Origin of the sequence: Flavobacterium frigidum (assembly GCF_048286735.1) — a bacterium.
GTDB lineage: Bacteria > Bacteroidota > Bacteroidia > Flavobacteriales > Flavobacteriaceae > Flavobacterium.
The window spans coordinates 57,672-115,342 of the sequence record NZ_JBLVPU010000007.1 but is presented as its reverse complement, the minus strand read 5'-3'; the positions used below and the strand labels follow the sequence as shown (position 1 = coordinate 115,342).

The following is a 57,671-nucleotide window of genomic DNA, read 5'->3' as shown; positions in this document are numbered from 1 at the left end:
ATATGGATATTTGGTATAAAGAAAAATCAGTAGTGATTGAACCTGAAAATGTTGAATTAGAAAAAGAGTTGCAAGACAAAGATTGGTATATCTACAATGGATTTAGTGGTACTAGCGAAGAAAGAAATCTAATTTCATTCTTGAAGGAAACTATGGGTAATTTCGAAAAGAATTATGAAAAAGTATTCTTATTAAGAAATGAAGAAGTTTATAAAATTTATGACTTTGAGAAAGGAAGAGGTTTTCAACCTGATTTTCTATTATTTCTTAAATCACATAAATTAGAATTATATTATCAAGTTTTTATTGAACCAAAAGGAGGTGATAGAATTTCTAATGATGATAGTAAATGGAAAGCAACATTTCTTGAGCAAATAACTGAAAAGTATGGTGATAATAAAATACTTAAAGCCGAAAATAAAGATTATAAATTATTTGGTTTACCACTATACAATGCCGGTAATGCAACTAGTTTCAAATCTAAGTTATCAAATAAATTAAATGTAAATATCTAATTTTAAAATACAAAAAGAGACAAACATTGAGCAAAATAACAGATTATTCAAAATTTAAAAATTCGCAAGAGCATTTAGAATATATTCATATTTATGTATATTCAGAAATTATTCTTTATGAGAAAGGTATAGCAGAAGTTGCAATTGTAAACTATATAAAATTCGAGTTAACAGATATAATAATTAATAGTTTTAATGCTTGGATTGAAAATAATTGTCCAAACAAAGAATTAATTGATGAATGGTTTACAATAAAAGTTGAGGAATATAATGCTTTTAAAGAAAATTTTGGCACAACATATAATGCTAAAGTATCAATTTGGAGTGACAGGTCGAAAACTGACTACTATAAAGTTAAACTCCAAGAATCTTTTATTTTTGAAAATCAAATAGCAAATATTTTAGAAAAAGAATATGATTTAGAAATTGGTCAATATTTGACTCCAGAAGGCCAATATGACTTAGGTGAAAATGCATTAGGAATTGAAATTAAAAATGATACACTAATTGCTAAATACGGCAATGTTTATATTGAATATCAAGAAAAATCTAAATCATCCAACTCTGTATTTATCAATTCTGGTATTCTTAAAAATGATAATTCAATATATTTTTTAATAGGAACAATTGATGCTTTTTATATATTTAAAAAGAAAAGGTTGTTAGAAATATTTTTTGAAGAAATAGAAAATAATAAAAAAGGTATTTTTTCTAAAAGAGGTATTAAATTTAAAGAAATAGCCACATCAAAAGGTTTTGCTTATCCTGTTAAAAACGCAATTTCAGATACTATTTCGATTGATCTAATGGTTGAGGAAATTAAATCACAATCATAATAATTTAATTAACGGAATGAACAACGCAACAATTATGGTAAATCAAATCAAAAAGCTATATAATCGTGGAATAACTGTTTTTTTTAACCATATTAATTAAATGAAGAAATTAATATTGCTATTTTTTTTAATTCCGTTTTTTAGTTATGCGCAAACAATAACAGGGAAAATAATAGGTATTAAAGACGGCGATACAGTAGTAGTTTTAGACAGTTTAAACCATCAAACTACATTAAGGCTAGCAGAAATCGATTGTCCTGAAAAAAGTCAACCATTTGGTACAAAAGCAAAACAATTTACATCAGATCAAATATATCGTAAAGAAATAAAATATGTTGTCACTGATATTGATAGATACGGTAGGTCAATTGCAATGATTTACTATGATGATAATAAATACCTTTCCGCTGAACTTATTAAAAACGGTTTAGCTTGGCACTATAAAAGATATTCTATATCAGAAGAGTTAGCAAACTTTGAAAACTCTGCAAGGTTGCAAAAAGTCGGTTTGTGGTACGATAACAATCCTATTGAACCTTGGGATTGGAGGAGGAAATAAAAAGGCTAATAAATTGCTTATGAAATTCCTTTATTTCTTTCATATGACTTTACTTTATTTTCTACATTTCAATGAAAAGTTAAAAGAAACTTAGAAATATTAGCAAACTAATCATCATACAAAGAGCAAAAGTAGGTGATACTATTCTAAGTAAATTCCTTACTTTTATCGACACGTTTTTTAATGATTAATATTTAATTTGATTTTGTAAAATAGAAATATATGACAGTTATAAATATAGTATTCCACCATATAATAAAAGAACTAAAAGGGGAAGCTTCTCTAAAATGCTCTGATAAGTTGTTGCCTATTAATCAAACTGTCAATGAATTTGTAGCAAAGTTGATTAAAAATTATAGTTCCAAAAATCCAACACAAGGAACTTTTCAAGTAGATTCAGATAATTATCCATTTCAAAATAAGGTTGAGTCTTATTTAACTGATGGTGACTTCTTGGAATTTACCCAAGAATCAATGAAGATTTTAGAAAGAGCTATTAATATATCAACTACGACAGGAGGCTATGTAGTTTTTGTACATTATACGGATAAAAGTACAGACTATTTAATTACGGCAATGCTTGATAAATCAGTACAATTTACAGTAAACGATGAAAATTTGGATATTGAAAAATTGAAGACTCTTGATGTTGATAAATTAGCAAGAGCAAATAGATTGAACATTAAAAGATGGAAAGATAAAGACGTTTTATATTTATCATTTATTAAAGGGACTAGGGCAGTTTCTAATTATTTTATTGACTTTATCGGTTCTACTGATATCACGTCTTCAAAAGATAATTTCAATAAACTGAAGGACGCTACGAATAGATATTTTATTGATAAAAAAATAAATTCATTAGAAAAAAACAAAATAAAAGATAAGTTTAAAGCCTATTTCGATAGATGTTTTGAAGATAAAAAGGATGCTGAATTAGAATCCATTTCATCTCTTATAAACGACAGAGAGCCTAGAGCATTTTTAGAATTCGTGAAGGAGAAAGAACTAGAAGTTAGTGGTAAAATTGCTATTCATAGAAAAACTGATTTTGATTCTTTTGTTAGAAATAGAGTTTATGAACCAGGTTATACTTTAGTTTTTGATGAATCTTTAAAAAAAACAAATAAAATAATGCGTCAGGGAAATCAAATAATTATAAATGATGTGCCGGATAATTTTTTAAATTCGATATTTGATGACGAAAAGCCTACTTAATAGTACAGTTGAGATTATAAGGCTTATTGAATCAAAAAAAGCCGATTCGTTTTCAACCACTGGATTTATCGAGATTAATGCAGTTTGTATTGATCATATTAAATTGATGCTAGATAATGAAATCATTGAGATTGTTACTTTTGGTGAATCAGATGACATAAAAAATATTTTTAAAGAGGATGTTAATAATTTTATTGACAAACAAGTTCATTTAGAGATAAGAACAGGTGGTGTTAATTGTTATTTTGAAACGATTAATGATTTTCTAAATGGGAATAGGTTCAAATTAAAAAATGAACTATTCTACATTGCTGAAAATGATTTTTATTCAGAAGTATCGACAATAGATAATGAACTTATAAATAACTATAATAAAAACATCGAACTTATAGATTTTTTAAATTCGTTATCTCATTCTCAACATCAGATAGGTAATCAACTTAAATATTATTTTTATAGAATTTCAAATAGTATTGTTGAAATTGATATAAAATATTCGGTTAATGATTTAATGTTTTTTTCTGATTTAGAAGGTATAGAAGAGTTGAAAACAGAGTTTTCAGAGACAGTTAGCAATAAAGACAAAAAAGAATTATTTATTAATGAATTAGTTAATTTTATAGAAAGTAATTCTAGTGATTACTTGACAATAGTGAAAAATTGGAATACTATTTTGAGTTCTTACAATAAGAGTTACAAATTATATTTAGCTGGTTTTTCTTTTGAAAAAATAAAAGCGTCATCAAATGAACATTTTCAAAAATTATTAGCACAAATTCATGATTCAATAAGTAAAGTTTCAGGATATATTTTTGGAATACCAATCGGTTTTATATTATTATTGAATTACTTCGATTATACAGGTTCATTAATATTTAAAAACATAGTAATATTGCTATTGTCAATTCTGTTTTTTGTTTTGATATGGTTTATTTTATTGCGGAATATAAAAGAATCGATAGAAGCAATTGAAACGGATATTAATGATTTTATAAAACTCATTAATACAGTTCCTGTACTTAATCCAATTAAAGAAAAATTAGAAAATCTTAAAAAGGTTTCTTTGAAAAAGCAACGAAATAAATTACTGATAGTTAGAGGAGTTACCATATCAATATTTGCCTTAACTTTTATTGTTTTTTTTTATATATTTTTAAACATAAGTATTTATTTGTAAAACTAAAGTAAAATAAAAAAGTACTATGTTTATGAAATATATTAAGAATTAAAGTACCTAGTAATTACAGAGAGAAAAAATGGCGCAAAGTAAACGGTAATTTAATGGTAGTGGATTTTTAAATAAATAATTTATACAATTAAAAATATGGGAAATGTAGTTCACAGTATTAATAACCAAATAGCAAAATTCAAAGAGCGTGAATTAGATTTATCTTGTTATGAAGAAGTTAAGCTAAAAGAGATTTTACTTGATATTGGATATTATAGATTAGGTTTTTACTGTCACTACTATTTTGACAAAAAAACAAATAAGTTTTCAAGTACGGTAAAGATTTCAGATATAATAAACCTTTACTACCTTGATGTTGATTTAAAATACCTTCTTTTAAAATACATTAACCGCATTGAAATAAACTTTAGAACAAAGCTTATTTATTACGTGTCAATGAAATATAAAGATAATTCAAGATGGTATGTTGATGATTCAATAATGGATGCTGAAAGTGTCATAACATTCAAAAACAACATTTATACTGATAAATTTAAGCAAGATAACCTAACAGTAAAAAATCATCACATCAATAATTCAGCAGATGATTTTGCTCCTTGTTGGAAAGTTTTTGAATACCTAACTTTTGGGGCAATCATAACTATTTTTAGTAATATACAAGACCAATCAGTAAAACAGATAATATCAGAAAAATACGGTATAAAGGACTTAAACAAGTTTTTTAAACTTTTGAATACAGTAAGACTAATAAGGAATATTTGTGCTCATAGCGGGGTTCTGTTTGACTATTCTTTACCACAAAGTGTAAGTTCAATTCCTCAAATAAATTACAATATAGGAGATAGAAATTCATTAGATACCTCTATTAAAGTTATTGGATTTTTTATAGAAACAATTTCATCAAATAGATATATTGATTTTCAAAAGGATATAAAACTATTCTTTGATGACAGAAAAAAAGATCCAGTTTTATCACAAGTTATTATTGATAGAATAAGATATTTAAATTAATATGTATTTAATTAACAAAAAGTTTGTACCTTTGCCTTATAAAGTGCCTCTCTTAACAATTGGCTTATTTGGTGCACTATAAAAAAACATTCAGCTCAGTTTAACGACTGAGCTTTTTTATTCTCTAAATATTACCTCATTCGTCTGCACAAAGACAACTATAATTAAAATACTTATTTAACAAAACATCCGTTCCCAAATCACGGGCAATCAAGCGGTCTCTCTTCGGTCGTTCCCTTTGTTCCGTTCGGCTGTTCCAGTCGGTCAACCTTACATTTTCATAAGAACATTTTTGGTAAATAGGCAATTTATTATTTCAATTCAATAGTTAGCTTTCCCTCCATTCCACAGTCATTTCACAGACTAAAAAAATAAGGCAGCCAAAAATAGGCAACCTTATTTTTTCTGCTGTTCGTTCCTCATCTTCACACGCTCTCTTCCTTCGTTCGGTCGGGCTGTTGCATCCACAATACCGCTTCATTACGCTACACTCCGCAGGCTACGTTTCACTACATTCCAGCAGTATCATGTCTGCAGCCCTCTATTTTTTCAGCGGTTGCTCCTTCGCACAGCCATCGGGGTTAGCTCCGTTCAGTAAAAACTTCACTTTGCCCTAAATCAAGGAACGCCATAGGCTGTCTTATATTTTTTCCCCGCCGTTTCACGCTCATATCTGCTACGTTTCGCTCCGTTCCTACGCTCAACTCTCGCATCTATGGTAGCTGTTCGATTGCCGCAACACCGCCAACTGCGCTCCTCATACATTACGCTACAATTCCGCTACCGCTCCATTTTAGCTCCATTCCTTGCGGTGCTTGGGGGTGTTTGATTGCCGATTGCACAAGAAACATTCCAGAAAAAAAACCACACAAGAAACATCCTGCTATAAAAAAAATAAATAAAAAGAAAGTAAAGGTAAGTTCCGGTTTCAAAAAGTAAAGTTCAAGCCCTCCGGGTTTTTGAAAAAATCTCCACCCTTACATTTCCAATTCAACATTTACTTATACGATGACGACTTCATTCTATAAGAACAGTTGGGTAGTATTTTTTCAAAAAAACTTGACTCCTTTTGAAACCTCCACTGATATGACGACTTTCTTTTTTTTTCTTTTTTTCTTTTAAAAATGATATGGTGCGGAGCGTAGCGACAGCATCATTTTAAATCCGAAATTATGCCAAATTTTATCGTTAAAACCCACAGAAAGGATGTTGTTTACTCCGGAAATCAAATTTACATTCTCAATAAAGGACTAAATAGTGGAAAGCCACAGAAAGAACCATTTACAAATAGTTTTGTAATTATTTTTCAAAACGAAGAAGATGCCGAAACGGTTTATTGGTTAGCTTACAGCCTTTGGAAAGCTAAATTCTGGCATCAGTCGCTTTGCGGTTCAGTAATTCCATTTTTACGTCTTCCAGAATTCAAGAAAAACTTTAATCCAAAAGTTTCTGAAATGATTTTGGATTTTGAGCTGCACCAAAAACAAGTAAACACATTGAGGCTATTAGAACTAAAAGAGCAACATTTTCAAAAGAACTTGACTTTAATAAATGAATTGAGAAAAGTAATTTTACATAGTTATTATAAAAAATAATACAAGAGTTTGTTTAACCTTTATTCCGTGCTTATTTGCACTATTTCTCACATATAAGCCCCCATTATAGATAAATTGATGCAAATAAAAAAAGCCCTCTCAAGTGAAAGGGCTTAATTTGCAACATTGCAAACTTTGCAGTCTTGCAAAATGATGGTTTTTTTAGAAAGTCTCTTGGATCTTTAAAGCATTACCAGCATTAAATAGGTAATAATTGGAACCTACCATTTGATAAAACTCAATTCCGATACTTCCCAAAACAGCAACATTTATTGTCATTGTTGGCGCACCTGTTAAGGCTGCAGTAACATCGATCGATGGGGTTACGACATCGATCGGAGTATAATCCGAATAGGCAATGTTTGACATTTCATTTAAAACAGGCTCAGCAGGTTCGTATGCTCCAGTCGTAAGATTATAAACGGTATCTGAAACAACAGACAAAGCATTGATAATTCTAAAGTGTGTTGCACCTGATGGAATGTTTAAGAAATTAAGAGGATTAAACTCTGGAATACTTAATGTACTCTCGTTTCTATCTGCTGCAGCAGTTAATGTAAATGGAGCTCTAAAAATACCATTAAACGAAATGTTACGATTAAAATCTAGTCCTTTTAAATATTGTGGTTGTTGTGAAACCAAAACAGCTCTTTGCCCTCTAGCTTCGGAACCATCTTCAATATTAATTTTCTTCATAATGGCAGTAAGTCGTCCCGTTAGTTGACTATCGGACATTTGTTTCATCAATGCAGACAAACCAACTCTTAATGATTTACCCGCATTTGCACAAGCTGCAAATTCGCTCATATTTTCACGAGTACGAATAAAGCCTGGTGCTGTTTTTACTTGTTCCGCAGTTGGTCCACCTTTTAGACCTGCAAAATATCCTTCGTTACCTTTAATTTTGAAGTGTCTAACTTCTCCTAGTGTGCCGACATATTTAATATGCCCTTTCTGTCTTGCCATGTTATATATTGTTTATTTATAAATTAATTATTTAAATTTACAACGTAAATCATTTATAATCAAGTTGTTAATTGATGCTAATTAAGGCATTGTAATGCTAAAGAAACTATGACACAAAAAATTATTCTGAAAGTAAAAAGATTTGTTGATGGGGATGGACTTATTGCAGAAGATTACTATTCAAAAAGAGAGTTTGAAATAAGATTATACGGTATAGATGCGCCAGAAATAAGTTATTGTAATAAAATTAAAAAAGATGAAAAAGAATTACATCTTCCAGCTGCACTTTTAATTAAACTCGGATATTTGTCGTTTGAATTTTTGAGAAGTAATGTTTCAATAGGTGATCAATGTACATTAGTACAAGAAAAAAATAATCTTCAAGACAAATACAAAAGAAGTCTTGGCTATCTTATTCTAAATGATGGCAGAGTTTTAAACGAAATTATGATAAAAGAGGGGTATGCGAAGCCGTTTAACGATGTTTTTTGTGAAATGCTTCCAATGTATCAAGAATGGAATTTACAAGCTAAAAATGACTTAAAAGGACTATATTCTATTATAAACAAGTTTTGATAGTATATATAACGAATGTGGGCTAAATGTGGGCTAGAAGTAAAAACAAAAAACCCTAACGCCTTTGTTTACAAGGGTTAGGGTAATTTTCCTGCGGAGAAAGAGGGATTCGAACCCCCGGACCTGTTACAGTCAACAGTTTTCAAGACTGCCGCATTCGACCGCTCTGCCATTTCTCCAGTATGTCGCTTTCATTAGCTGATTACGAGTGCAAATATAAGAACCTTTTTTGGTTATACAAATCTATTTTTAGAAAAAAAACATCTATTTTTAGAGCTAATTTTTAAAGGTTTCATTTTCTTTACTTTAGAGAAGACTTATTTTTTAAAAAAGGTAATAACGATAGGCTAATACTTTACGTATTCCGTTATTTCTAACCCATATCCAATCATCCCTACCCGTTTGGTACCTTCAGTATTGGATACTAATCTAATTTTTGAAATATCAATATCATGCAATATTTGCGCTCCAATACCGAAATCTTTACTATCAATAATGATTTTTGGTGCCTTCATAACTCCTTCGCTTTGTAATAATTTGAGTTCAGCTATTCGATTCAATAAATTTATTGATTGCATGTCTTGATTGATAAAAATAACGGCACCTTTTCCTTCATCATTAATTACTCGGAACATATCATCCAATTGTTGATCTACATTGTTGGTCAATGTCCCTAATAAATCATTGTTTACTTGCGAAGAATTGATTCTGGTTAAAATAGATTCACCCAAATTCCAAGTGCCTTTTGTCAAAGCAATATGAATTTGTTTATTGGTCGTCTGTTGGTATGCTCTTAGTCGAAATGTGCCAAAACGAGTCTCAATATCAAAATCTTCTTTTTTAACAATCAAACTATCGTGTTGCATTCTATAGGCCACTAATGCTTCGATGGAAACTAATTTTAAATCGAATTTTTTAGCCACTTCCACTAATTGCGGTAAACGTGCCATAGAACCATCTTCGTTCATAATTTCAACAATCACACCGGCTGATTTAAAACCAGCTAACCTTGCAAAATCTATAGCAGCTTCGGTATGTCCTGTTCTTCTCAATACGCCACCTTGTTTGGCTATAAGCGGGAATATGTGTCCAGGACGTGCTAAATCATGTGGTTTAGTTTTAGAATCAACCAAAGATAAAATCGTTTTTGCTCTGTCTCCGGCTGATATTCCTGTAGTCACTCCGTTACCTCTTAAATCTACCGAAACCGTAAATGCAGTTTCCATCGGATCGGTGTTGTTACTCACCATAACATGCAATCCTAATTCTTTGCATCGGCTTTCTGTCAGTGGAGCACAAATTAATCCTCGACCATGTGTAGCCATGAAATTGATCATTTCTGGTGTCACTTTTTCAGCAGCAGCCAAAAAATCTCCTTCATTTTCACGATCCTCATCGTCAACAACTATTATTATTTTTCCTTGACGAATATCTTCGATAGCCTCTTCAATGGTGTTGAGTTGTATGTTGTTTATAATCATTTGTATTATTAATTTTGTGACGGGAATATTTTTTTTATTACTTTTTGGAATGGAGCCAAAATGACATCCATGTTGATTAATCCGATATCATTTGTAGCCCTATAGGTCAATAAAACAGCTAATGGTGTTAGTATAAATGAGGACAACCAAGAACCCATAAAAGGTGTCATTCCATTTTCCTGTGCTAATCTTTTTCCAAAAGTATTGATAAAGTGAAAGGTGATAAAAATTAAAATAGCAAAAACTATAGGAAGTCCTAAGCCTCCTTTTCTAATAATTGCTCCTAGCGGCGCTCCAATGAAAAACATTAGAAAACAAGCATATACAATAACGAATTTATCGTAAAATGCCAATAAATGTTTATTGATATTCTTTTGTTTATTGTCTAATTCTAATTTGGTAGATTCGATAGCGTACGCTATGCTTGTTTGATTACTCACTGCTATTTTCAAAATATCCGATTGTTGTTTTAATGTATACAAAGACAGGATATCTTTAGGAAGTGGTTTTCTTTTTTTTTCGTTTGCTATTTTTTTATTTATTGGAATTGCTATTCGGGAGTTACTATTTTCCGAAAACGAAATAATATCCGTTTTCAAATTCTTATTTAATGAATCTAAGGTATAATTCAATTCATTTACAGTAAGCATAGTGTTCGTATTCGCAACACTTTCATCTGTGATATCGGTCTTATTTAATTCAGATAGATCAATATTAATGATTTGTTTTTTAAAGGAACTTTTAGCGAAAGGTAATTTGCTACGATCTTCGTATTTTTTTGGAACAATATCTTCATAATAGTACCCATCATTTAGCACTAATTGCAAAATACTCGATTCTTCGCTACTAATTAGTTCTCCATCTTTCGCCTTTATTACGGTTTTACTTCCGTCTCCAATCTTCGATTTTTTATGAATTGTCACACTAGTTAGGATATTTCCTTGTTCACCAGATTTTTTATTTACCTTAATATTATAAAAGCCCACATCGTTAAACTGACCTTCGGCTATAGCCAATGCGGGTTTGACTTGTGCAATGTTTTTTCTGAAATTGATAAATTTATACTCCGCATAGGGAATAACATTATTCGAAAAAAAGAAGGCTACAATACTTAATAAAACGATGAATACTGTCAAACTTCTCATGGCTCTTTGTAAAGAAATTCCGGAAGATTTCATCGCTGCAAATTCATAATTTTCGGCTAAATTTCCAAAAGTCATTATGGAGGCCAATAGTATAGAAAGCGGCAATACTAGTGGTACAATTCTAGGCATAGAAAAGGCCAAGAATTTAATAATCATCACTAAGTCTAAATCTTTGCCAGCCAATTCTGATATAAATAACCAGACCGTTTGAAGTATGAAAATGAAAAACAGGATTACAAATACCGTAGCAAATGTAGTCAGGAATGTTTTTAATAAGTATTTGTCAAGAATTTTCACCTAATAAATTAATCTAATTTGTTGATGTAGTAATTTGGATATTTACTTTCCGCAAATGTAAATTGATTTTTTGACAAAGGTTGGTTGGTTTTGAAAGAATTAACCGTTAATGTTGTTTTTGTACCTTTTTTACCAACTTCAATTAGGTTATAGATGTGTTTTGTTTGAATATCAATTCCCAATAGTACCTCTTTGCGTTGATCTCTAGAACTCGTAGGTACCAATTTAATATACTGAATTTTGCGGCCTTTTACGTTTTGTAAAATATCCATATTGTATTTGTAACCCGTATTAAAAAAAGTTAACATTTTTGACGGAGTAATGGCACTATCATCTTTTTCATTGACCTTAGATATCGTAATTTCCTCATCTTCTGGAACAATAGTGAATGTTTTTTTACCGTCAAAAATTTTAGTTACTCCCATGAAATTCAATACATATTGATTGCCTTTCATCGTAACATTTCCTTTACTATCCTGATTGATATTTTCTTTTGCATTATTCAGCGAATACTTGAAATCAATTACAATTGTACTATAACTTTTAACTTTAGCAGTAACTTGATCTAAAAGTTCTTTTGCTTTTTTATCTTGTGCTTGAATTGAGAAACTAAAAAATAATAATGCTGCAATTAAAAGAAATTTTTTGCCCATACTTTCGGTATTATTTTTTTTTAATTCTTGAATTTTTGATTTCATGGTATTAATTATTTTGTTCATTGTTGAAAAATTGATCAAGAGAACTCATGTCCAGAATATTTACACTTCGTGCTTTACTTCCTTCAAAAGGGCCCACAATTCCTGCAGCTTCGAGTTGATCAATCAATCGGCCTGCTCTGTTGTAGCCTAATTTTAGTTTACGTTGTAACAACGAAGCAGAACCTTGCTGTGCATTTACAATGATTTCAGCTGCTTCTCTAAACAATGTGTCTCTGTCAGAAATATCCATATCAAGATTAATGCCACTTTCCTCACCAACAAACTCAGGAAGTAAATAAGCCGTTGCATATGCTTTTTGAGAACCTATAAAATCAGTTATTTTTTCTACTTCGGGTGTGTCAATAAAGGCACATTGTACTCGAACGACATCATTACCATTGGTGTAAAGCATATCCCCTCTTCCTATCAATTGATCGGCACCTTGAGTATCTAGAATCGTTCTGGAATCAATTTTTGAAGTAACTCTAAAAGCTATTCTAGCTGGGAAATTGGCTTTTATTAAACCCGTAATTACATTAACAGATGGTCTTTGTGTAGCAATGATTAAGTGAATTCCAATGGCTCGCGCCAATTGTGCCAATCGTGCAATAGGAACTTCTACTTCTTTTCCAGCAGTCATAATCAAATCGGCAAACTCATCAACTACAAGAACGATATAAGGTAAAAATCGGTGTCCGTTTTCAGGATTTAATTTTCGAGCTTTAAATTTATCATTGTATTCTTTGATGTTACGCACCATAGCGTCTTTCAATAATGAATACCTATTGTCCATTTCTACACAAAGGGAATTCAATGTATTGACCACTTTGGCATTATCAGTGATGATTGCATCATCCATATCTGGAAGTTTGGCTAGATAATGTCTTTCTATTTTATTAAAAAGTGTTAGCTCTACTTTTTTTGGATCGACCAAAACAAACTTCACTTCGGCTGGATGTTTTTTATACAAAAGTGATGTTAAAACCGCATTCAAACCTACAGACTTTCCTTGACCTGTAGCCCCTGCCATCAATAAGTGCGGCATCTTGGCTAAATCAACTACAAACGTTTCGTTCGAAATTGTTTTACCAAGAGCGATTGGTAATTCCATCTCGGCCTCTTGAAATTTGGCTGAGCCAATAACACTTTTCATAGAAACCATCGTTGGATTTTTATTAGGAACTTCGATTCCAATAGTTCCTTTTCCTGGAATAGGCGCAATAATTCGAATTCCTAATGCCGAGAGCGATAAAGCAATATCATCCTCTAAACTCTTAATTTTCGAAATACGAATTCCTGCTTCTGGTACAATTTCATATAATGTAACCGATGGACCAACGGTCGCTTTAATTTGTGCAATTTCTATTTTGTAATTGCGCAGTGTATCTACAATTCGGTTTTTATTTTCTTCTAACTCTTCTTGGTTGATTGTAATTCCACCAGTAGAATATTCTTTTAATAAATCTAAAGTCGGAAATTTAAAATTAGATAAATCCAAAGTCGGGTCAAACAATCCAAAATCAGCTACCAATCGTGAAGCTAAATTTTCCTCAATAATATCTTCTTCTGGAGCAGTTTCTATAACAAACGACTCATTACTAGCTACACTAATTTCTGGATTTACAACTGGTGTAACTTGCATGGCAAGCGGCTTTACAACAGGATCTCTATTAATATCAGATGAATTACTAATCGTAGGTTTTAACGCTTCTTTGTTAATTTCAAATTGTGAGCCATTCGTTTTTAAATGAATCTCGTCTACATCATCAACAGCAACGGCAAATTCTTCTAAATTATAACCGCTATTGCTATTATTAATTGGATTAGAAATTGGGGTACCTTGTGTTTCTTTTTTGGTAGTATCAAAAAATGACTGAATACGCTCTGGTGAGAGTTTGATTTTGAAAATGATATAAATGATTAATCCAAATATCAAAATCAATAATGTACCTGTCTTCCCAATATAATCTTGTAGTAATAAATTCAATTCATAACCAATAGTTCCGCCTAGTTCAGGTAAGGAGGTGGCAAAAAATCCAAATAAAACGGATAAAATAATAATCACGAATAAATCCCAAAACCAGATATTTTTTAATTTTCTAGTGGGAATTCCGAGTATTAAATAAAGGCCTGTTAAAAAAAACAAGCGCACTATTATGAAAGCTGCTACACCAAATCCTTTATAAATAAGAATGTGAGCTAAGAAAGCGCCAAATTTACCTAGCCAATTCTGAACGATTTCATCTCTATTTTGCAGTTCATTAACAGCACTTTGATCTTGTTGTCCGTAAATGAAAAAAGAAATAAACGCAACTAATAGCGCTATCGAAAACAATACTAATAATGCTCCAAAAACAATCTTATGTTGCTTAGTGATTTTTAATGGATGAACTGACTCCGTTTTTGTGCCGCTCGCTTTATCTGAAGCTGTTGCTTTTTTTATTTTTGCCATTCTTGAATTGGATAATTTCTAAAGAAATAATGGGAGATAAATGATTAAACCGATAGCAAATGCTGTTAAAGCGGCAAAAAATACCGCTCCGGCAGCAATGTCCTTTATAAAGCCAATTCTTTCGTGAAAATCGGGATGTATGAAATCAGCCATTTTTTCAACGGCAGTGTTTAGGCCTTCCACACTTAAAACGAACCCTATAGCTAGTGTTTGAAAAAGCCAATCCGTTTTGGAAATATCAAAATAAAAACCTGCGATAGTAACAACTATTCCAAGAGAACATTGTACCATTATACTGTGTTCAGTAGTAATCAGTTTTAAAGCTCCTGCAATTGCATATTTAAAACTTTTTATTCTTCCGTAGAAAAAAGTATTGTCTTTTTGAAATTCCATTAAATACGATTAAAGTACCGCTAAAGCAGCTTCGTAATTGGGTTCATCTGCAATTTCAGTAACTTGCTCAGTATGTGTAATAGTTCCATTTTCGTCAACAACAATAACTACTCTGGAATGCAATCCAGCCAATGGCCCGTCTGTAATTTCTAAACCATTTGTTTTACCAAAACTTCCTTTAGGAAAATCTGATAAGTTTACCACGTTTTCAAGACCTTCGGCTCCACAAAAACGACTTTGAGCAAAAGGCAAGTCTCTAGAAATACAAAGAACGATCGTGTTTTCTAAAGCACTAGCACTTTCGTTAAATTTACGAACAGATGCTGCACATGTTCCTGTATCGACACTAGGGAAAATATTTAAAACCAGTTTTTTGCCTAAAAAATCATTTGCCGAAGCAATGGAAAGGTCATTTTTAACTAACTTAAAATCAGCTAATTTAGTACCTACTTTTGGTAATTCACCTGAGGTGTGTATTGGATTTCCTCCTAATGTTATTGAAGCCATGTTTTTTATTTAATTGTGAGGTTCAAAAGTATGAAAATTAATTCAGATTTAATCTTCAATTATTGGTTTATAGTTTGATTTTTTTGAAAGATAATGCTAGTCTCAATAGGTCTTTTGTTGCAACTGAAATCAATTTTTCAATGAAATTACTACCATTAGATTTAACATACAGTGTATCACATGAATTCATAAAATTCAAAAGGGCGTCCGTTTTATTTAAAACGAACGCCCTTTCTTTGAAACAAACAATTAACTAACTTTTACTTTGATTCCTGAAATAACAAAGATGCAGAGTTCATACAATATCTAAGTCCAGTAGGATTGGGACCATCATCAAAAAGATGTCCCAAATGACCATCGCAGCGTGCACATACAATTTCACCCCGAACCATTCCCAAACTTTTGTCAGCAACCTCTTTTACTCTATTACTATTTATTGGTGCATAAAAACTTGGCCATCCCGTTCCTGAATTAAATTTTGTTTTGGATGAAAATAATGGCAATTTACATCCAGCACAAAAATAATGTCCTTTTTTGTGGTTGTCATTGTACTTGTTTTGAAAAGGACGCTCGGTACCTTTCTCACGTAAGATGAAATACTGTTCTGTTGTTAAAATTTTTCTCCAAGATGCATTTGTTTTAACAACCTTTTTCAGGGAAATATCAGTCAATGACAGTAAAGGATTTTTTTGGTTAGTTTCGATAACAACACTTGATGTTCTCACTTTTTCATTTGCCTGTATGCACGCCATGAAACTAAAAATCACTAGTGGAAGTGCAAAAAAATATTGGAATCGTTTCATAATTTAATGATTAGGTTTTAATTTTCCTTTGTATGATGCTATAAAAGAATTGTATCGTGGCATTGAAACCCCTTGTACGTATGGCTCGTTGGGATTGTTAACTACATAATCCTGATGGTAGGCTTCCGCTTCATAAAAATCTGCAGTTGGTTTTATTTCTGTTACTATTGGAGCATCAAAAACACTATTAGCAGTAAGCTCCTCGATTTTATCCTCAATTATATTTTTCTCTAATGCATTAGAATAGAAAGCAATTGATCGGTACGAAGATCCTCGGTCAGGTCCTTGCTGATCCGGTGTTGTGGGATCGTGAGAAGCAAAAAAAATAGCTACTAATATTTTGTATGAAACTACTTTTGGATCATAAAAAACAGCTACTGATTCTGCATGCCCGGTTCTATTTGAACTTACATATTCATAGTACGGATTTTTAACAGTACCACCTGAATAACCTGAAATTACTTCCTCCACTCCTACTATTGCTTCAAAAACGTGTTCGCTACACCAAAAGCAACCAGAGGCAAAAACTGCAATTGCTTTTCCTTTTTGTGGCGAAAGAGACAACTTTTCAGTTTTAGAGCTACAACCCATCATCACCATTAAAACTAAGATACAAACTGTGAATTTCATACTATTCTTTTTACTGATTTCTCATTCGATTATTTAAATGAGATGCTGAACAATTCGTTTTTGATTGTTTTGCAACACGCTTTTCAATCGTTTAATATACTGTAATATACGGCCTATTTGTGTTTTTAGTTTGCTTCTAAGTCCTAAATTTTTGTTAGTTTTTTTAAAGTACATTTTACAGTATTTTTTTTTCAACTAAACTATCAGGTAACATACATAGCCAAACACTATTTTTAAAATTAAGGTTGCTGTATCAATGCAGCTAAATTTTAAACTATAATATTGATACTTATAAAATGGTAGAGTTAATAGAATTTATTTTATATTTATTGATTACAAAATCCATTTAAGAAACAAACCAATTCATTAAAATGTTTTGTTTTTAATTTTACTCCGTAACAATAAAATAAAAAATCAAACTATGAAAAAATTGTCAATTACGTTATTGTTTTTAGTACAATTGCATGCTACTATTGCTCAAAATAAAACTGAGGATGTGACTCTTACCGATATGTTAAAAATTAAAACTGTTGGAAACATTACCGTATCTAAAGATGGAAAACGAGCTGCTTTTACGGTAAATACAATTGAAAATGATGAAAATAACAAGCTGGATTACAAATATCGTTCACAAATTTTCACCATAACAATTTTAGAAAATAATACACCCGTACAATTAACCACTCATAAAGATGGAGCTACAAAACCAGCTTGGAGTCCTAATGGCAAGCAAATAGCTTTTACTCGATCTGTTGAAGAAAAAAATCAAATATTCATCTTGTCGATGGAAGGTGGTGAACCTATGCAATTGACGAAAGATAAATATGGCGCAAGCAATCCTAAATGGTCCCCAGATGGTAAAAAAATACTGTTTTCATCCAGCATACCATTACGCGATTTACTGCAAGACTCTATATTGAATCCTTCAAAATCTATTCCCACTTGGAAGATGGAAAAGCCTGGTTTTGACAAAAACGAGCATTTAGTAATCAATAAAGAAAAACCAAATCCAAACGGAAATTTAGCCGAAATTAGAGCCTATTTGGATAAAAATGCAACCGATAAAAAAGCAATTGTACTTAATAAATTGAATTTTCAAAGTGAATCAAACATTTCATCAGAAATGAATTTCAATCACTTTTTTGAAATAAATGTATCTAAAGACGCTGTTCCGAGACTACTTACAAATGGCTTTTATAATTTTAGCACTGCTGATTACACACCAAACGGGAAACAAATAATTTTATCGGGTGATGTAGACACTTCAGAAAATCAAGATCGATCCTTGGAAAGTGAAATTTTCATTATGGATGCAGATGGAGGAAATTTCAAAATTCTATTAGGAGAAAACGGAAAAAGATACAATAGCGCCTCACTTTCACCATCGGGAAAATGGTTGGCTTTTCTATCCAGCACTACCTCATTCATATCCGTACCGTCACTATCGATAATGCCACTTAATAGTACTGAAAAAGATATTATAACTATTCCTTTTGATCGAAACAAATCAAATTTTATTTGGAGTAAGGATGACAAATACTTGTATTTTACCGCTCAAATGAATGGTGGCAACGTGCTACACAGACTCAACACATTAACTCAAAAAATAGAGACTCTTTCAAGCACTGATACTGGAATATCCAGTTTCGATATTGCAAATAATACAATTGTTTATTCAAAAACTCAAGTATCAAATCCATCTGAATTATATTTTGCTGAAGCCAATTTCAAAAATGAGAAAAAAGTTAGCTCCTTTAATGATTGGGTTGCTGCTAAAAAATTATCTTATCCAGAAAAGAAAACATTCCAAAACGAATTAGGAATGACAGTAGAATATTGGATTATGAAACCATCTAATTATAAACCAGGAGAAAAATATCCTTTATTACTAGAAATTCACGGAGGACCATCAGCAATGTGGGGACCTGGTGAAGAAAGTATGTGGCACGAATACCAATATTTTTGTAGTAAAGGATACGGAATAGTGTATAGTAATCCGAGAGGATCTGGCGGTTATGGATTGGATTTTTTGAGAGGAAATATCAACGATTGGGGTACAGGTCCGGCAAGTGATGTACTGACAGCAATGGATAAAACCGTCCAAGAAGGCTGGGCAGATCCATCTAAGTTACTCATTACTGGTGGTTCTTATGCAGGTTACTTGACCGCATGGATTATCAGTCATGACAACCGCTTTAAAGCAGCATGTGCACAACGAGGTGTTTATGATTTGAATACCTTTTTTGGCGAAGGTAACGCTTGGCGACTGGTACCCAATTATTTTGGCGGCTATCCTTGGGAACCAAAAGTAAAAGAGATTTTAACACGTGAATCTCCTATGAATTATGTTCAAAATATTACCACACCATTTATCATTTTTCATGGAGGTAATGATAGAAGAACTGGATTTATTCAAGCTGAAATGCTGTTTCGAAGCCTAAAAGTATTAAACCGTCCAGTAGAATTTGTAGTACATCCCGGTGCCACTCATGAAATTACTCGGGCTGGTGATAATCGTCAGCGTATGGATCAAATGCTAAGAACGTATGAGTTTTTTGAAAGAACAATCGACAAAAAATAAATTATATACTTACAACCGGAACTAAAAATTAATACCTTTTTCCTAAACAAAAATCCCTGTCAAAATAAATTTGACAGGGATTTTTTGTTTAAAAAGCATCTTTTATAATGTTGCCATATCAATAACAAATCGATACCGCACATCGCCCTTTTCCATTCGCTTGTAGGCATCATGAATGTTTTTGATATCAATCATTTCAATATCTGAAACTATATTATGTTCTGCGCAATAATCTAACATTTCTTGTGTTTCTGGTAATCCTCCAATGAGGGAACCCGCAAGACTTCTTCGCCCGCCTATGAGGCTAAAAGCATGCACCTGATACGGAGTTGGAGGAACTCCCACACAAATATGAACACCATTAACTCGCAATAATGACAAATACAAATTCAAGTCATGTGGCGCAGAAACGGTATCTAAAATAAAATCGAATGAACCAGCAACACTAGCTAGTTGCTTTTCGTCTTTGGTCACAATAAAATTATGAGCACCCAGTTTTTTCGCATCTGCTTCTTTGTTTGCAGATGTACTCAATACTGTAACCTCAGCACCAAAAGCAACACCAAATTTAACGGCCATGTGTCCTAAACCTCCTAAACCCAGAACAGCTAATTTATGGCCTTTCCCTACTTTCCAATGTTTTAATGGCGAATACGTCGTAATTCCGGCACATAATAATGGTGCAACAGCAGCTAGATCTAGTGTATCAGAGATATGCAAAACAAAATCTTCGTGAACTACAATTGTATCTGAATAACCACCGTATGTAGGAGTTACCCCATCTTGACCTAATGCGTTGTAAGTATCGGTTCGGCCTTTTATACAAAATTGCTCCAAGCCCTCTTTACAATTCTCACAACTTCTACAGGAATCTACCAAACAACCCGTTCCTGCTAAGTCTCCTACTTTAAACTTCTTAACGTGACTACCTACTTGAACTACTTTCCCCACGATTTCGTGTCCCGGAACCATTGGATAAATAGAGCCACCCCAATCGTTTTTTATTTGATGCAAATCACTGTGGCAAACTCCACAAAAATGAATATCAAATTGCACATCGTGTGGTCCTAATTCTCGTCGTTCAAAATTCCAGGGAGCTAAATCTGTGGTAGCATCCTGTACGGCATATCCTTTTGATGGTATCATAATTTTTAAATTTTAATTTATGCTAAATTACGGAATTACGGATTGTATTTTTATCTACTATTTGATAATATTTCCATAAATTAATACTGGCTTTATGAATAGAAAGCAATTAACTCAATACCTAATTTGGATCGATTAAATGAAGTTTAAACCTTATAGAACTGGTCTATTTTAAAAACAAAATTAAGCTCTTTCTGCCATACCGATATTATTTTCGTAGCGTTAAAGAAAGAGACAAAGAAGGATTATATTGTTTTTTATACCAAAAAACTAACGATTATTGGTTTTGAATATGTCCACATCCAATAAATGACTTTTTATTGATAGAAATATCCAAGAATTTTAAAAAAGAAATCGCTGTGAAAATCATGTTTCACAGCGACTTAAGAATATATGGTAAAAGCATAGAACTAATAAAAATTACCAAACCTTTTTAACTTTTTTAGATCGCTCAGCAATGTAAGTTACTAGCCAAGCTATTTGCCCTTCTTTAGCAAAAAAAAGCTTTTTATTTTTTATATCTGGGATTGCCTCAAGAGTAACAAGTAGCATAGTACTTCCAGATATTAAATACTTTTGCGAGTATGTTTTAAGTACAGTTTCTGCTTCTTTATCAGTCTTAGCTAATTCTTCAAACTTTTTGAAATTATTTTTTAAAACCGCATCAAAGTCCAGTACGTCTTCTATTGTGAATTTATTAAAACTTGCTTTTGCCGCTCCGTTAAAAAGTGTATAAAATGCCCAAACTGCTCCACCAGACATATACACTTTCTTTTTATCTAATGCTTCTGGATTTGTGGCATACATCGCATCTATTTGCTTTCTTAAAATAGGTAAAAACCCAAATGACTTTTCTTTAAATTCTGACAAATCATCTTTACTTGTAATTTTGATAACAGCTTCAGTTAGAGTAACAGTACCGTAGCTTACAACTAGTGGAAAAAACACAAAAACATCATTATTTCGCACATCAACATAACCACCTTTAGTATTGCCACCTCCTATGTCTAAAATGACCGAGTTTGGGTATTCTTGCGGAGGTACGCAACCTTTTAACAGCATTTTCCCCTCTGTTTTTGCATCAACAAAATCTAGCGTTCTCGTAGTTGCTAAATATATTTTATCCGCCAGCACTTGTGTGTTTTTTGCCATAGCAACTCCGGAAGATCCAACAATAAAAATGTTTTCATTTTCAATTTCAAATTCATTCAGCATTTTTAAATAGTTAGTAATAACTGTTGCAACAGCTTTATCAATATCCTCTTTAGCTAGATTACCGTCTTTTGCAATCCCTTTTGCGATTCCAATGTTTTCTGTCCAAAACGATTTTACAGTATAGTCGCCTTTTTTAATATTGCCTACTTCTAGAACACTCATTTTAATTCCTTTGCTGCCAATTTCAATACCCCCATAAATATTAGATCCTTTTGCATCACTGTAAATACTAGTGCATAAAAATGCTATTATTCCAATTAGAAAATTTAGTTTTGAATTCATTTGTTTAGTTTAGTTTAGTTTTTTTTTTGCTTTTCGTTTTAATATGTCATTTCATAAATAAGACAAGTCTTTAGAAAATGGGAAATGCAAATCGTCTATTTTATGTTGTTGTAAACCAAAGCTTTGATCAAAACACATACTAAAAAGAACAGATATTGTTGTGGAATATGATGCATTTTACATTTCAATAATTTTACTATTTATAGAAATATTGGTCAAATGAAAGGAAAAAATATTAGTAATACTTTTCTTTTCTTTGTACTACATATATAGTCGTTGAAATACATTTTTTGTAGTGATTTTGCCAAAAAACCGTGAATTTTGAAACAAAAAAGTTAAAAATAAATCTTATAATTCCGTAAAAAATCATTTAGATCTATAAAATTTTTAAATAAAGTAAGGTTTTAGACAAACATTGCCTTCCTAAAATAATACTTAAGTATTTTGATTTATTTTTTAAAACCTCCCGCGTAATTCAAATTAGTAGTTTTACAGTACCTTTAAAAAAAACTACACATGAAAACGCAATCGTATAAGAACCATATCCGCTTTTACCCGCCACATCATTTTATTTATTACCCAATAATATTGGCTTTTTTATCATTTAGTATCTATTTTGCGTTTACCACAGAGGACGTGATTGTATGGTCATTTTTAAGCGCAATTTTTGTAGTTCTCTTTTGTTTGGCTTTTATGCTACGCCAACATTACGCCTTAACATTACAAAACCGAATTGTGCGCCTGGAACTAAGATATCGTTATCTTGCTACAACCGCAGAACGATTTGAGAAATTTGAAAATCAATTAAATGACGACCAAATATTTGCCTTGCGCTTTGCCCCAGATGAAGAACTCCAAAATCTGGTAGTAAGAACTTTGAATGAAAACCTTACTGGAAAAGATATTAAAAAAGCAATTATAAATTGGAAAGCAGATCACGAAAGAGTATAAAATATTCAAGTTATTTACAAATACTCTACTCCTTACAGCGCATTAATTTTGTTCCTTTACAGAATTAAATAGTGAACTTCACCTTGACTATAAATTTTTTAAATGGCAGAATATTTTCTAGATATCGAATACAAAAGCATCACTTACGGTGAAGAGGAAGTTAATTTTAAAGAATTTGAATGCTGTACGTTTACTAAATGTAATTTCTCGCAGTGCGTATTTCTTTCTGTAACATTTATAGATTGTACCTTTAACGAATGTATTTTTAGCAACGCCAAAATAAATTATGTAGCCTTTAGAACTGTAACTTTCAATAAATGCGAAATTAAAGATGTTAATTTTGCTATGTGCGATAAATTAATTTTTGAAATTGCTTTTAAGGATTGTATATTGGATTTTTCCAAGTTTTATACTCTAAAATTAAAAGGAACTTCTTTTACCAATTGTAGCCTCGTCGCAGTAGATTTCATGAGCACAGATTTAACCGAAGTGCTCTTTGAAAACTGTGATTTATACCGCTCTGAATTTGCAAAAGCTATTGCCAACAAAGCAAATTTTAAAACTAGTTTCAATTACACCATAGATCCTAAAACAACTAAAATAAAAAAAGCAGTATTTGCTTTAGATGGACTAAAAGGATTACTATACAAGCACGACATTGAAGTCCATTAGCGAAGTTTTTAAGCAAAGTAGTGTTGCCTATTTTGAAATTACTTTGCTAAAGTAATTCCCCTTTTGGAATAAAAATATAGAATTTTGCCCCAACATTTGGTTTTGCTTTTACTTTAATAAAACCTTTATGATTTTCTACAATTCTACTACAAATTGCTAATCCAAGTCCTGTTCCTGAATATTTTGGATTGGTTTCTAATCGTTTGAACAATAGAAATATTTTTTCTGAAAATTCTTGCTTAAAGCCAATTCCATTGTCTAAAACAATAATCTTATAGTAATCATTTTTATTTGCGATTTTGTAATCTAGCATTTCTTTTTCTGTAATTCTATTTGTAGTAATGCTAACCTGCGGGATACCCTCTTCCTTACTGTACTCTAAAGCATTAGAAATTAAATTAATAAAAAGCTGTTTAATTTGGAAAGGAATTGCTTTAATAATAGGTAAATTTCCAATAGTGATATTGGCTTTTTTATCATCAATAGTAGAGGACAAATCTTGAAGTACTTCCTCTAGAACTTTATTTAGATTTGTTTCAACAAAAACTTTATCCCCTTTTATTGTTCTGGAATAATCTACTAAATCAATTAATAAAGTCTGCATTCTATTTGCCGTAAACCGAATTTTAGAAAAATAGTCTTTGCCTTGTTGGGAAAGTAAATTCAATTCGTTTTCTTCAAATCTTGAAATAAACATTTGAATTTTACGAAGTGGTTCCTGCAAGTCATGACTCACAATATTGTTAAATGCCTCTAGTTCAGTATTGATATATTTAAGCTCTTTGTTGTTTTCTTCTAATTCTAGTGTTTTTTTATATTGATTGGTGATGTCATAGTTTACCCCAATTTTAATTAACTCTCCACTACCATTTGTTGTAAAACTTCCTACGGCTATGATGTATTTAATACTTCCATCTGGTGTCAAATATCGAAACATCATAGAAGTCGATTGATGATTTACTAACGAATCTGTATGCACTTGGGTTACATATGCTAAATCATCTGGATGGATATATTTACTGGTGTTTTCTAAATTAGGTTCAAAAGCATTTGGCTCCACACCCATCAACCGGAAAAGATTGTCAGAAAATGAATAATTGCTAGTTTCAACATTGACCATCCAATGTCCAAAACCTGCGGTCATTTCTGCAGTGTTGTAGGACTCATTCAATAATTTTAACTGATCATTTGCTTTTTTAAGCTCCTCAATATCAACATTCATTTTTTGGAAGGAAAGCAACAATATCAAAAGAGAAAGAATCACCAATAAAAAGGCTGTAATAATGGAGTCTCGCAATTCAAATTGATGATTGTTATTTTCAAATTTAGTTTTTATACTCTCTGAAAATATGATTTTTGTAACAAAAGATTTCATCTTTTCTGTAATCGTACTACTCTCCAGTAACATCTGATTTATTGCGAGCGGACCTGACTTTCTGCTTTGTGCCAACAGTAATGTCTTTCTGAATAACTTGAATCTAAGATCGATCAGTTTTTTTAAGCGATTAATATCATTGTATCGAGCGGAATCGTTTTTTGTCAAAAACTCTAACTTTGTTACACTTTCTGTTATTTTACCTCTATTCAAAAAACGGTCTTCAATATACCTGTTTTCTTTTGTGATAATGTAACTGCGTAAATTCATCTCGTAATTACTAATTACGGATAATAGTTTTTCTAATTCGAGTTGTGTTTGGTTTGAATTTGAAATTAATTCAACGGTTGAGTCCAACTTTTTCATTTGGGAATAAAACATAGAAGCGATATAGCAAACAACAACAATTGCAATAGCTAAAGCTATTTTAAACACTTGTGAGTTTTTATATAGTCCAAGAATTTTCATTTACTCCTTGTTAAATGCTAAAGAAAAATGTTTCAATATTTAACCCTGAAGTGTGAAACTGCCAATTCATATTGACCACCTCTTTGATCACTTTTTTCAGTTCAGAAAAATCATTAGGTTTTTTAATGTAAATATTCGCCCCTTCAATAAAAGTATCTTCAATATCTTTTTCTGATGAGGATGTAGAATATATTGCTATTGAAACATCTTTAAAACGAGCATTAGATCTAATTTCTTTAAGACAATCAATACCTGTTTTTCCGGGCATGTTTAAGTCTAGAAACAAAACATGAGGCAACTTAATTTCAGGATGTACCAAATAATCCATAAGATCATTTCCATCTTTAAATAGAGTCAACTTATTATTCATTTTAAGCTCTTGTATAGCTTCACTAAAAAAAGTGCGATCATCTTCGTCATCGTCAGCTAAAAGAATATGCATTGAATCTTGGTGTGTAAGCATAAATGGGTGTTTTTGTAACTTAATTAATCATTGTTAGATAATTTTCTCTTTTTACCTACTATTCTTTTGAACATGGAGGGCGTCAATCCAGTAACTTTTTTAAACTGGGTTGATAAATATGCCACACTGCTGTAGTTTAATTCATGAGAAACTTCAGTTAAGGTAAGTTTTTCTTCAATTATCATTTTCTTAGCGCGTTCGATTTTTTGAATAATTATAAAATTCTCTATCGAAGTAAATGTATATTCAGAAAAAACATTAGTAAGATATCCGTATCTAAAGTTCAATTTATCAGACAAGTATTGCGAAATGGTAACATTAGGAAACTTATCTTTTTCATAGACAATTTCAATAATAGCATCTTTAATTTTTTGAATTAATTGCCCTTTTGGGTTATCAATAATTTGTATTCCATACTTTGACAAACTCACTTGGAGTTCATTCAAAACATCTTCAGAAACAGTATCCGCAATTTCAATTTGTCCTAAGTCCAGCAATTGATATTTAATATCATATTTCTCTAATTGTTCTTCTAATATTGCTTTACATGCAATATTTCCATCATAATTAAAATTCAGTTTCATATCAATAAACAAGTGTTAAAATTAAAATCTAAAGAAAATCAAAAAATACTAATCTACCAACAATTCATTTACTTTAATGCTAAAATCTGGATTGATTAGTATATATTCAATTAATACCCTAACTAGTGGGATACTTTTATTCATTTGCTGTAAATAAAAAATTAAAGACAACACAAACTACACATGGAAATTACCCGTGAATTGTTTCATTTTTACCATAATTTTTTATGATATTTTCTTCAAATGAAAGCCATTCTCTCCAACGTTTTTCAACGTCAATTCCTACACCATATTTTCTCGCATACGTAATAAAAGTAGTATAATGTCCCGCTTCACTCTCCATTAAATTTCTATAAAAAACAGCTAATTCTTCATCTTGAATGTTTTCAGAAAGTACTTTGAAACGCTCACAACTTCTGGCTTCTATCATTGCAGAAAACAATAATCGTTCCACTAAACTGGATACTCTGCTCCCATCACTGCTTTTTTTCATGTATAAATACAGTTCATTTACATACTCATCTTTGCGTTCTCGACCCAGTTTCAAGCCCCGTTTGATAATAATATTATGTACTTGCTCAAAATGATCGATTTCTTCTTTGGCTAGAGCCAATAAATCCCTCACTAAATCTTGATGTTCTGAATTGTGAGTGATGATTGTAATTGCATTTGTAGCTGCTTTTTGTTCACACCAAGCATGATCCGTCAGGATTTCTTCAATGTTTTTTTCTACAATATTAACCCATCTAGGATCGGTTGGTAGCTGTAATCTTAATACACCCATTTTTTTGGTCTTAAAGTTAGAAAGTCATAAAGTCAAAAGTCGAAAGCCAAAACTAAGAGAGAATATTAAATTCTTTTCAAAGACTTTCGACTTTCGACTTTAAACTATAAAGACGTATTTATTAATATACAAAAATAGCTCTTTCGCTCATCATTTCGTTCACTTCATTGGCAACTGCGTCAATAACTTCTTCGTTTGTATGATCTAGCAATACTCTGTCAATTAAGGCTACAATAGTTTCCATATCTTCTTCAACAAGACCACGAGTGGTAATAGCTGCAGTTCCTACACGAATTCCTGAAGTTACAAATGGTGATTTATCATCAAATGGAACCATGTTTTTATTTACGGTAATTTCCGCTTTTACAAGAGCATTCTCAGCCTCTTTTCCAGAAATATTTTTATTTCTTAAATCAATCAACATCATGTGATTGTCTGTTCCGCCTGAAATGATTTCATAGCCTCTTTTTACAAAAGCATCAGCCATTGCATTTGCATTTTTTTGTAATTGCAAAGCATACGTAAAAAATTCATCTTTCAATGCTTCTCCAAAAGCAACTGCTTTGGCTGCAATAATATGCATTAATGGACCACCTTGATTCCCTGGAAAAACAGCCAAGTCCAATAAAGAAGACATCATTCTGATTTCCCCTTTTGGAGTGGTTAAACCAAATGGATTTTCGAAATCTTTACACATTAAGATTAATCCTCCACGAGGACCACGTAATGTTTTGTGTGTTGTTGTAGTAACAATGTGGCAATGTGGTAATGGATCATTCATCAACCCTTTGGCGATAAGCCCCGCTGGATGCGAGATATCAGCTAACAAGATAGCACCAACACTGTCCGCAATTACTCTAAAACGCTCAAAATCCATATCACGAGAATATGCCGAAGCTCCAGCGATGATTAATTTTGGTTGCTCTTGAGTTGCTATTTCTTGTATTTTATCATAATCTAATCGTCCTGTTGCTGGATCTACACCATAGAAAGAAGGGGTGTATAAACGTCCCGAAAAATTAACGGGTGAACCATGAGTAAGATGTCCCCCATGAGACAAATCAAAACCTAAAATTTTATCTCCAGGTTTAATACAGGCGTGGTAAACCGCAGTATTTGCTTGTGAGCCAGAGTGAGGCTGTACATTTGCGTACGCTGCTCCAAATAATTCTTTGGCTCTATCAATAGCAATTTGTTCTACAACATCAACTACTTCGCAACCTCCGTAGTATCTTTTGCCAGGATATCCCTCGGCATATTTATTCGTTAAAACAGAACCCGCAGCTTCCATCACTTCGTCACTTACGAAGTTTTCTGATGCAATAAGTTCTAATCCGTGAATTTGTCTTTCTTGTTCTTCTAGAATAAGGTCAAAAATTTGTTCGTCGCGTTGCATTTTTTTGATTTTCGTTAATTTGATGCAAAAATACAAAAAAACGTTTGGTAAATAGTTAGATTATGATATATTTGATGAGTAATTTTTTAACAAAATAATTAACAAAATATGCCGATAACAGCTAACGATACCAATAGAAAATCATGGTTAGAAGTACCTGCCGATAGTGATTTCCCTATTCAAAACATACCTTTTGGAGTTTTTCTAACCAAAGAAAATATAGTGACTGTAGGAACAAGAATTGGTGATTTTGCCATTGACCTAGGTGCCCTACAACAATTAAATTATTTTGAAGGGATTGAACTTACAGATGATATGTTCATGCAAGATACTTTGAATGATTTTATTTCAGATGGAAAAAAAACATGGCGTTTGGTTCGGAACAGAATTGCAGAACTTTTTGATGTTACAAACCCGAAATTACAAAATAATGCAAAAGATCTTGACATTATCATTTTTAGAATGGAAGATGTCGAAATGCAATTACCAGTTCTTATTGGGGATTACACTGATTTCTTCTCTAGTAAAGAGCATGCTACCAATACTGGAAAAATGTTTCGCGATCCCGAAAATGCATTATTACCCAATTGGCTTCACATTCCTGTAGGCTACCACGGCAGAAGCTCTACCATAGTTCCATCAGGAATTCCGGTACACAGACCTATGGGACAAACCTTGCCTAATGGCGAAACTACGCCGGTTTTTGGACCTTCTCGATTAGTAGATTTTGAACTGGAAACGGCTTTTATTACTACTGATGTAAACATCATGGGTGAGAACATTGCTGTAACCGAAGCTGAAGATTATATTTTTGGTATGGTTTTGTTGAATGACTGGAGCGCTCGTGACATCCAAAAATGGGAGTATGTGCCTTTAGGCCCTTTCTTGTCTAAAAACTTTGCCTCATCCATTTCCCCTTGGATTGTTACTATGGATGCATTGGAACCATTTAGAACCAAAGGCCCAAAACAAGAACCTACTCCACTTCCCTACTTGCAACAAAAAGGAAAACATTCTTTTGATATTAATTTGGAAGTAGCCATTCAACCGGAAAATGCCGAACCAACTGTTATTTCTCAAACCAACTTTAAATATATGTATTGGTCTATGTGCCAGCAATTGGCCCACCACACCTCTAACGGTTGTCGCGTAAATTCAGGCGATATGATGGGTTCTGGGACACTTTCGGGTTCAACTCCAGACAGTTTTGGATCGATGCTTGAATTGACTTGGGGCGGAAAAAATCCGATAAAAATGAGTGATGGAACTGAGCGTAAGTTTATCAATGATAATGATACCGTAATTATGAAAGGCTACTGTCAAAACGGTCAGGTCCGCATTGGTTTTGGTGAAGTTTCTAGTAAACTCCTTCCTCCATTTGTAAGACCATAAAAATTATAATTTGTATATTTAAACCTAACATTTAGTCTATTTTTGTTAGGTTTTTTTTATGACATTATTTTTGGATTTTCAAAAATCGAAAATCAAATTATCTGCTTAAAACAAATAGGAAAAACAAGTCAAATTCAAATACATAATTCTACAGCTTATGAAAAAAATTACTCTTTTATTATCCTTGTTTCTCCTTTTTAGCGCTTGTGGCGTGAAACAAACTCAAAACCTATTGAGCTCTGGAAATTACGATCAAGCAATTGACAATGCCGTATCTAATTTGCGTAGCAATAAAGATAAAAAAGGCAAACAAGATTATGTGTATTTGCTGGAAGAGGCTTTCGCCAAAGCAAAAGAGCGTGATTTGAATGCCCTTAATTTATTAGCCAAAGAGGCTAATCCTGCACAATTGGAAAAAATCTATTCTACCTATGTACAATTGAATTCCCGTCAGGAAAAAATTAAACCGATTCTCCCTTTAAAACTCATTAAAGAAGGCCGAAATGCGATCTTTCCTTTTGATAATTATGACGATCAAATCATCAGTAGTAAAAATGCTTTATCAGCTTATTTATATGCCAATGCCAAAAAATTAATGGTGACTTCAGATAAAATGAATTACCGAAAAGCATTTGATGATTTAGAGTATTTGAATCAAATCAATCCAAATTATAAAAATGTTTTGCAACTCATGGACGAAGCTAAATTTAAAGGTTCTGATTATGTTTCGGTTTATACAAAAAATGAAACCAACATGATTATTCCTCAGCGTTTGCAGAATGACCTATTGGATTTTAGCACTTTGGGGTTAAACGACAAATGGACCGTTTACAATAGCAACAGACAAAAAGGAATTGATTACGACTATGGAATGGTAATCAATTTTAGACAAATTTATATTTCACCCGAACAAATTAAGGAACGAGAATTTGTAAAAGAACGCGTGATAAAAGACGGTGTAAAAAAATTAATTGACGCTAATGGAAAAGAAGTGCTAGACGAAAAAGGCAAAGTAGTTATGGTAGATAACCTGATTACCGTTGCTGCCAGAATATATGAATTCCGCCAATTTAAGTCATGCCAAATAACAGCCAAAATTGATTACATTAACTTTAAAAACAATCAATTATTGCAATCGTTCCCTCTAACTAGCGAATTCATTTTCGAAAATATTTACGCCACATACAAAGGAGACCGTCGTGCCTCAGATGATAATTATTTCTCGTATTTTGATAGAAAACCAGTTCTTTTCCCGAGTAGTGAGCAAATGGTATATGACACTGGCGAAGATTTGAAGGCAAAAATTAAAGACATAATCACTCGCAACCGATTTAGAAATTAGTAGTCTAAATTACATTAAATCCTATATAACTCCTTGATAATCAATTGTATCAAGGAGTTTTTTTTGAAAAAAAAATCAACAATCCGTTGGTATTTTGTTAGAAAACTTAAAAATAAATTGAATAGTTAAAAATAAGTGTACTTTTGCTGCAATGAATAATACAAGTTTACATATTACTACTTTGTCACGGACAAACAGACTTACTACTTCGCCCGAAGTACGGATGCTATCTCTATAGTACCCAAGACCTGTTTCGTATTTTTATTCATTTTTCATTTTTTCTGTTTTGAACTTACCGTTATTTTACATTGGATTCTTATATCCAAAAACAAACGCATTTACATCTATATTGTACTTTATTTCAGTTACTTACAACAAAGTAACCTGTTTTAAAGCATGAAATACATGTAACACAAACTCGTCTCAGATTTCATTACACTATTCTTTTCTAACTTTAAAATTCTACTTTTAAAATGAATATTTCCATCGTCACAACTCAGGAAGAGCACTACAAATACGCAATAGAAATTTGCGAAACAATAGAACTTTCGGCACTTTTAAGAGGTACCGGAATAGCTAAAAGAACGCCTGAGTATATCCAGAAAAAAATGGAAACCAAAGATGCCGTTATTGCACTAGAAAATGGGAAATTTGCAGGTTTTTGTTATATCGAGAGTTGGCAACATGGCAAGTTTGTAGCTCATTCTGGCTTGATCGTTCATCCCGATTATAGAAATCTTGGTTTGGCAAAAAAAATAAAATCATTTGTGTTTGATTACTCACTTAAAAAATATCCAGAAGCAAAAGTTTTCGGAATTACAACAGGCTTAGCAGTAATGAAAATAAATTCTGATTTGGGTTACAAACCAGTTCCTTTTTCAGAGCTTACAAATGACCCTAGCTTTTGGAAAGGCTGCCAAACATGCACTAATTATGAAATATTAAAAAGCAAAGAAAACAAAATGTGCTTGTGTACCGGCATGCTATATGATCCAAATGAAAAACCAAAAGACACTCCTAAACATCCTTTCAATATCCGGATTTGGAACCGTTTGAAGAAAATAAAACAAGCGGTATTTTTAGATAAATAAATCCACTCCTCGCCCGAATCTTCAGGACTTCAAAAAGAGAAGGGAGACAAGAGAGATAAATATAGAAAAAATCACATCAAATAATATTCCCTTTTGCCACTGTTGGCTCCCCCTCCTTCGGACGGTCCCGAAGCTTCGGGAGGGGGGAGGAAAAATAAATAAAGAAAATGAAAAAAGTAGTATTAGCATATAGTGGAGGTCTTGATACTTCCTACTGCCTGAAATATTTAAAAAATGAAAAAGGTTTTGAAGTTCACACAGTCCTTGTAGATACCGGTGGATTTACTGCTGAAGAACTAGAAAGTATAACAACAAGAGCGTATGAACTTGGAAGTGCAAAGCACACTAATCTTACCATTGTAGATAAATATTATGATAAAGCCATCAAGTATTTAATTTTTGGAAATGTATTAAAAAACAATACCTATCCACTTTCTGTGAGCGCTGAACGTGTTTTTCAAGCTATCGAAGCCATTAAATATGCAAAATCTGTTGGTGCTAACGCCATTGCTCACGGAAGTACTGGCGCTGGAAATGACCAAATTCGTTTTGATTTAATTTTCCAAACTATCGCACCCGAAATTGAAATCATCACTCCTATTCGAGATTTGAAATTATCAAGACAGGATGAAGTTGATTATTTAGCTAAAAACGGAGTTTCCTATTCTTGGGAAAAAGCACAATATTCTATTAATAAAGGATTGTGGGGAACAAGTGTTGGCGGAAAAGAAACTTTAACATCACATCAAGCGCTACCTAGCGATGCTTATCCTTCTCAATTGGTAAAAGAGAGCGAAGAAAAAGTAACATTAGAATTTTTAAAAGGGGAATTAATTGCTGTAAATGGCTTAAATGACAAGCCTTCAGCCAATATAGTTACTCTTGAAAAACTGGCTAATGCCTACGCAATTGGCAGAGACATTCACGTAGGTGATACCATTATTGGCATTAAAGGAAGAGTAGGTTTTGAGGCTGCCGCACCTTTAATCATCATCAAAGCACACCATTTATTAGAGAAACACACACTTGGAAAATGGCAGCAATACTGGAAAGAACAACTCGGGAACTGGTACGGAATGCTGTTTCATGAAGGGCAATTTCTAGATCCTGTGATGAGAAATATCGAAACTTTTCTGCAAGACACCCAACACACTGTCAACGGAAAAGTTACTGTTACACTAAAACCCTATCATTTTTCGCTGGACGGAATCGAATCTGAAAATGATTTAATGAATACGAGTTTTGGACAATACGGAGAAATGAACAATGCATGGACCTCTCATGATGCCAAAGGATTTATCAAAATTCTTGGAAATGCTCAAAATATATTTTCATCAGTAAATAATGAAACATACGAGTAATAAATAGTGTTTTTTTAGGAGCAGAAATATTTTGCATTTTCAGAAATAGTGTCCCGCTTTACACTACAATCTTTTCCTTTAAAAAAAAGGAAAAGGATTTTCACTGCAATCGGGGCTATAGAGTAAAATAGTTCTTTTTTAGAAACATAAAAAAATTTAATATCAAATCTGTGGAAATCAGTAAAATCTGTAACAAAAAATAATTCGAAAAAATAAAAAATTATGATAACTACAGGAATAATCGGCGGTTCAGGGTACACAGCTGGGGAGCTCATCAGAATCTTGATGTTTCATCCTAATGCAACCATTGATTTTGTTTTCAGTACAACAAATGCTGGAAAGCCACTTTCTGTGGCGCACCACGATTTACTCGGCGATATCGAAATGAATTTTACCGATAGCGTTAATCCAAATGTAAATGTGGTTTTCTTGTGTTTAGGTCATGGGAAATCAAAATCATTTTTAGAGCAAAATCAATTTGCGAGACATACCAAAATTATTGATTTAGGTAATGATTTCAGATTGACAAAAGACAAAGAATTCGATAGCAAATCCTTTGTTTATGGTTTACCAGAATTGAACAAAGTAGCCATTAAAAACGCTCAATTTATTGCAAATCCAGGTTGTTTTGCAACCGCAATTCAACTGGCATTATTGCCTTTGGCGAAAGCCGGAATACTCACAACTGACGTTCATATCAATGCCACAACAGGAAGTACAGGAGCCGGAGTTACCCCTTCAGAAACGACACATTTTAGCTGGAGATCAAACAATATGTCGCATTACAAAGCTTTTGAACACCAACATCTAGGCGAAATAAACCAAAGTGTCCAGCAATTGCAAGCGGAATATACAGACGAACTGATTTTTGTACCCAACAGAGGTGATTTTGCCAGAGGAATATTCGCCACATTATACACAACAATAGAAGAAAGTCTAGAAGATATAGTTTCAAAATATGAGACTTATTACCAAGACCAACCTTTTGTAACTGCAACGACCACAGGAATCAACATGAAACAAGTGGTGCAAACCAATAAATGTATTATTAGTTTAATGAAAAAAGGAAACCGGTTATTGATAACTTCAGTAATCGATAATTTAACAAAAGGAGCTTCAGGACAAGCCATACAAAACATGAATATAATGTTTGGATTGGATGAAACCACAGGATTGCATTTGAAACCAAGCGGATTTTAATCCCCTCCCCAACCCTCCCCGAAGGAGAGGGAGATGAAATGATTAAAAAATATAAATATAAAACAACACACCCCGTTGTCAGATTTTATTCCCCCTCCTTCGGAGGGGGTTAGGGGGAGGATTATTATGAACTTATTTGACGTTTACCCATTATACAGCATCACTCCAGTAAAAGCGCTAGATTGCACTATTACAGATGAAAACGGTGTGGAATATTTAGATTTATACGGCGGTCATGGCGTAATTTCTATTGGACACACCCAACCAGATTATGTTACTGCCTTAAAAAAACAGTTAGACAACATCAGTTTCTATTCAAATGCGATTCAGAATCCACTGCAAGTAGCATTAGCCCAAAAGTTAGGAAAACTTTCAGGATTAGAGGACTACACTTTATTCTTGTGCAGTTCTGGAGCTGAAGCCAATGAAAACGCTTTAAAATTAGCCTCGTTTCACAACCATAAATCGCGAGTAATTGCTTTTGAGAATTCGTTTCACGGAAGAACTTCGGCAGCAGTAGCAGTCACTGACAATAAAAAAATTGTGGCGCCAATCAATGCACAGCAAATTGTTACTTTTTTACCATTAAACAACATTGAATTGGTTGAAAACGAACTCAAAAAAGGCGATGTCTCTTCGGTAATAATTGAAGGTATTCAGGGAGTGGGTGGCTTAGACCAAGGTACTACAGCATTTTTTCAGGATTTAGAAAAAATATGCGCAGCTTATGATGTTGTTTTAATTCTAGACGAAGTACAATCCGGATACGGAAGAAGCGGAAAGTTTTTTGCTCACCAACATCATGATATCAGAGCCGATATAATTTGTTTAGCAAAGGGAATGGGGAACGGTTTTCCTATAGGTGGGATTATGATTTCTCCAAAATTCACAGCTAGTTACGGATTATTAGGAACTACTTTTGGAGGAAACCATCTAGCGTGTGCAGCCGGAATTGCAGTTTTGGACGTCATGGAAAACCAGCAATTAATGGATAATGTAAATCACGTTTACGCCTATTTTCTTGAAGCAATTAAACAAATCCCTGAAGTAATTCATATTAAAGGAAGAGGATTAATGCTGGGCGTAGAATTTGATTTTGACGTAAGTACACTTCGTAAAAAAATGATTATCGACAAACATATTTTTACTGGAAATGCAAATAACAAAAACTTACTGCGAATTTTACCTCCTTTAACAATAACAAAACCAGCAATCGACTTGTTTATAAAGGCTTTAAAAGAAGCTTTAGTAGAGATTCAATAACATAAAGTAATGCTATTTATAATAGAACTTAAACAACTACAAATGAAGTTGCTATTATAAAATTAGTATGACTTATTAAAATACAAAATCATGAATTACAACGCTGTCAATAACATAGATGTACTTGAAACGTGGGTTAAAAAAGCCTTGAAAATCAAGAAAAAACCACTCAAAAATAAAAAGTTAGGTAAAAACAAAACACTAGGATTATTGTTTTTCAATTCAAGTTTAAGAACTCGATTGAGTACGCAAAAAGCGGCCTTAAATTTAGGGATGAATGTCATGGTAATGAACTTTACCAATGAAGGTTGGACCTTAGAATTTGAAGAAGGTGCTGTAATGGACTCGGGAGCCTCAGAGCATATAAAAGAGGCAGCCGCTGTTGTTTCTCAATATTGTGACGTCATTGCTATAAGAGCATTTGCTGGATTAGTTGATAAAGAAAAAGACAATGCCGAAATAGTACTGTCTAGTTTTATGAAATATGCAACGGTTCCTATTATTAATATGGAGAGCGTCACGAGACATCCATTACAAGCGCTGGCTGATGCTATTACCATTGAAGAATTTAAACCCAAGCACCGACCTAAAGTAGTATTAACATGGGCGCCACATCCTAAAGCGTTACCTCAAGCTGTTGCCAATTCTTTTGTAGAAATGATGCAGTTACAAAAAAATATGGATTTTGTAATCACTCATCCAAAAGGATATGAATTGAATCCTGAAATTACAAAAGATTCAAAAATTGAATACGATCAAGACAAAGCCTTTGAAAACGCTGATTTTATTTATGCCAAAAATTGGAGTAATTATATTGAATACGGACAAATCACAAATTCTGATCCAAACTGGACCGTAACAGCTGATAAAATGAAATTAACTAACGATGCTAAATTTATGCATTGTTTGCCCGTAAGACGTAATATGATCGTATCAGATGAGGTGATTGATGGCCCTAACTCAATTGTGATTGAACAAGCCAATAATAGAACGTTCGCGGCACAATTAGTGCTTCAAAAAATATTAAAAAAATAAGGCCCTGAGATGCAAAGGTTCTAAGACACTAAGTCCTCAGAACCATTGTATCTGAGAACCTCAGAACCTTTTTTAAATGGAAAATAAAAAAACGATAACGATACTAAAAATTGGTGGAAATATCATTGATAACACGATAGAATTGGCTTATTTTTTAACAGATTTTTCTAAGATTGAAGGCTATAAAGTACTCGTTCATGGCGGTGGAAAATCAGCTACAAAATTAGCCGAAAGTATGGGTTTAGTTCCACAAATGATTGATGGAAGACGCATTACCGATGCCGCTATGCTAGATGTTGTAGTCATGATTTATGCTGGTCAAATCAACAAAAATATTGTAGCACAATTACAAGCCAATTCGACTAATGCAATAGGTTTTTCTGGAGCTGACGGGAATTTAATTCAATCAGAAAAACGAAATCACCCCACAATAAATTATGGTTTTGTAGGTGATGTCAATAAAGTGAATACACCCTTACTAGAAACGTTACTTTTAAACAATCTAGTACCCGTATTTTGCGCCATCACACACGATGGCAGCGGACAATTATTAAACACTAACGCAGACACCATTGCTAGTGAATTAGCAATCGCTTTATCAGAAGTTTTTGAGGTAACTTTGAATTACTGTTTTGAAAAACCAGGAGTTTTATTCGATGCCGAGGATGACGCTTCAGTTATTGAAAACATGAATCCCGAATTATATGCCAAATTAAAAACAGAAAATGCCATACATTCCGGAATGATTCCCAAACTGGACAACTGTTTTAATAGTTTAAACAAAGGAGTTCAAAAAATAAAAATAGGGCATCACCGCATGTTGCACGATTCAACGGCAATTTGTACAAATATCAAATTATAAAAAGTGAAACACAAGTCTCACCGATTTTGAAAAATTTCTTTTTCGATTTTAAAAAATCTGCGAATCTGTGGCTAAAATAAGTATGAAAAACATAGAAATCCTTACACAAGAAGCCATTGCGCTATTAAAAGCACTAATTGAAACACCTTCATTTTCAAGTGAAGAAGATCAAACAGCACTTTTAATCGAAAATTGGTTTACACAAAATAACATCCCTTTTAAACGCGAGAACAATAATGTTTGGGCTTTCAACAAACATTTTGATGCAAAAAAACCTACGCTATTATTGAATTCTCACCACGACACGGTAAACCCAAATCAAGGCTATACCAATGATCCTTTTCAAGCAATTGAAAAAGAGGGTAAATTATTTGGTTTAGGCAGCAATGATGCTGGCGGATGTTTGGTTTCTCTTTTAGCTACTTTTGTTCATTTTTATTCCCATGAAAATTTACCTTATAATTTGGTGATGGTAGCCTCAGCCGAAGAGGAAAGCAGCGAAAAAAACGGCTTAAACAGTGTTCTAAAGCACTTGCCTGAACTAGATTGTGCCATTGTGGGCGAACCCACTTTAATGCAATTGGCCATAGCCGAAAAAGGTTTATTAGTTCTTGATGTCATCGTAAAAGGTACCGCCAGTCATGCCGCACATCAAAATCTTGATAATTCCATTTACAAAACAATTCCCGTAATCGAGTGGTTTAACAGCTACAATTTCGAAAAAATTTCGGAGGTTTTAGGCCCCGTTAAAATGACCGTAACCCAAATTAACGCCGGAAAACAACACAATGTAGTTCCTGCGGAATGTCATTTGGTTGTAGATATCAGGGTAAATGATTGTTACAGCAATCAAGAAATTCTAGATACTGTAAGAGCAAATGTTGCTGCAGAAATTAATCCAAGGTCTATGCATTTAAACGCTTTTTCCATTCCTGTTTCTCATGGATTGGTGCGGGCCGGAATCGCATTAGGAAGAACCACATACGGCTCTCCTACCCTTTCGGATCAAGCGGTTTTGAGTTGCAAATCTTTGAAACTAGGACCTGGTGAAACCCTGCGGTCACACTCCGCAAACGAATTTATATTTATACATGAAATAAAAGAAGGAATCCAACTGTATATCAAAATACTAACTGATTTTTTCAAACAATAAAATGATTAGGAGCCAATCCCGCTATCCGTTACAATCTTTTATTTTTTTAAAGAAAAAAAATAAAAGGATTTTCACTATAAACGAAGTTCACTGAACTCCAATGAAAATAGAAATTAAGTGAAGTAATCGGGGCTATGAAAACGATTCCTACAGATCATGCAAGTTTCAACCTGAAACTTTAAACCTGAAAAAAAAAAAAAACAATATGAAACTTTGGGAAAAAGGAACACCAACAGATAAACAAATTGAACATTTCACCGTTGGAAACGACAGGGAACTGGATTTAGTTTTAGCAAAATATGATGCTTTAGGTTCAATTGCACATGCTAAAATGCTCGGAAACATTGGTTTGTTAACAGCCAATGAAACAGATATGTTAATAGCCGCTTTGAACGAGATTATTGCTGATATTGCTACTGGAAATTTCACAATCGAAGATTCCTTTGAAGATGTGCATTCGAAAATTGAATATTTGCTAACAGAAAAATTAGGCGATGCCGGAAAAAAAATTCATACCGCGCGTTCTCGTAACGATCAAGTTTTAGTAGATGTAAATTTATATTTGAAAGATGTAGTAATAGATCTAAAAGCTCAAGTAAAAAGCCTTTTTGATTTGCTGATGGAATCGGCTGAGAAACATCAAAATGCATTATTGCCTGGCTACACCCATTTACAAATTGCAATGCCATCGTCTTTCGGGATGTGGTTTTCTGCTTACGCCGAGACGTTAATTGATGATATCACAATGCTGAATGCCGCTTTGAAAATTGTAGACCAAAATCCATTAGGCTCAGCCGCAGGTTACGGAAGCTCCTTCCCTATTGATAGAACTTTTACAACACAAGAACTGGGTTTTGAAACTTTAAAATTCAATTCGGTAGCCGCTCAAATGAGTCGTGGAAAATCAGAAAAAACAGTTGCTTTTGCCATGAGCAGCGTTGCCGCTACGCTTTCAAAATTCGCAATGGATGTTTGTTTATTTATGAGTCAAAATTTTGATTTCATTGCTTTACCGTCGCATCTTACAACAGGTTCCAGCATCATGCCGCACAAAAAAAACCCGGATGTATTTGAGTTAATTCGTGGAAAATGCAACAAAATTCAAGCCTTACCTTATGAAATTACTTTAATTACAAACAATTTGCCGAGTGGTTATCACAGAGATTTACAATTGTTGAAAGAAGGATTGTTTCCAGCCATTCAAAACCTGAAAGCCTGCTTAGATATCGCGATTTTCTCCATAAAAGACATCAAAGTAAAAGACAATATTCTTTCCGATTCAAAATACAATTATTTGTTTACGGTTGACACCTTAAACGAAATGGTAGTTGCCGGAATGCCGTTTAGAGATGCATATAAAGCCGTTGCAGAACAATTGGAAAACGGAACTTTTACTTCACCAAAAGAAACCAAACACACACATGAAGGCAGTATCAACAATCTATGTTTGGACGAGATTATAGAAAAAATGAGATTAGCCTATTACTAAATAACGATCACAACTGTTTTTATAAATCCATTCTGTAAAAAGAATGGATTTTTTAGTTTCAATAAAATTCAAAACTGATAGATTATACTCTTATTAAGAAGTTAACACTTTAAACCTATATTTGATTTTAAAATTCAAGAAAGTATGAGCATGAAAAAATTTAAAAAAGAGGCAACGAAAAGTCTTTTGGAAAAAAAATTAATAACCCCTGAACAATTCGATCAAGTCCAAGCCTATCGAAATTTAATTTTTTTTTCATTACATACTGAGCTAAAATTATTCATGTACGCCTCTGTATTACTGTTCACCTCAGGTATCGGTATTTTAATTTATAAAAATATTGATAGCATTGGGCATGTCGCTATATTGGCTTTATTACTTTTGGTTACCGTTTTTTGTTTTTACTTCTGTTTTAAAAACGCCTCTGGGTTTAAAAAACAACAAACTCAATTTGAAAATCCTATTTTTGATTACCTGATTTTGGCAGCAGTATTATTAAGTTGCATTTTTGTTGGCTATCTGCAATTTCAATACGCTGTTTTTGGTACTCAATACGGACTCGCCACAATCTTCCCTACAGCAATAGCTTTCTTTTGTGCCTATTATTTTGATAATAAAAGTGTCTTATCAATTGCAATAACGGGTTTAGCAGCATACATTGGCTTATCCGTTTCTCCACAATCTTTACTTCAAAATGATTTTTATGAAAACAATACTCTTAGCTACTCGGCTATTTCATTAGGTATTTTATTGGTAATTTGGACTATTTACAGTTCAAAAAACGACCTAAAGAAACATTTTAGCCTAGTATTTCTCACTTTTGCTTTGCACATTATAAGCATTGCTTGTATTAATAATTTATTCGATAGCTATTGGGGCATTTTTATAATACTATTGGCTGGTTCCTGCTACTATTCTTACCGTACCAGTTACCTCATTAAATCGGTTTCTTTGTTTGTCTTTACCTTAATCTACGCTTATATCAGTATTAATGTAATGCTATTCAAACTTTTAGCATTCATCAACATTGATAGTGAATTAATGATCCCTTTCTTTTTCGTAGTACCCTTTTACTTTATTGGTTCAATTATTTACTTTATTCGACTTATTAAACAATTCAATAAAAAAGCTAATTATGATACAATATAACAAAACCGAATTAGAGCAAGAGTTTCAGGTTGAACAAGGACGTTCTCTAAAAAAAGCAGGATTTATCAATGCTAGTCAGTTTAATTTGATTGATAAAAATTTAACCGTTCTTAAAAGTCAGAAAAACATATTAATACGAATTGGATTTTTGCTTTTAGGTAGCTTTTTGTACTCCTCCATTTGTGGCTTTCTTACACTTATTAGCCTAGATGCAATGAATGAAAATTATCAATTTCTAGTTTATATTTTTGCTAGTATTGGTTTCATTGGTACAGAAATTTTAACCAAACAAAAATATTACGGTTATGGCCCTGACGATGCTTTCCTACTGGGTGCACAATTGTGCTTAGCAATTGCAATAGGCATTTCAACAGACGGAAACGAACTTACTATCGCATTAATACTCTCACTAACCTCTTTGCTTTGTTATCTTAGATATGTACAACTATCAATGGCGATCCTATTTTGTATGGCATTCTCTTGTTCATTGATTTTCATGATGTTTGAATTAGGCGCTTCCGCAAAAACTATACTGCCTTTTGTAATGATGCTTTTTGCAATAGCCATCTATTTAGGTAGCAAAAAACTATTAACGAAATTAACACTCCCATTTTATTACAATGGCATTGTTTTTACACAAGCTTTTGCACTGATTTTATTCTACGTATCAGGAAATTATATGGTGGTTAGAGAACTTTCAAGCGAATTAATGGGTGTAATTGTTACTGCAAATAACGATATTCCGTTTGCCTTTTTATTTTATGGATTTACGTTTATAGTTCCGTTAAGTTATTTGGTTTGCTCGTTATACAAAAAAGACCGCTTTATGCTTTGGATAGGAATCGCATCTGTTTGTTTTTCAATATACACCATCCGTTTTTACTATTCCGTACTACCTATTGAAATTGCCCTAACCATTGGTGGTTTGGTATTATTTGCATTTACTTTTTTTGCTATAAAAAAGATTAAAAACAATACCACTGGAGTTACTTTTCAGCCAGATCGTTTTTCACAAGGAAATCTATTTGGCACTGCCGAAATACTTTTGGCGTCACAATTGGGATTAAAACCCGAAACTACAGTGGAATCGCCTATGGAATTTGGTGATGGAGGTTTTAGTGGCGGAGGTTCTGGTGGTAGTTTTTAAGGTAAATGTATTCAACTTAAATCATATTTTTAAAATCAAAACCGAACCATTGGAACTCTCATCATGTTTTGCTGCATTATAATGCGAAAAAACAAGGTTTTAAAATTATAATAGTGATTTTTATAAGGTGAAATATTGATAATTAAAAATCTTCGGGTAACACTATTTCTTCTTTTACAGCCTATCCTTTTACTTGTCCTGAATTCCAATAAACTTAAGTTTTAACACAAAATAAAATCGCACATTCGCAAATTAGATTTGAATCTTTACTTTGCGAATGTGCGGTTTTTACAATAAGATATTTAACCTAGAACTTAATAGTACCTGTTTTAAGATAAATCGCTGAATTTTTTATGGAGTTACCAATCGCATTATTAAGTGCTTGTTCAAATGCAAAAAGAACTACGCCTGCGCTTCCTTTTGACACAAAATCTAATACTTTTTTTCGTGTCTTAACATCGTAAATCTGAAAATGAGAATTTACAATACAACTTTCACTTTGACCGCCTCCTCTCATTCCCATGCCACCGCCAGCCATTGGCATCATTACGCCAGGATTCCCTTGAATGCTGTTAGTAATTTCGTGACGCAAAATTCTTATCAAATAATCGGCAGTTGAATTTGTAAACAAAGAATCTACTTTTTTTTGTTGCTCCTGATTGACTGTGAAACTATCATTAGAAAGAAATTCTAGTGATCGATCGTATTTAACGTTACCAAAAATATTCTCATTTTTCAATGTTATTGAAAATAGACTATCAAACTGCTGAATAAAATCTTCTTTTTGTTTATACTTTTTGCTAAATGTCTTAGTAAATTCGTTTACAATTACTTCATCGCTACTTACTAGTAATGCTGTTTTATTGGTGCCAAAAAGAAATTCGGAACTATTATAGGGTATTACTTCACTAATTCGAGTTGCTGTACAAGACACTAATAATTGGATACTTATTACTCCTGCTATTAACAAATTATTTATTTTCATTTATGCTATTTTTCGTATCGACTATTTTTAAAATATGACAAAGATTACTTATAGTTTCGTCCCCAACTCCTCCGCATCAATATCACTATGCGAAACGTTATAAATGGCTTTCCCTTCCTTAATCAAAATCAATTGTGGCGATTGATGCGTTACCCCAAATTGCTCTGCAATAGCATTAGAAATAGCTCTATATTCGATTAAATCTAAAAAATAAGGTGTAACTTTATCTGAGCTATCAAACTCATTTTCAAATTGTTTCAATGCCATTCTACTTACGCTACATCGGGTACTGTGTTTAAAAATAGCCACAGGTTTTTCATTCGACATAGCTATAATTTCATTCAGTTGCCCTAAATCGGTTAGTTCATTCCAATTGATTTTATTTTCATTTAAATCCTTTTCATCTGAACTACTGAACATATTTTTAAAAAAACTCATAATTGTCTTGTTTTAAGACATTTTGACTTAAAAACATGATAAAAATCATGAAATTTCCGTCAATTTGTCTGTATTATTGTATTGGAATATAAATTGAAGATTAATTTGCGAAGTTAAGTAAATAACACAAACAATATAAAGCCATGAACATAAATAAATTCACCATAAAATCTCAGGAAGCCATTCAACTTTCGCAACAATTGGCACAAAGTTACAGCCAGCAACAAATAGAAAACGAACATATTTTTAAAGCGATTTTTGAGATTGATGAAAATGTAGCTCCTTTTATTTTAAAAAAACTGAACGTGAATGTCCCGCTATTCCTTCAAATATTGGACAGCACCATTCAGAGTTTCCCGAAAGTTTCTGGAGGCGAAATAATGCTTTCTAGAACTGCAAATACAACCCTTAATGAAGCAGAAATTATTGCAAAAAAAATGAATGATGAGTACGTTTCTGTGGAGCATTTAATTTTGGCAATCTTTGATTCTAAAACCAAAGCAGCCCAAATATTAAAAGATCAAGGCGTAACCGGAAAAGGATTGAAAGCCGCTATTGAAGAATTGCGAAAAGGCGAAAGAGTAACTTCTGCCTCTGCCGAAGAAACCTACAATTCCTTAAATAAATATGCCCGAAACCTTAATGAACTCGCTCGATCCGGAAAACTCGATCCTGTTATTGGTCGTGATGAAGAAATACGCAGAGTGTTACAAATTTTAACCCGAAGAACAAAAAATAACCCAATGCTAGTCGGAGAACCCGGAGTAGGGAAAACTGCTATTGCCGAAGGTTTAGCACACAGAATCGTAGATGGCGACGTTCCCGAAAACCTAAAAGACAAAATCGTGTATTCACTCGATATGGGCGCACTAATTGCTGGTGCCAAATACAAAGGAGAATTTGAAGAACGACTAAAATCTGTGGTGAAAGAGGTCACTGCCGCCGAAGGTGATATTGTTTTATTCATTGACGAAATTCACACTCTTGTGGGTGCAGGAGGTGGCGAAGGCGCTATGGATGCGGCCAATATCTTGAAACCTGCCTTAGCACGTGGAGAACTCCGCGCTATTGGGGCAACAACATTAGACGAATATCAAAAATATTTTGAAAAAGATAAGGCTCTCGAAAGACGTTTCCAGAAAATAATGGTCGAAGAACCAGATACCGAAAGTGCTATTTCAATTTTGCGTGGTATCAAAGAAAAATACGAAACACATCATAAAGTCCAAATCAAGGACGATGCAATTATAGCGGCTGTCGAATTATCACAACGGTATATAACCAATCGTTTTCTTCCAGACAAAGCCATTGATTTAATGGACGAGGCAGCTTCAAAACTACGCATGGAAATCAATTCTAAACCCGAAGAACTGGATGTTTTAGATCGAAAAATCATGCAGTTGGAAATCGAAATTGAGGCCATTAAGCGGGAAAAAGACGAATCCAAACTAAAAATTTTAGGACTCGATTTAGCCAATCTAAAAGAAGATCGCAACGAGATTTATGCCAAATGGAAATCAGAGAAAGATGTAGTTGACAACATTCAAGCGGTAAAAACCGAAATTGAAGACCTTAAATACGAGGCTGAGCGTGCGGAACGTGATGGCGATTACGGAAAAGTAGCTGAAATTCGTTATGGAAAAATTAAGGAAGCCCAAGAAAAATTAGTAGTCTTCACAAAACAATTACAAGAAAATCAATCTGGAACATCTCTAATAAAGGAAGAAGTGACCCGCGAAGATATTGCTGAAGTCGTGGCAAAATGGACTGGAATTCCAGTCATGAAAATGCTTCAGGGCGAAAGAGAAAAACTGCTTAAACTGGAAGAGGAATTGCATCAAAGAGTCGTAGGACAAGAAGAAGCCATTCAAGCCGTGAGTGATGCCGTGCGCAGAAGCCGCGCGGGATTACAGGACATGAAAAAACCAGTGGGAACGTTTCTTTTCCTTGGAACTACGGGAGTTGGTAAAACCGAATTAGCAAAAGCCTTAGCCGAATATTTATTTGATGATGAAAATGCGATGACCCGTATTGATATGAGCGAATACCAAGAACGCCACAGCGTCAGCCGTTTGGTGGGTGCGCCTCCGGGATATGTAGGTTATGATGAAGGCGGACAATTGACCGAAGCCGTTCGTAGAAAACCGTATTCAGTAATCCTTTTGGATGAAATTGAAAAAGCGCATCCTGATACGTTTAATATCTTGCTGCAAGTTTTGGATGAAGGACGTTTGACAGATAACAAAGGACGTTTGGCCGATTTTAAAAACACGATTATCATCATGACTTCTAATATGGGAAGCCAGATTATTCAGGAGAAATTTGAAAATCTAAAAGGAAGTGTCGAAGCCGCAACCGAAGCTGCAAAAGTAGCAGTATTGGGATTATTGAAACAAACGGTGCGTCCGGAATTCATTAACCGTATTGACGAAATTGTAATGTTTACACCATTAACCAATGAAAATATTACCAAAATAGTTGGACTTCAACTGAAAAGCGTTACAAAAATTCTAGCGCTTCAAGGCATCACTATGGACGCTACTCCAGAAGCTATCGCCTATTTAGCTGAGAAAGGATACGATCCGCAATTTGGGGCCAGACCAGTAAAACGGGTCATTCAAAGGGATATACTCAATGAACTGTCCAAAGAAATTCTATCTGGAAAAATAACAACAAACAGCATTGTTCTAATCGATGCGTTTGACGGAAAACTGGTTTTTAGAAATCAAACCGAGTTAGTTTCTTAAGAATCTAGAAAAATTTAAAATTATGAAAACATCAGTCGAAAGGCTGGTGTTTTTTTATACCATCTTATTTTTTTAGGAGTAAACCAGTTGATTTAATTGCTATTTTTAATTTCACAAGTTGGAAAATGCAGAATTGGAAAATTACAAGAATTCGCTATAAAACAGAGTTGGTTTGCTTTTTTATGCAAGCTAAGTGCTTCTTCTATTTTCTCTTTATTAGTGATACAAACTTTAGGATTGAGATTTATAGCAATAAAACGGCCGCTTCCGTCTTCCAAAACCTCCAGCGTTGCCTCAGCTTCGTCTGTATAGGAAACCACGTCGATCCCATTTTGGCCGCAAACATACAAGTACGACATCATGTGACAGGAAACCACACTGCTCAATAACAAGTCTTCAGGATTGTACAAATCAGGATCGCCTTTGAAAGCTTTAGCAGCCGAAACATGTAAAACCGCTTTACCGTCAATCGCTATGGTATGACTCTTAGTATACGTTACCGCTTCCTTTTTAGAAAAAAACCAATCTAATTTGGCTTTAAATATATGTTTGAACCTCATCTTTTTTTTTATTTCAAAAGTACATAAAAACGAGACTACTACTGCAGAAAGATTTTTTGGGCGAATATTAACTAAAAATTCACCAGTTTTATAAATAGAGTAAATAAAAAAAGTTTTAGCTTCGCAGGAATAAACAAAACACGCAGCTTAAATTTTGGTAAATCACTACCAAAATCAATGCGGTTTCTAAAACAATCAAAATGGCATCAGGTTTTTTCGCACTATTAGATGATATCGCAGCAATTATGGATGATGTTGCGGTTATGAGTAAAGTGGCAGCCAAAAAAACGGCGGGTATTTTAGGTGATGATTTGGCAGTAAATGCCGAAAAAGCTTCCGGATTTGTTTCATCGCGAGAGCTTCCCGTATTATGGGCAATTGCAAAAGGTTCTCTGCTCAATAAAGTAATCATTTTACCCATCGCTTTTCTGTTGAGTGCATTTTTACCGGTAGCAGTTATCATAATCTTAGTGCTTGGAGGACTTTATTTAGCCTACGAAGGTGCCGAAAAAATATACGAATACTTCTTTCCGCACGAACATGCAAAGCACGAAATTTCGTTGGAACCAATGACCGAAAAACAAATTTTAGCCTTTGAAAAAGAAAAAATAAAATCGGCTATTGTCACTGATTTTATCCTCTCTGTAGAAATCGTAATTATTGCACTAGGAACTGTAATTGGCAAACCCATTTTATCACAAATAATGGTTGTAACTATCATTGCAATCATAGCAACAGTGGGCGTTTACGGCATCGTAGCCTTGATTGTTCGCATGGACGAAGCAGGTTTAAAGTTAATTAAAGTTAATAGCAATGAAGGTAGTTTTACCAATAAACTAGGAAATGTATTAGTGCAAGCGTTACCCAAAGTCATCAAAAGTTTATCTGTAATAGGAACAATTGCTTTACTATTAGTGGCAGGCGGAATATTTGTCCACAATATTTATTTTTTATACGATTTATTACCACAAGTACCGGCTATCCTCACAGAATTTGTAATTGGACTTGCAGTTGGTTTACTAGTTTTAGGGATTGTAACCGCATTCAAAAAGATCATCGGCAAAAAGTAAGCAGCAATTCAATACATTTTAATCACAAACATAATTTATAAACAAGGAAAACATCAGTCAAAAGGCTGGTGTTTTTTTATGTCTTTTTTAGGAGCAGACAACATCATTTTTTCATCACGAGCTGTCCCGCTGTCCGCAGTATCTTTTTATAAACGCAACCCTTTCGGGTTTCATTTATAAAAAGGATTCTTGCTCCCATCGGGGCTAAGTGATATTATTTTTTAATTAAAAGATGACAAAAAAGTGATAAACATCCTAAACAAAAAAAATATCATCAAATACTTACACCTTTATTTAGTATTTTTGAACTGTAACATAAAAAAAATATAATGAATATACTACATCTCACGGATTTACATTTCAATTCTGAATCGTACGAAAAGTTTACTCAACATGATATGATAAATAAATTATTATCATTTTTAACTAGTTTAGATAAAAAAATTGATTTAGTGATATTTTCCGGAGATTTGGTTTACAGTGGAACTAATTCTAAAGATTTTACAGATGCAAAAAATATTTTTTTAGATAAACTTTGTAAAGAATTAAAAATCAGTGAAAATGAAATAATCTTATGTGCTGGAAATCATGATATGGATAGAACCTACAAATCAGATAGCTTAGAAGAAAAATTTGAAAATAAAATAAAAAGCAGTGATAGTTTATTTGACTTCTTCAAAAATAAAGATTATGATTATCATACAGCAATAAAAACAACCGAGAATTACAATCTATTTATTAAAGATTATTATAAAAACAATAAAAACGTAAAAATTAATGATTTATATTCCATTCATAAAAAACAAATAAACGATAGTGAAATAGGAATTTTATCAATTAACTCTTCATGGAGATCAGTTGATGACTCATCAAATGGGAAGTTATTATTCCCTAAATTTTTATTAGAAGAAGCTTTGTTTGAATTAAAAAATATAAAGTGTAAATTTATTGTACTACACCATCCTATTCATTGGTTTAAAGATTTTAATCAAAGTGAGTTACAAAATTTAATTTTTAAATCTTGCAATATAATGTTCTCAGGACATATCCATGAATCTGAAATAACTACACATTACAAACAAAATAATGGGATTTTTGCTCATGTTTCACCCGCATCGTTAACTTGGGAAAAAGATTTTATTGGTTTCTCAATAATTGAATATGATGAAAAAAATGAATCAAATGCAAATGTATATAAATACCATTTTATAAAAGAAAATGATAATTTTAATTTTATAGAAGAAGTTAGCGTAAGGATTCCTTGCGGTGAAGAAAAAAATGAACAAAATCGAATTAGAGAAAAAATCAATTCTAAAATTAATTTAGAACTCTTAAATTCAAAAGATTTACTTCTCACAAATAATTATGATGAAGAAAATGATTATGCATTTTTAGACTTATTCAATAATCCAAAAATTAGTTCAAGACCTAAACAAGATATAAGTGAAAATTTAAATGTGGAAAGCGATAAATTTGAATTTGAAATTTTATTAAAGAACCAAAATAATTATTTTATTTACGGTCAAGATAAGTCCGGAAAATCCTCAATACTTAAGTACATCCAATTATATCATTTAAAAAACTATATCAAAAATGGTAATATTCCATATTATATTGATTTTAAAAATGAGAATTCTAATTCATTAATTGATGATATAAAAAAATACTATGAACTGAGCAGACAAAAAACTAAAGAATTAATTAAAAGTCATAATTTTAGATTACTTATTGATAATTTTGATCCAAATAATCCATTTACAAAAACAATTGACGCCTTTTTAACGGAATATCCAAATGTTAATTTTGTACTCACTAGTGATTACTTAACATCAAGATTATATGATGATTATCAATTTGATGCTCGAGAATATAAAAAAATATATCTTCATGATATCTCTAGGAATGATGTTAGATTATATATTGAAAAAAATGAGGTATCTATAAAAAAAACTCAAGACGACATTTTAAATAAAATAATTAGCTTTTGTAAACAGCTTGAGCTGCCTCTAAATTATTGGACCGTTTCTTTATTATTGATGATACATAAAAAATCGCAAATTGATTTATCAAAAAACATTTACAATTTATTAGATTTATGTGTTGACGAAATATTACAAAAGAAAATTAATGTTTTAACGTCTAGTAAAGTTTCATTTGGGCAGTTAAAAAGTATTTGTGCGCATTTGGCGAAATTTTTATTAGAAGACAATAATACAAACCAATACACTAAAACATATGTCGAGGTATTATCAGAACTTGATAATTATTTTAAAACAAATAATCGTGTCAAAGCTCAATCAAGAGAAATACTTGAATACTTAATTAATTCCGGAGTTTTAAAAATGAAAGAAAATGAAAGAATTACTTTCAGATTAAATGGAATTTTTGAATTCTTTATTGCTCAATCTATGTCCGAAGATATTACTTTTAGAGACGAACTTCTAGAGGACCAGGTTTATCTTTCTTTTAAAAATGAATTTGAAATTTATGGAGGGATTAGAAATAATGATTCTGAATTTCTTTCCAAAATATTTGAAAAAACTAAAAATTATTTTTCAAATATCAATAATGCTTATAAAGAAATTGGGACTTCAGAATTAATATTGATTTCAAAAGTTTCTGATAAAAATGATGTAAATCTCAATAATATTGCAAAAGCTCTAAAACCGGTCGTTTCATTAGAAAATAATCAAAAAGATTTAATTTATGATGAATATGACCCCATAAACAATATTAAAAGTGATGTGTCTTTAAAAAGAGTTTTCAATGTTGCAAAACTTGATTCTGAAGTATATGAAAGATATATTGCTATACTGGCAAGAGTATTTAAAACTATGGATGGTGTAAATGATTCAGAATTACTTTCAAAAATTATTGATCTATTACTTGAGACATACATTAATTTTGGCTTCTTCATTCATGAAGAATTTGAATGTGAATTATCAAAAATAGAGAATGCAGAAAATAAAAATATTTTAGAAATAATTACAAAATTCTTGCCTTTTATAACGCAAGTAACTATGTCTGATAATGTTTCACAACATAATATTGAAAATCTAATAATTGAAAAGATTGATTCACTCAAAGTAGATTCTAAAAATAATCAGTACAAATTATTCATTCTTTATCTAACTCTAATGGATATTGATGAGCAAAATATATTTAAATATACAGACGATTTAATTAATGATATTGAAGTTAGTGTTTTAAAATATTCAACTATTTTAAAATTAAACTTTTATTTTACTTTTAAATGCGCAAATAATAAAAAGCTTGGTGATTTTTTAAAAGAAAAAATAAAAAATGCTCAAATGAAACTTGATAACAAAACTGACAGGGACAAATTACAACATTCGCTTGATAGCAGAAGGAAAGGAAATTATCTTAAGTAATCCTAGCTCTCCTGCGACTCCCGACTTCAGACTATTTAAAACCAACCAAATAAAAAAATATGATAAAAATAATGCTTCTCCTTGCCTATTTTACGGTTTGCAATTTAACTTATTCTCAAGCTGACAAAGTTGATGTTGCAATAAAAGACTTGATGCAAAAAAATAGAATTGTTGGTTTGCAATTGGCAGTTATTAAAGATAATGTGATTGTTAAAACAAGTCATTACGGATTAGCATCTATTGAAGATTCAATTGCAGTTGATAGCCAGACTGTTTTTAGCATTAATTCCATTACTAAGGCATTTACAGGAGTTGCGATCATGCAATTAGTCGAAAATGGTACATTAAATCTTGACGAACCTATTTCAAAATATTTGGATAAACTGCCTAAAACCTGGCAAAATATTACCGTAAAACAAATAGTAACTCATCAATCAGGACTTCCTGAAATTTGGGATTCACAAGGAAATATGTTGTCTGAAAACAGTGAAACATTATTCCAAAAAATAAAAGAATTACCGCTTATTTTTAAACCTGGTAAAGAATTCAGAGACAGCCAAGCCAATTACCTGCTACTTGGAATGCTTATTGAAAAAATAAGCGGACAGTCATTTGAAAAATTCATTGCAGAAAACCAGTATAAAAAAGCGGGAATGAAGAATTCCATCAAAGCTGGAATAGGCGATTTTTACAACATAATTAAGCACTCCGCAAAGCCCTATTCTTATTTTAGAAATAATATTCTAACCAATGTGTATCAACCAATGCCTTCAAATTTGTTTCCAGCCGGTGGAATCTATTCAACGGCAACTGAAATGGCGCATTGGATAATTGCATTGCAAAGTCATAAATTAATTAATGCTGAAAATCTTAACACGCTTTGTACTCCAATACGATTAGATAATGGAGAAATATATCAAGAAGACGGTTTTCTAAACCAGAGTTCGATTGGTTTTTATTCCTCTTCAAGAGTCAAAAACCCTGTAATTGCTTCTCTCGGTGGTAATAGAAATGCTTTATACATTTATCCAAAAGATAATGTTTCAGTAGTGATTTTGACAAATTTAGTAGGTTCTCGTCCAGAAAATTTCATCGAAGAAATAGCAAACTTATACGTAACGGCGGATAAATAATAAATACCGCATTTAGCACCGCTCGTGAATACCAACAAAAGTATATAGCTATTAATTTTTTTTGAGGAGTAAATGTAGGAACCACAGTATCTTTTATAAAGCAACTCTCTCTCGAGTTTCATTTATAAAAAGGATACTTGCTCCCATCTGGGCTATTTGACAACGATTTTTTTCCAGAATAAAGATTTCTAATCATTGTTGTCCGATAAAAAATAAAAACGACTGTTTTATTTTTTTATAGATCTGTTGTTCAGCTGTTTAGTTTTTTGAATCTCTCGTTTCTTAAAACAAGGCATCAAAAAAATGATAGTTGTTCTATTTCGGTTTTATCAATAATCCAGTTTTTTTCTGGATTTTCTAAAAATTTCATCAATTGGATATAATTGAAAAGATGGATTTTGCAAAAACTAACCAAGTTTGAAAATGCTCAACTTCTTTTTAGCCTCTTTTTTATCACAGCAATAAGTAAATTGACAATCAAAACACAATATATTTGAATCTTAATGGCGTTTTCATTATCTCCTAAAAAATATCTCAGCGGATAATTTTGCTTTAACTGTTTAAAAAGCAATTCGATTTGCCATCTTATTTTGTATAATGCTGCTATTAAATCAGCTCTTAACTCAAATAAATTGGTGATAAATTCAAATTCTCTTTTGTTTTCTCTGTCATAAAATTTTACTTTTCTGACTTTTAACTTTGAGGTTTCTTTTATGTCCTTAACCTCTATTTCAATAATTTCATCCGACAAAACGCCGCTATGAATTTCATCTGAAACTTCTTTTACTGTTACAATATCATAATTTGCATTGTCTTTTATTCGAGTTACAAATCCTGTTCCTTTATCTGTAAAATGTTTGAAAGCCTTGTAATCATTGTATCCTTTGTCAAAAACATAAATAGTGTTGTCATCACATTTTAGCTTTTCTAAAAAATTATGGTCGTGAGTCGTCGCTGGGCTAAACCATACTAAACTTGGTACTTTTTCATCGGCATTAATTACCGTGTGAACTTTAATTCCGCCTTTTCTTTTACCGTCTTTTGACTTTCTTCCAACACAACTCAAAATATCTTTAAACAAACTAATTGTTGTACTATCGACAATTTTAACCTGCTTTTTTAGAACATCTTGAATTCGGCTGTCCGACAAAACTGAACTATATTCGAACAACAACTTATTATATATATCTTCAAAAAAATCAATCTTTCTATTCTTGTTTGCATCGGATAAATACTTCGTTTTGGAATGTGACTCAACTGAAAACTATCTGTTTTACCAGACAATCCAAGCATTGCTCCAGATACTTCTCGTAGTGAATTACACTTGGCAAACGAACAAAAAAGCATACTTATCAGATGGTCTTTACTCTTAAAACGCTTGACATATCTATCTGAATCGCTCTTTTTGACCGCATCTTTTATAATTTTATCGTCAATTAAAGAAATCAGCTGTCCGAAAACAGATTTACTGGAAAAATAATTACTTTTACTCATCGTTTTTTGTCTTTTGCAAAACCAAATTACGATTTTAATTGAGAAGCCATTTTTATGGCTTCTTTTTCATTTGCTTTTATCGGACAACAATGATTTCTAATGAAGTCTTTACTAAAGTTTAGATTCTGTTATAAATCATGTAGGAATAAAAAAAGGATTGCTTATTTGTAAGAAAATTTTAATATATTTGAAAAGAAATAAAGCAAAATAAACCTTGCCGATCAAGCCATTTTTGTGTGGATATAAGAATATTGATTTCACCGATATACTAGTTAGTCGTAATTACACACCAAAAAAAAACGCATAAAAAAGAAATAAACATACAATGATTAAAACATTAAAATTGCTTTTATTTATTCCATTAATTTCTTTAGGACAAGAAAAAACTGAAATCAAATCTGAATATCCAAATTATGTTGGAGACATAGAATTTAATTCAGAATCTGACAATAAAGATTTTGAGTTATGTAATTCAAAACATATTTTTCAATACTTTAATATTGGTGACGGTTTGTTATATCAAGGAGAAAAATTGGCTATTGAAAAAGAGTTTGCTAAAAAATATCAATCAGAAATCATTAAAAATGAAACTGGGTTAATCAGAATTAATTTTGTAGTTAATTGCAAGGGAAAAATAGACAGATTTCGTCTACTTTCTATGGGAGAAAATTACAAAGAAAAAGCTTTTGTTAATTCAATAACAGAACAACTTATGAGTATTACAAAAAGCTTAAAAGGTTGGAAAGGGAAAAAACACAAGGAAAATGAAATCGATTATTATCAATACTTGATTTTCAAGATAGAAAATGGACAATTAAAAGAAATATTACCTTGAAAAATTTAACTTACTTATTTTTACTTTGCCCTATTTATTTATTTTCACAACCAAATTGTAATGATTTTTTATACAAAGGCGATACTTTACAATATAAAGCCTGTATTGAGGCGGAAAAAACGGAAATATATTATCAATTTCAAAGAGAGTTTCAAGAAACTCTGGATAATGCAATTAAAATTTGCCCAAATTTTGCATATGCGTACAGAGAGAAATCAACAGCATATTTAAAAAGTGGAGACTTTTTAACTTGGAAAAAATTAATAGACAAAGCAGTTGATTTAGATTGGGGTTCTCATTTAGGTTATCGTGCTTGGTGTCGGTATCAATTTTTTCGAGATTACATGGGAGCAATTAAAGACATTGAAAAACTTGACAGTTTGGCCAACTATAATATTGGCTATTCAGCAAATGGAGATTATCATTTGAACATAACAAAAGCTATTTGCTATAGCGCCATAAATCAAAAGAAAAAAGCGATCAAAATATTCAACGAACAATTAAAAACAAAAGATTATTCGGCTGGATTATATGATTATTATCAATTAGGCGTAACTTATTATGAAGTTAAAGATTACACAAATGCTTTAAAATCATTCGAAAAACAAACTAAAATAAATGAGTTTGCTGATAATTCTTACTATAAATGTAAGGTTTACAAAACATTAAAAAACAAAAAAGAATATAAAAAGTACAAAGAAATCGCATTGAAATTATATGCTGAAAATAAAAAAATGTTTGACCCTTATACTCGACATTTTAATCGTGTCTATTATGAAACAATTAAAAACGAATAAAAACTACCACTAGCAGCTAAAAATTCGTTAAATGCGCAGCACGAACAATAAAACCCGTGCTGAATAGCTTGCCTCGTTTTTTTGCAGTAGAACCCATCACTGGCAGGAACTTTGTACTTATCGTAAAGTTTAGAGAGAGAATATGAAGAGGATTTAGTATCTTTTTTTTTGTGCGGTAAAATCAAGATGGTTTTTACGTGTTTTCCTTCACTTTTGAGCATAAGTTGATTTACCCATAAAATCAGCTTTTACAGGGAATGGTAATTTGGCTGCCTGCTGCCGCAGAATCTATTTATAAACGCAACCCTATCGTGTTCCATTTATAAAAAGGATATTTGCTCCCATCGGGGCTATTTTACAACGATTTTTTTCCAGAATAAAATTTTCGAAAATAGTGCTTTATTAAAGTTAAATTCTGTTACTATTTATATAGGATAAAAAAGATGATTGTTTATTTATAAGAAAATTTTAATACATTTGAAAAGAAATAAAGTAAAGCAAAGTTTGCCGATCTAACCATATTTGGGTGGATAAACACAGGTTTATTTAATCTATATACAAGTTGGAGGCAAGTGCAAAAAAAATATCGTATGAAAAACAAATTATTGATTTTAATAAATTTATTCGCAATAGTTCAATTATTTGGACAAAGAACTGTTGTTAAAAATGTAAATATTATTCCCATAAATCAAAATACAATCTTAAAGAACAAAAGTGTTTTAATTGAGAATGGAAAAATTATTGAGATTAATGATTTTAAAAAATTGAATCTTGATAAAACAGAAAAAATAATAAACGGAAAAAATAAATACTTAATGCCAGGGCTTGCAGATATGCACGTGCACTTACACGAAAAGAAATCTTTAGATACTCTATTAGTACTAAATATTTCAGCAGGTGTTACTCAAATAAGAGTTATGAATTCTGATGTAAATCAAGCAGAATTGAAAG

General features: G+C 32.3%; 51 protein-coding genes and 1 tRNA gene (2 of these 52 cut by a window edge). 30 read left to right on the top strand and 22 right to left on the bottom strand.

Annotated elements, in window-relative coordinates; all coding sequences use genetic code 11:
- The 7 genes from ACNQGO_RS06320 to ACNQGO_RS06290 form a co-directional block, all read left to right on the top strand.
- Positions 1–515, top strand: the final stretch of a protein-coding gene (locus tag ACNQGO_RS06320; RefSeq protein ID WP_417984714.1) for a DEAD/DEAH box helicase family protein. It extends 2,251 nt beyond the left edge of the window; the window shows 515 of its 2,766 coding nt (coding positions 2,252–2,766); its start codon lies off the left edge, out of view; it ends in the stop codon at positions 513–515.
- A 26-nt stretch (positions 516–541) separates the two neighbouring features.
- Positions 542–1,351 carry a hypothetical protein gene (locus ACNQGO_RS06315; RefSeq protein WP_417984713.1) on the top strand — a complete coding sequence of 270 codons (810 nt, stop codon included), beginning with the start codon at positions 542–544 and terminating at the stop codon, positions 1,349–1,351.
- A 100-nt stretch (positions 1,352–1,451) separates the two neighbouring features.
- Entirely contained in the window at positions 1,452–1,910 is a 459-nt protein-coding gene (locus ACNQGO_RS06310) for a thermonuclease family protein (protein ID WP_417984712.1), read from the top strand.
- 222 nt (positions 1,911–2,132) lie between these two features.
- A complete protein-coding gene (locus ACNQGO_RS06305) occupies positions 2,133–3,125 on the top strand; it encodes a nucleoid-associated protein (protein ID WP_417984711.1) in 993 nt (330 codons plus the stop codon).
- A complete protein-coding gene (locus ACNQGO_RS06300) occupies positions 3,106–4,302 on the top strand; it encodes a hypothetical protein (RefSeq protein ID WP_417984710.1) in 1,197 nt (398 codons plus the stop codon). Before ACNQGO_RS06305 ends, ACNQGO_RS06300 begins: the two co-directional genes overlap by 20 nt.
- Positions 4,303–4,449: 147 nt before the next feature.
- Positions 4,450–5,325: an Abi family protein gene (locus tag ACNQGO_RS06295; RefSeq protein WP_417947410.1), complete on the top strand. Its 876-nt coding sequence runs from the start codon at positions 4,450–4,452 to the stop codon at positions 5,323–5,325.
- A gap of 1,172 nt (positions 5,326–6,497) precedes the next feature.
- Complete coding sequence (locus tag ACNQGO_RS06290; protein WP_165151451.1) at positions 6,498–6,920, top strand: DUF6943 family protein; 423 nt, start codon at positions 6,498–6,500, stop codon at positions 6,918–6,920.
- Between the two features lie 162 nt (positions 6,921–7,082).
- Here the strand turns inward: ACNQGO_RS06290 and ACNQGO_RS06285 are convergent, their stop codons facing one another.
- The gene (locus ACNQGO_RS06285) at positions 7,083–7,886 is read right to left on the bottom strand and encodes a hypothetical protein (RefSeq protein ID WP_417947408.1); all 804 of its coding nucleotides are present in this window, start codon (positions 7,884–7,886) and stop codon (positions 7,083–7,085) included.
- 108 nt (positions 7,887–7,994) lie between these two features.
- Between ACNQGO_RS06285 and ACNQGO_RS06280 the strand changes: the two genes are divergently transcribed.
- Complete coding sequence (locus ACNQGO_RS06280) at positions 7,995–8,462, top strand: thermonuclease family protein (protein WP_417947407.1); 468 nt, start codon at positions 7,995–7,997, stop codon at positions 8,460–8,462.
- A gap of 94 nt (positions 8,463–8,556) precedes the next feature.
- On the opposite strand, the gene ACNQGO_RS06275 is transcribed toward ACNQGO_RS06280, so the two are convergent.
- The 9 genes from ACNQGO_RS06275 to msrA form a co-directional block, all read right to left on the bottom strand.
- Positions 8,557–8,641 (bottom strand) — tRNA-Ser (locus tag ACNQGO_RS06275).
- Positions 8,642–8,809: 168 nt separating this feature from the next.
- Complete coding sequence (gene ribB, locus ACNQGO_RS06270; protein WP_417984709.1) at positions 8,810–9,943, bottom strand: 3,4-dihydroxy-2-butanone-4-phosphate synthase; 1,134 nt, start codon at positions 9,941–9,943, stop codon at positions 8,810–8,812.
- Positions 9,944–9,951: 8 nt separating this feature from the next.
- Positions 9,952–11,385 carry an LptF/LptG family permease gene (locus ACNQGO_RS06265; RefSeq protein ID WP_417984708.1) on the bottom strand — a complete coding sequence of 478 codons (1,434 nt, stop codon included), beginning with the start codon at positions 11,383–11,385 and terminating at the stop codon, positions 9,952–9,954.
- 8 nt (positions 11,386–11,393) lie between these two features.
- The gene (gene lolA1, locus ACNQGO_RS06260) at positions 11,394–12,038 is read right to left on the bottom strand and encodes an outer membrane lipoprotein periplasmic chaperone LolA1 (RefSeq protein WP_470303419.1); all 645 of its coding nucleotides are present in this window, start codon (positions 12,036–12,038) and stop codon (positions 11,394–11,396) included.
- Between the two features lie 49 nt (positions 12,039–12,087).
- Positions 12,088–14,535 (bottom strand): DNA translocase FtsK, encoded by a 2,448-nt coding sequence (locus ACNQGO_RS06255; RefSeq protein ID WP_417984707.1) that lies wholly within the window; start codon positions 14,533–14,535, stop codon positions 12,088–12,090.
- An 18-nt stretch (positions 14,536–14,553) separates the two neighbouring features.
- Positions 14,554–14,928, bottom strand: coding sequence for a diacylglycerol kinase family protein (locus tag ACNQGO_RS06250; protein WP_417984706.1), 375 nt, complete (start codon positions 14,926–14,928; stop codon positions 14,554–14,556).
- 9 nt (positions 14,929–14,937) lie between these two features.
- A complete protein-coding gene (gene tpx, locus ACNQGO_RS06245; protein WP_417984705.1) occupies positions 14,938–15,435 on the bottom strand; it encodes a thiol peroxidase in 498 nt (165 codons plus the stop codon).
- A 260-nt stretch (positions 15,436–15,695) separates the two neighbouring features.
- Positions 15,696–16,238, bottom strand: a complete 543-nt coding sequence (gene msrB, locus ACNQGO_RS06240; protein WP_417984704.1) for a peptide-methionine (R)-S-oxide reductase MsrB — start codon at positions 16,236–16,238, stop codon at positions 15,696–15,698.
- Between the two features lie 3 nt (positions 16,239–16,241).
- A complete protein-coding gene (gene msrA, locus ACNQGO_RS06235) occupies positions 16,242–16,868 on the bottom strand; it encodes a peptide-methionine (S)-S-oxide reductase MsrA (protein ID WP_417984703.1) in 627 nt (208 codons plus the stop codon).
- A 421-nt stretch (positions 16,869–17,289) separates the two neighbouring features.
- Here msrA and ACNQGO_RS06230 point away from each other — a divergent pair, with 421 nt between their 5' ends.
- A complete protein-coding gene (locus ACNQGO_RS06230; protein ID WP_417984702.1) occupies positions 17,290–19,449 on the top strand; it encodes a S9 family peptidase in 2,160 nt (719 codons plus the stop codon).
- Positions 19,450–19,551: 102 nt separating this feature from the next.
- On the opposite strand, the gene ACNQGO_RS06225 is transcribed toward ACNQGO_RS06230, so the two are convergent.
- Together ACNQGO_RS06225 and ACNQGO_RS06220 are read right to left on the bottom strand one after the other, a co-directional pair.
- A complete protein-coding gene (locus ACNQGO_RS06225) occupies positions 19,552–20,595 on the bottom strand; it encodes an NAD(P)-dependent alcohol dehydrogenase (RefSeq protein WP_417979512.1) in 1,044 nt (347 codons plus the stop codon).
- Between the two features lie 420 nt (positions 20,596–21,015).
- Positions 21,016–22,092, bottom strand: coding sequence for a Ppx/GppA phosphatase family protein (locus ACNQGO_RS06220; protein ID WP_417967976.1), 1,077 nt, complete (start codon positions 22,090–22,092; stop codon positions 21,016–21,018).
- Between the two features lie 516 nt (positions 22,093–22,608).
- Between ACNQGO_RS06220 and ACNQGO_RS06215 the strand changes: the two genes are divergently transcribed.
- Together ACNQGO_RS06215 and ACNQGO_RS06210 are read left to right on the top strand one after the other, a co-directional pair.
- Positions 22,609–23,043: a DUF6526 family protein gene (locus tag ACNQGO_RS06215; protein WP_417944168.1), complete on the top strand. Its 435-nt coding sequence runs from the start codon at positions 22,609–22,611 to the stop codon at positions 23,041–23,043.
- A gap of 102 nt (positions 23,044–23,145) precedes the next feature.
- Positions 23,146–23,715: a pentapeptide repeat-containing protein gene (locus ACNQGO_RS06210; protein ID WP_417984701.1), complete on the top strand. Its 570-nt coding sequence runs from the start codon at positions 23,146–23,148 to the stop codon at positions 23,713–23,715.
- Between the two features lie 46 nt (positions 23,716–23,761).
- Here ACNQGO_RS06210 and ACNQGO_RS06205 read toward each other — a convergent pair whose 3' ends face one another.
- The 5 genes from ACNQGO_RS06205 to glyA form a co-directional block, all read right to left on the bottom strand.
- On the bottom strand, positions 23,762–25,558 hold the full coding sequence (locus ACNQGO_RS06205) for an ATP-binding protein (protein ID WP_417984700.1): 1,797 nt from the start codon (positions 25,556–25,558) through the stop codon (positions 23,762–23,764).
- Positions 25,559–25,568: 10 nt separating this feature from the next.
- Positions 25,569–26,021 carry a response regulator gene (locus ACNQGO_RS06200; protein WP_309759543.1) on the bottom strand — a complete coding sequence of 151 codons (453 nt, stop codon included), beginning with the start codon at positions 26,019–26,021 and terminating at the stop codon, positions 25,569–25,571.
- 23 nt (positions 26,022–26,044) lie between these two features.
- Entirely contained in the window at positions 26,045–26,605 is a 561-nt protein-coding gene (locus tag ACNQGO_RS06195) for a helix-turn-helix domain-containing protein (RefSeq protein WP_417984699.1), read from the bottom strand.
- 190 nt (positions 26,606–26,795) lie between these two features.
- Entirely contained in the window at positions 26,796–27,389 is a 594-nt protein-coding gene (locus tag ACNQGO_RS06190) for a MiaE family protein (RefSeq protein ID WP_417984698.1), read from the bottom strand.
- Between the two features lie 121 nt (positions 27,390–27,510).
- Positions 27,511–28,785, bottom strand: a complete 1,275-nt coding sequence (gene glyA / locus ACNQGO_RS06185) for a serine hydroxymethyltransferase (RefSeq protein ID WP_417984697.1) — start codon at positions 28,783–28,785, stop codon at positions 27,511–27,513.
- 108 nt (positions 28,786–28,893) lie between these two features.
- Here glyA and fahA point away from each other — a divergent pair, with 108 nt between their 5' ends.
- The 12 genes from fahA to ACNQGO_RS06125 all read left to right on the top strand — a co-directional run bounded on the left by fahA (position 28,894) and on the right by ACNQGO_RS06125 (position 43,269).
- Positions 28,894–30,177 carry a fumarylacetoacetase gene (gene fahA, locus ACNQGO_RS06180; protein ID WP_417984696.1) on the top strand — a complete coding sequence of 428 codons (1,284 nt, stop codon included), beginning with the start codon at positions 28,894–28,896 and terminating at the stop codon, positions 30,175–30,177.
- Positions 30,178–30,334: 157 nt separating this feature from the next.
- On the top strand, positions 30,335–31,519 hold the full coding sequence (locus tag ACNQGO_RS06175; protein ID WP_417984695.1) for a hypothetical protein: 1,185 nt from the start codon (positions 30,335–30,337) through the stop codon (positions 31,517–31,519).
- Between the two features lie 473 nt (positions 31,520–31,992).
- Positions 31,993–32,610 (top strand): GNAT family N-acetyltransferase, encoded by a 618-nt coding sequence (locus ACNQGO_RS06170; RefSeq protein ID WP_417944179.1) that lies wholly within the window; start codon positions 31,993–31,995, stop codon positions 32,608–32,610.
- 167 nt (positions 32,611–32,777) lie between these two features.
- Positions 32,778–33,971, top strand: coding sequence for an argininosuccinate synthase (locus ACNQGO_RS06165; protein ID WP_417984694.1), 1,194 nt, complete (start codon positions 32,778–32,780; stop codon positions 33,969–33,971).
- A 222-nt stretch (positions 33,972–34,193) separates the two neighbouring features.
- Positions 34,194–35,171: an N-acetyl-gamma-glutamyl-phosphate reductase gene (argC, locus tag ACNQGO_RS06160; RefSeq protein ID WP_417984693.1), complete on the top strand. Its 978-nt coding sequence runs from the start codon at positions 34,194–34,196 to the stop codon at positions 35,169–35,171.
- Between the two features lie 126 nt (positions 35,172–35,297).
- Complete coding sequence (locus ACNQGO_RS06155) at positions 35,298–36,434, top strand: aspartate aminotransferase family protein (protein WP_417984692.1); 1,137 nt, start codon at positions 35,298–35,300, stop codon at positions 36,432–36,434.
- A gap of 90 nt (positions 36,435–36,524) precedes the next feature.
- Positions 36,525–37,469 (top strand): N-acetylornithine carbamoyltransferase, encoded by a 945-nt coding sequence (locus ACNQGO_RS06150; RefSeq protein WP_417984691.1) that lies wholly within the window; start codon positions 36,525–36,527, stop codon positions 37,467–37,469.
- 76 nt (positions 37,470–37,545) lie between these two features.
- Positions 37,546–38,331: an acetylglutamate kinase gene (argB, locus tag ACNQGO_RS06145; protein WP_417984690.1), complete on the top strand. Its 786-nt coding sequence runs from the start codon at positions 37,546–37,548 to the stop codon at positions 38,329–38,331.
- 82 nt (positions 38,332–38,413) lie between these two features.
- A complete protein-coding gene (locus ACNQGO_RS06140; protein ID WP_417948060.1) occupies positions 38,414–39,484 on the top strand; it encodes a M20 family metallo-hydrolase in 1,071 nt (356 codons plus the stop codon).
- 205 nt (positions 39,485–39,689) lie between these two features.
- Positions 39,690–40,973 carry an argininosuccinate lyase gene (gene argH / locus ACNQGO_RS06135; protein WP_417984689.1) on the top strand — a complete coding sequence of 428 codons (1,284 nt, stop codon included), beginning with the start codon at positions 39,690–39,692 and terminating at the stop codon, positions 40,971–40,973.
- Between the two features lie 150 nt (positions 40,974–41,123).
- Complete coding sequence (locus ACNQGO_RS06130; RefSeq protein WP_417984688.1) at positions 41,124–42,122, top strand: DUF2157 domain-containing protein; 999 nt, start codon at positions 41,124–41,126, stop codon at positions 42,120–42,122.
- A complete protein-coding gene (locus ACNQGO_RS06125) occupies positions 42,109–43,269 on the top strand; it encodes a hypothetical protein (protein WP_417984687.1) in 1,161 nt (386 codons plus the stop codon). The genes ACNQGO_RS06130 and ACNQGO_RS06125 overlap by 14 nt, the downstream gene beginning before the upstream one ends.
- A gap of 307 nt (positions 43,270–43,576) precedes the next feature.
- On the opposite strand, the gene ACNQGO_RS06120 is transcribed toward ACNQGO_RS06125, so the two are convergent.
- Positions 43,577–44,254 (bottom strand): hypothetical protein, encoded by a 678-nt coding sequence (locus tag ACNQGO_RS06120; protein WP_417984686.1) that lies wholly within the window; start codon positions 44,252–44,254, stop codon positions 43,577–43,579.
- A 48-nt stretch (positions 44,255–44,302) separates the two neighbouring features.
- Positions 44,303–44,692 (bottom strand): bacillithiol system redox-active protein YtxJ, encoded by a 390-nt coding sequence (gene ytxJ / locus ACNQGO_RS06115; RefSeq protein ID WP_417967939.1) that lies wholly within the window; start codon positions 44,690–44,692, stop codon positions 44,303–44,305.
- Between the two features lie 143 nt (positions 44,693–44,835).
- Here ytxJ and clpB point away from each other — a divergent pair, with 143 nt between their 5' ends.
- The gene (clpB, locus tag ACNQGO_RS06110; RefSeq protein WP_417984685.1) at positions 44,836–47,439 is read left to right on the top strand and encodes an ATP-dependent chaperone ClpB; all 2,604 of its coding nucleotides are present in this window, start codon (positions 44,836–44,838) and stop codon (positions 47,437–47,439) included.
- Between the two features lie 92 nt (positions 47,440–47,531).
- On the opposite strand, the gene ACNQGO_RS06105 is transcribed toward clpB, so the two are convergent.
- Entirely contained in the window at positions 47,532–47,999 is a 468-nt protein-coding gene (locus ACNQGO_RS06105) for an OsmC family protein (protein WP_417984684.1), read from the bottom strand.
- A 200-nt stretch (positions 48,000–48,199) separates the two neighbouring features.
- On the opposite strand from ACNQGO_RS06105, the gene ACNQGO_RS06100 reads away from it, so the two are divergent.
- The 3 genes from ACNQGO_RS06100 (at position 48,200) to ACNQGO_RS06090 (ending at position 53,594) form a co-directional block, all read left to right on the top strand.
- A complete protein-coding gene (locus tag ACNQGO_RS06100) occupies positions 48,200–49,069 on the top strand; it encodes a DUF808 domain-containing protein (protein ID WP_417948027.1) in 870 nt (289 codons plus the stop codon).
- A gap of 329 nt (positions 49,070–49,398) precedes the next feature.
- Entirely contained in the window at positions 49,399–52,461 is a 3,063-nt protein-coding gene (locus ACNQGO_RS06095) for a metallophosphoesterase (protein ID WP_417984683.1), read from the top strand.
- 59 nt (positions 52,462–52,520) lie between these two features.
- Positions 52,521–53,594: a serine hydrolase domain-containing protein gene (locus ACNQGO_RS06090; RefSeq protein ID WP_417984682.1), complete on the top strand. Its 1,074-nt coding sequence runs from the start codon at positions 52,521–52,523 to the stop codon at positions 53,592–53,594.
- Between the two features lie 427 nt (positions 53,595–54,021).
- Here the strand turns inward: ACNQGO_RS06090 and ACNQGO_RS06085 are convergent, their stop codons facing one another.
- On the bottom strand, positions 54,022–54,780 hold the full coding sequence (locus ACNQGO_RS06085; protein WP_417984722.1) for an IS4 family transposase: 759 nt from the start codon (positions 54,778–54,780) through the stop codon (positions 54,022–54,024).
- Complete coding sequence (locus tag ACNQGO_RS06080) at positions 54,714–55,088, bottom strand: DUF4372 domain-containing protein (protein WP_417984681.1); 375 nt, start codon at positions 55,086–55,088, stop codon at positions 54,714–54,716. The genes ACNQGO_RS06085 and ACNQGO_RS06080 overlap by 67 nt, the downstream gene beginning before the upstream one ends.
- A 325-nt stretch (positions 55,089–55,413) precedes the next feature.
- Here ACNQGO_RS06080 and ACNQGO_RS06075 point away from each other — a divergent pair, with 325 nt between their 5' ends.
- The 3 genes from ACNQGO_RS06075 to ACNQGO_RS06065 all read left to right on the top strand — a co-directional run.
- Entirely contained in the window at positions 55,414–55,923 is a 510-nt protein-coding gene (locus ACNQGO_RS06075; protein WP_417947739.1) for a hypothetical protein, read from the top strand.
- Positions 55,920–56,720, top strand: coding sequence for a hypothetical protein (locus ACNQGO_RS06070; RefSeq protein ID WP_417947737.1), 801 nt, complete (start codon positions 55,920–55,922; stop codon positions 56,718–56,720). Before ACNQGO_RS06075 ends, ACNQGO_RS06070 begins: the two co-directional genes overlap by 4 nt.
- A 590-nt stretch (positions 56,721–57,310) precedes the next feature.
- Positions 57,311–57,671, top strand: the start of a protein-coding gene (locus ACNQGO_RS06065; protein WP_417984680.1) for an amidohydrolase family protein. Its footprint extends 890 nt past the window's final position; 361 of the gene's 1,251 nt are visible here — the first part of the coding sequence; it begins with the start codon at positions 57,311–57,313; its stop codon lies beyond the right edge, outside the window.

What these genes read in the sequence shown, in the direction of transcription:
- ACNQGO_RS06150 (WP_417984691.1), top strand. Translation starts at nt 36,525, where the DNA reads ATGAATTACAACGCTGTCAATAACATAGATGTACTTGAAACGTGGGTT.
- ACNQGO_RS06080 (WP_417984681.1), bottom strand. Translation starts at nt 55,088, where the DNA reads ATGAGTAAAAGTAATTATTTTTCCAGTAAATCTGTTTTCGGACAGCTG.
- ACNQGO_RS06140 (WP_417948060.1), top strand. Translation starts at nt 38,414, where the DNA reads ATGAAAAACATAGAAATCCTTACACAAGAAGCCATTGCGCTATTAAAA.
- ACNQGO_RS06230 (WP_417984702.1), top strand. Translation starts at nt 17,290, where the DNA reads ATGAAAAAATTGTCAATTACGTTATTGTTTTTAGTACAATTGCATGCT.
- ACNQGO_RS06295 (WP_417947410.1), top strand. Translation starts at nt 4,450, where the DNA reads ATGGGAAATGTAGTTCACAGTATTAATAACCAAATAGCAAAATTCAAA.
- ACNQGO_RS06285 (WP_417947408.1), bottom strand. Translation starts at nt 7,886, where the DNA reads ATGGCAAGACAGAAAGGGCATATTAAATATGTCGGCACACTAGGAGAA.
- ACNQGO_RS06220 (WP_417967976.1), bottom strand. Translation starts at nt 22,092, where the DNA reads ATGAATTCAAAACTAAATTTTCTAATTGGAATAATAGCATTTTTATGC.
- ACNQGO_RS06255 (WP_417984707.1), bottom strand. Translation starts at nt 14,535, where the DNA reads ATGGCAAAAATAAAAAAAGCAACAGCTTCAGATAAAGCGAGCGGCACA.
- ACNQGO_RS06225 (WP_417979512.1), bottom strand. Translation starts at nt 20,595, where the DNA reads ATGATACCATCAAAAGGATATGCCGTACAGGATGCTACCACAGATTTA.
- ACNQGO_RS06210 (WP_417984701.1), top strand. Translation starts at nt 23,146, where the DNA reads ATGGCAGAATATTTTCTAGATATCGAATACAAAAGCATCACTTACGGT.
- ACNQGO_RS06075 (WP_417947739.1), top strand. Translation starts at nt 55,414, where the DNA reads ATGATTAAAACATTAAAATTGCTTTTATTTATTCCATTAATTTCTTTA.
- ACNQGO_RS06310 (WP_417984712.1), top strand. Translation starts at nt 1,452, where the DNA reads ATGAAGAAATTAATATTGCTATTTTTTTTAATTCCGTTTTTTAGTTAT.
- ACNQGO_RS06205 (WP_417984700.1), bottom strand. Translation starts at nt 25,558, where the DNA reads ATGAAAATTCTTGGACTATATAAAAACTCACAAGTGTTTAAAATAGCT.
- ACNQGO_RS06305 (WP_417984711.1), top strand. Translation starts at nt 2,133, where the DNA reads ATGACAGTTATAAATATAGTATTCCACCATATAATAAAAGAACTAAAA.
- ACNQGO_RS06195 (WP_417984699.1), bottom strand. Translation starts at nt 26,605, where the DNA reads ATGAAACTGAATTTTAATTATGATGGAAATATTGCATGTAAAGCAATA.
- ACNQGO_RS06170 (WP_417944179.1), top strand. Translation starts at nt 31,993, where the DNA reads ATGAATATTTCCATCGTCACAACTCAGGAAGAGCACTACAAATACGCA.
- msrA (WP_417984703.1), bottom strand. Translation starts at nt 16,868, where the DNA reads ATGAAATTCACAGTTTGTATCTTAGTTTTAATGGTGATGATGGGTTGT.
- ACNQGO_RS06165 (WP_417984694.1), top strand. Translation starts at nt 32,778, where the DNA reads ATGAAAAAAGTAGTATTAGCATATAGTGGAGGTCTTGATACTTCCTAC.
- ACNQGO_RS06095 (WP_417984683.1), top strand. Translation starts at nt 49,399, where the DNA reads ATGAATATACTACATCTCACGGATTTACATTTCAATTCTGAATCGTAC.
- fahA (WP_417984696.1), top strand. Translation starts at nt 28,894, where the DNA reads ATGCCGATAACAGCTAACGATACCAATAGAAAATCATGGTTAGAAGTA.
- ribB (WP_417984709.1), bottom strand. Translation starts at nt 9,943, where the DNA reads ATGATTATAAACAACATACAACTCAACACCATTGAAGAGGCTATCGAA.
- ACNQGO_RS06125 (WP_417984687.1), top strand. Translation starts at nt 42,109, where the DNA reads ATGATACAATATAACAAAACCGAATTAGAGCAAGAGTTTCAGGTTGAA.
- ACNQGO_RS06120 (WP_417984686.1), bottom strand. Translation starts at nt 44,254, where the DNA reads ATGAAAATAAATAATTTGTTAATAGCAGGAGTAATAAGTATCCAATTA.
- argH (WP_417984689.1), top strand. Translation starts at nt 39,690, where the DNA reads ATGAAACTTTGGGAAAAAGGAACACCAACAGATAAACAAATTGAACAT.
- argC (WP_417984693.1), top strand. Translation starts at nt 34,194, where the DNA reads ATGATAACTACAGGAATAATCGGCGGTTCAGGGTACACAGCTGGGGAG.
- lolA1 (WP_470303419.1), bottom strand. Translation starts at nt 12,038, where the DNA reads ATGGGCAAAAAATTTCTTTTAATTGCAGCATTATTATTTTTTAGTTTC.
- ACNQGO_RS06100 (WP_417948027.1), top strand. Translation starts at nt 48,200, where the DNA reads ATGGCATCAGGTTTTTTCGCACTATTAGATGATATCGCAGCAATTATG.
- ACNQGO_RS06130 (WP_417984688.1), top strand. Translation starts at nt 41,124, where the DNA reads ATGAAAAAATTTAAAAAAGAGGCAACGAAAAGTCTTTTGGAAAAAAAA.
- ACNQGO_RS06250 (WP_417984706.1), bottom strand. Translation starts at nt 14,928, where the DNA reads ATGGAATTTCAAAAAGACAATACTTTTTTCTACGGAAGAATAAAAAGT.
- tpx (WP_417984705.1), bottom strand. Translation starts at nt 15,435, where the DNA reads ATGGCTTCAATAACATTAGGAGGAAATCCAATACACACCTCAGGTGAA.
- ACNQGO_RS06155 (WP_417984692.1), top strand. Translation starts at nt 35,298, where the DNA reads ATGAACTTATTTGACGTTTACCCATTATACAGCATCACTCCAGTAAAA.
- ACNQGO_RS06200 (WP_309759543.1), bottom strand. Translation starts at nt 26,021, where the DNA reads ATGCTTACACACCAAGATTCAATGCATATTCTTTTAGCTGACGATGAC.
- ACNQGO_RS06090 (WP_417984682.1), top strand. Translation starts at nt 52,521, where the DNA reads ATGATAAAAATAATGCTTCTCCTTGCCTATTTTACGGTTTGCAATTTA.
- ACNQGO_RS06290 (WP_165151451.1), top strand. Translation starts at nt 6,498, where the DNA reads ATGCCAAATTTTATCGTTAAAACCCACAGAAAGGATGTTGTTTACTCC.
- ACNQGO_RS06215 (WP_417944168.1), top strand. Translation starts at nt 22,609, where the DNA reads ATGAAAACGCAATCGTATAAGAACCATATCCGCTTTTACCCGCCACAT.
- ACNQGO_RS06105 (WP_417984684.1), bottom strand. Translation starts at nt 47,999, where the DNA reads ATGAGGTTCAAACATATATTTAAAGCCAAATTAGATTGGTTTTTTTCT.
- ACNQGO_RS06175 (WP_417984695.1), top strand. Translation starts at nt 30,335, where the DNA reads ATGAAAAAAATTACTCTTTTATTATCCTTGTTTCTCCTTTTTAGCGCT.
- ACNQGO_RS06190 (WP_417984698.1), bottom strand. Translation starts at nt 27,389, where the DNA reads ATGGGTGTATTAAGATTACAGCTACCAACCGATCCTAGATGGGTTAAT.
- argB (WP_417984690.1), top strand. Translation starts at nt 37,546, where the DNA reads ATGGAAAATAAAAAAACGATAACGATACTAAAAATTGGTGGAAATATC.
- ytxJ (WP_417967939.1), bottom strand. Translation starts at nt 44,692, where the DNA reads ATGAGTTTTTTTAAAAATATGTTCAGTAGTTCAGATGAAAAGGATTTA.
- ACNQGO_RS06300 (WP_417984710.1), top strand. Translation starts at nt 3,106, where the DNA reads ATGACGAAAAGCCTACTTAATAGTACAGTTGAGATTATAAGGCTTATT.
- ACNQGO_RS06280 (WP_417947407.1), top strand. Translation starts at nt 7,995, where the DNA reads ATGACACAAAAAATTATTCTGAAAGTAAAAAGATTTGTTGATGGGGAT.
- clpB (WP_417984685.1), top strand. Translation starts at nt 44,836, where the DNA reads ATGAACATAAATAAATTCACCATAAAATCTCAGGAAGCCATTCAACTT.
- msrB (WP_417984704.1), bottom strand. Translation starts at nt 16,238, where the DNA reads ATGAAACGATTCCAATATTTTTTTGCACTTCCACTAGTGATTTTTAGT.
- glyA (WP_417984697.1), bottom strand. Translation starts at nt 28,785, where the DNA reads ATGCAACGCGACGAACAAATTTTTGACCTTATTCTAGAAGAACAAGAA.